Genomic DNA, 57671 nt, shown 5'->3' on the forward strand with positions numbered 1-57671 from the left:
AGCTCATATTTATCTTGGAAGTGATTATAAAACGTTTGTCGTCTAATCTCGGCTTCTTCCATAATCTGGCTGATGGATACTTTTTGAAAGGGTGTCGTTTGCATGACCTTTTTCAGTGAATACGCAATTACTTTTTTTGTAATTAATGATTCTTGCATGATGCTACCCCCTCTATAATCTCTTGGTTATTATAACACGTTGCTTGTGATAGGAGAAAGGTAAAACGTGCCGAAAGATTATGTTGTTATTTTAAAATACGTTGGAAATAATACAAAAAGTAATAAAAACATAGGACTTAATTTTAATACTTAAAAAGGGCCTAGCCTTTTGAAACTCCGTGGGACATAGGGTATACTAACAAGTATTAAGTGATTATAAATTCAGGAAGAAGTGAAGACAATGGCGACGATTTATTTAGATAATAGTGCCACCACACCGATGCATCCTATTGTAATAGAAAAAATGACACACGCGATGACAACATTCTACGGGAATCCCTCAAGTGTCCATCATTTAGGCAGAGACAGCCATGCTCAGTTAACGAAGGCACGTCAACAACTTGCTAAAAGTATACAGGCTAAAGAAGATGAGATTATTTTGACTAGTGGCGGGACAGAAGGCGATAACACCGCTATTTTTCAAACGGCACGTTTACGTCAGGCTCTTGGAAAACATATCATAACATCTAGTGTCGAACATCCAGCTGTTTTAAGTTGTATGGCACGATTAGCTGAAGAAGGATTTGATATTACCTATTTACCTGTGACTATTAAAGGTGAACTGAGCGTTAGCCAAGTCGCGGAAGCATTAAGAGACGATACTATTTTAGTTTCTCTTATGTGGACGAATAACGAAACGGGTGTGATGTTTCCGATTAAAGAAGTAGCTGACTTACTCCAAGAGCATCAGGCTTATTTCCACACGGATGCTGTTCAAGCTTATGGGATTGAAGAGATAGATGTTACAGAATGTCCCGTTGATCTACTAAGTGTCAGTGGCCATAAAATCAACGGACCAAAAGGAACCGGCTTTTTATATATGAAATCAGACCTATCCCTTCCATCATTTATGGTTGGCGGTGACCAGGAAGAGAAGCGTCGTGCTGGAACGGAGAACCTACCAGGTATCATAGGATTGGCAGAAGCTACGACTCTTTTGACACCATCAGAAAAAAGGGATCGACAAACCCGTTACCTTGATTTTCAAAAAAGGATTGTCAATCGCTTGGAATCAGAAGATATTAATTTTGAAGTCAACGGTCAAGCGTCACATAAATCGGCTCATATTTTAAATCTATGGTTCAAAGGTATTTCAAGTAATATGTTATTGATGCACCTCGACCTAAAAGGGGTTGCCATTTCAATTGGTTCGGCTTGTACAGCGGGTACGATTAAACCTTCCCATGTTTTAGAAGCGATGGATGAAGTGGGGTGTCAACGCGCAACCGAGTCCGTTCGATTAAGTTTTGGCTACAGTAATACGCCAGAAGAGATAACAGAATTTTTAGATATACTGATTCCTATTTTAAAGCGTTTGGCTAAGTAAAATAACATAGACGAGGAAAGCCTTTATTAGTATAATGATAAAGAAGACAAATAAAGGTGGACATAAGGAATGCCAATAGGTTTAGTTGTTAAACTTCTTAAAGTCTTATTTAAGAAGAAAAAAACAAAAGGAAAGCAAAGTCCTTTAAATCGCTGGTTGATGGAAAAGGCATTAGTGTCTTTATTGCCACGTAGTGTGCGCAAGCAATTAAAATCAGCAGAAGATATTAAAGAGATTGTGTTTCCTCATAAAGAAACAAAGTGGGAAAAGTTACAAAAAGGGTTGTTTCCAACGAAAAAGCAACACAATCAAGCTAAACTTCAAGAGCAACTTGGAAAAATTAGTGGCGGTAGATTAGGCAATAAGGATGCCGAAAAGATGACAACCAGTGAGGGGATGGCTATTATGAAGAGTATTGCCCAAGCTGTTTTAACTTTAAAAAAGAAAGAAGGATAACACGATGAAAAAAGAAGCAACAGTATTAGGATGCCCAGTAAGCTATAGATTAACTGAAACAACTAAAAAATATACATTACGAGATAATGGGTTTCAAGAAACAAATGCCGGAAACTTCCAATTAGTTCGTCCGTTAGATGCAACGCCTCAAAGTAAACAAGGCTTTAAATTAAAAATTACAGTGTCTAAAGACATTGACGCTATGAAAATGTCAGTAACAACTGCAAATGGTTTAAAAGCAGTGGATATCTTCAAGAACGAGAGCTTTAAAATGAATCAAGATAAATTCTATTTCTTAATGGACGGTATGATTGACCGTGGCTGTTTTGAAAAAGTAGAAGGTTAACCTGTTAAACTCCTAAAGACTACGTATGTGGCCTTGGGAGTTTTTTTATCTAGAAAAGGAGGGGTAGCATGTTAGATCGAGTAAAGAAAGTGGCTGTATTTACAACAGCACCTACAAAAGGAAATCCAGCTGGCGTGGTACTAAATGCGGATGAGTTAAGTAGTGCCGAAATGCAAGGGATTGCGAAAAAGGTTGGCTTAAGTGAGACTGTCTTTTGTTTGAAAAGTGAGCAATCGAGGTTGCGTCTACGCTTTTTTATGCCAGACAAAGAAACACCGTTATGTGGACATGGAACAATAGGGGCAGTGTGGTTGTTTCTTAAAGAGAGGGACAACCTTGTTTCCCAAACTATTACGGTGGAAACAAAAGCAGGGCAATTAAGTCTTAACTATGATGAGCTAACAGAGGAATTGACGATGTCGCAGTGCCCGTATCAGAGTCACCCTTTTAAGGAAGATAGAGCAGCGTTATGCCAAGTCTTAGGGATTTCTGAAACTGATTTATCAGAAGAGTTGCCTTTGGAATACGGGTCAACAGGAGTTTGGACACTACTGGTTCCTGTTAAAAAGGCTGAACTACTTGGCAAGATGCAAGCTGACAATCAACTGTTTCCCGACGTATTAACCGATTATCCTTATGCCTCCATCCATCCGTATGCACCAAGTCAGAAAGATGGTATCGACTATGAAGCGAGGCATTTTTCTAGTGCGACTGCGGGAGTAAAAGAGGATCCAGTAACAGGGACAGCATCTGGGAGTATGGTTGGGGCGCTAGCTAACTCTAATAAATTGGACCAACTAGAGTTGACGATAGAGCAAGGCGCGTCACTTGGAAAAGCAGGGTTGGTTAGAGCTTGCGCTTTAAATAATCAATCAACTGGTGAGTACGCTATTAGTATTTCAGGACGGTGTTGTTTAGGTGATTTTTAAAATAAATCGACTTTCTGAGGCAAAGAGATGAAAAATAACACAAAAGAGTCTATAATAGAAAAGACTGAAATCCGACCTTCAAATCGTAGTAATTTCAGAATCTGAAAGAAATGATGGTGTATGTATGACAACTGATAACAGTAAAATCAGAGTAGTAGTAGGAATGAGTGGCGGCGTAGATTCGTCAGTAACAGCCTTACTTTTAAAAGAGCAAGGGTATGATGTAGTAGGAATCTTCATGAAAAATTGGGACGATACTGACGATAATGGGGTATGTACTGCAACAGAAGACTACAAAGATGTGGCGAAAGTGGCAGACCAAATCGGAATTCCATATTACTCAGTAAACTTTGAGAAAGAATATTGGGACCGTGTGTTTGAATATTTCTTAGATGAATACAAACGTGGCAGAACGCCAAATCCTGATGTTATGTGTAACAAAGAAATTAAATTCAAAGCCTTTTTAGACTATGCGATGGAATTAGGTGCTGATTACGTGGCAACAGGGCATTACGCTCAAGTTGTTCGTGATGAAGATGGCCGTTCTCGCATGTTGCGTGGCGTAGACAATAATAAAGACCAAACGTATTTCTTAAGTCAATTGTCACAAGAGCAATTGTCTAAAACAATGTTCCCACTTGGTCATTTAGAAAAACCAGTGGTACGTGAGTTAGCAGAAAAAGCTGGACTTGCGACAGCGAAGAAAAAAGATTCAACCGGTGTTTGCTTTATCGGTGAGAAAAATTTCAAAGAATTCTTAGGCAAATACTTACCAGCTAAACCAGGTAAAATGGTGACAGAAGATGGCGAAGTAAAAGGCGATCACGGTGGCTTGATGTATTATACAATCGGGCAACGTCAAGGTCTAGGAATCGGTGGCGGTGGTAAAACACAAGAGCCCTGGTTTGCTATTGGTAAAGATTTAAAAACAAATACTTTATATGTTGGACAAGGCTTCCATCATCCGACTCTTTATTCGACTCATTTAGAAACAAGTGGTGTTCATTTCACATTTGATGAAAAACGCCCTACTGAATTTAAATGCACAGCGAAATTCAGATACCGTCAAACAGATACAGGGGTTACCGTTCGCTTTACAAATGAGGAACAAACTGAAGCGGTTGTGACGTTTGATGAACCCGTTCGTGCGATTACACCAGGACAAGCCGTTGTCTTCTATGATGGTGGTGAATGTTTAGGTGGCGGGACAATTGACCGTGCGTTCTATAATGAAGAAGAGCGTCAGTATATCTAAATTAACTTTAAAACTTCTTTCTTAAGCGAGAAAGAAGTTTTTTTATTTTTCACAAAAATAACAGGTTTTATGATGAAAAAGTAAGCGTTTTATGAGATAATATAGGCGTGGTATGAATGAGTTTAAAGCGTAAAGCCCACTCTCAATAAAGGTCAGTTATTATTACTATTATAAGAATAGGAGTGGAACTCAAACATGTCGACGACTTGTGATAGGAGTGTGATAAAATCTGCTAGATAAATCGGCTCACCATCAATAAGTATCTCAAAAGATAGTCGGTTAAACTATCTGAAAGAACAGTCTCTTTTTTGAGTATCTACTAGTTATATATGGCTAACTTTATTATTACAAAAAATAATTAGTCGATCGTTCGATGTTGTAGGGCAATGCAGCAGAGAGCAGACCAAAGGAGAGAATCAGTGTGAACGGAAATATGTTACAGATTTTTAGTGAATTTTTTGGAACAGCTATTTTAATTTTATTAGGGGACGGGGTTTGTGCCGCCGTCAATTTAAAGAAGAGTAAAGCAGAAGCATCAGGTTGGATTGTGATTGCAATGGGATGGGCAACAGCCGTAACGATTGCCGTTTATTTCTCAGGCTTTATGGGACCTGCGCATTTAAACCCAGCGGTAACGATTGGGAATGCTGTAGCAGGCAACTTGGAGTGGAATTTAGTTTTACCATTTATTATCGCACAAGTATTAGGTGGGATTGTCGGAGCAGGATTAGTGTGGGCGATGTATCTACCACATTGGGCTGAAACAAAAGATCAAGGTGCTATTCTTGGTACATTTGCAACAGGACCTGCGATTAGACATTATCCAGCCAACTTACTATCAGAAATTATCGGGACATTTGTACTCGTGTTTGGTTTACTAGCCATGACACAACATCAATTTGCTGATGGCGTTAACCCAATGGCAGTTGGCGTTTTAATCTTAGCAATTGGGTTGTCACTGGGTGGGGCGACAGGATATGCAATCAACCCAGCTCGTGACTTAGGGCCGCGTATTGCACATCAGTTGTTACCAATTGCAGGAAAAGGACCATCTGACTGGGCGTATTCATGGGTACCAGTAGTTGGACCAGTCATTGGTGCAGTGATTGCAGCAGGAGTATTTGGTTTAATTGTATAGATGAAAAAAGCACTAGCTTAGGCTAGTGCTTTTTTTATGCGTTTAATTTTTTGTGGCCTAATCGAGCTGCACCAATTGCGCCAGCGTACTGAGCAAGTGGGTCAGTGACAACCTCAGTATCAAGATGTTCACTTAAAATAGCACGGATTTCATCACTTTGGGCTAAGCCTCCTGATAGAAAGACAGGTTGGTCTCTTTTATAACCAAGTTTAACTAATTGATTGCTAATGCGTTGAACAATTGAAGTCAATACGCCTTTAGCTATAGCTGACCTGTCTTCACCTTGTGCGACTAAACTAATGACTTCAGATTCAGCAAAAACAGTACACATGCTATTAATTTTGACAGGAGTAGCACCTTTAACGAAGGCATCTAAATTTTCAATATCTTCGCCTAATGTCCGCATTAATACCTCAACAAAACGGCCAGTACCCGCTGCGCATTTATCGTTCATATTAAAATCGGAGACGCCCCCTTTTTTATTAAGGGTAATGGTTTTACAGTCTTGACCGCCAATATCAATCAGTTGTGTCGCACTTGGAAGTAAATAGTGTACACCAGCAGCGTGGCACGAGATTTCAGTGATGCAAGTCGCTTCTTCTAAAAGTTTTCGTCCGTATCCAGTTGTTATAATTGGAAGAGTAGTTGTGTCTTCTGGTGGTAAGACACCAAGTAACCCATTTTTTATCGTGGTCATGGCGTGTCGGGGGTCGCCTGCTGTAGGAACGAGTAACTGATGACAGATAGTTTCACCGTCATACAACACGCCTTTTGTCGTAGTAGACCCACTATCAATGCCGATAATATACATCAAATTTAACCTCCAATCATCTCAATAAAGGCCGTACAGCGTGTATTGATTTGTTCGATATCAGAAGTAGAATAATCGGTTTCTAGATACATATAAGGCACGTCTTTTTCTTCTTGGCAGAAGCGTTTGATTTTTAATGACTCAAGAGCAAAGGGATGACAAGCTTGTAATACCATATCAATCACACCGTCAACTTGATACTCATCAATCATCGTATCAAGTAAATCAATTCGAGTTTGGTTGTTAGACATACAAGCACACCCAATATCTAAATATTTTTCAGTTAAAGCATCATAATTTTCTTTATCTTCATCCACTAAACGTTCAACAGCTTTGGCAACTGTACAATTTTCATAGGCAACGATGATGCCGCCGTTATCTTCTACAGCACGAATGACTTTTTCTGTAACACCGCCAATAGGTGAGCCGGTAATTAAAATACGAGGTTTAGCATCCAATCGTTTGCCAGCAGCATAATCTGCTTTTACTTTTTCAGTTATGCCATCTAGACGGTCAATTAGATCTGCTTTATCTAAAGTATACTGAGCACCGTACATCACTTTAAAAATTTCTTCTCCGGTTAAAGCAGGGGGATTTAACTTGCCTAGAGAATAAAAATCCTTTTTAGCTTGTCGTTCTTTATTTTTAAAAATAATAGCATCGTGAATGGCTTCTTCTGTAATCGTGACATTTAGAAAGTCTTCTAGTTTTTCCTTATAGCGGATAATTTCATCACGCCATAATGCAATACTTGCGGGAGTGTCTCGCTTATTAGGGAGGTGCATGATATAGCAAGGTTTAAAATCAGCCATGTATTCATACATTTTTTTCTTACCATCACAAGTCGTTTCACCAACAACTAAATCTGAAAAGTAGAAATAAGGGCACTTATCGGTTTTACCAAAGCCGTAACTTGATTTAATTAACGGACAAAGATTGCGAGGGAGATCTTCTTCAGCTGCGCTGATGGTTTCATCCGAAGTGGAGCATAAACTGATTTGTAGCGCACCGGCAGCCATCGCAAGTTCTTCAGGTAAAAATGTACAATAAGCACCGATAATCGGGACACCTTTTTCTTTAAGATCCTTCACTGCTAAAAAGCTTTGTTTTCTTGCCTCACCGAAGTCATTAAAAATGGCAGGCAATTCGGTAATAATTTCCATAATAAACCTCCTAATTAATCTAAAAGTGATAACGCTTTCTTTATAACAAGTGAATTATATCACAACTTAACAGGTAAGAAATGATAATCATGAAAACAGTGTATTTAAAGGAGGTATTTTAGTTAGAGGGTGATAAGTCTACCGATTTTTAGGTAGAAATTGTGATGCAGTGAATTAAATTGGCAATAAAAGAAAAAAGCAGGCTATTCAACGAACGAATAGTCTGCTTTTCTTCCAATTACTTGATTATGAGCAACAGTACACATACTGTTGTTTTTTACAGAATAGTAATGAAAACAAAGGTGTCTAAATCTTCACTAGTTTAATCTAATATCTGCATTAAACTGAGAGACACTATCTGTTTATTCTGTTATGTATTTTTCTGTAGTCTCTAAAGGATTACCGTATTCATCCCAACCATGGCTAAATACTTTTTTATTACCATCAACATTAAATTCATAAGTATTTTTATCTTCATCTTTAAATGTGATTGTTTGATAATAAGCCCCTCGTTTTATATCATAGTCATTAATTATTTCTTTAGTATCTTTTGACCAATTTTTTTCATCTAAAAAATTAGTTATTGTTGAATAAGTCATATACTTCTCATATTGCTTAACACTGAATGCTGTTAAAATTAAAATTCCTAAAATTGAAAGTATTGTTATACTTTTTTTCATTAGTAATAAGCCACCTTTGGTTTAAAATTAGTTTGGTACGGGGATAGCTATAGTGCTAGTACGAAAACAGTTAATGAGGTTATATGATTTGAAGAGTTCCAGTATCCAACCTCTAACCACCGAAACTCGCAACTTACATCAACGGAGCGAAGACGTTTAGGATGGCTCTTCCTAGGTGGGTGAACCAGCGGATGTCGCGGGCTTTTTCTAGGGTGATTTCTTCGCAGAGTTTTTCGGTTTCGACGAAGTCGTTTAGGAGTTGTGGGATGGCTTCTGTTTTATACATCCATACCCCACATTCGACGTGTAGGAATAAACTGCGGTAGTCCATGTTTACTGTTCCGACTGTTCCGTAAAGGTCATCGACTACAAATGTTTTAGAGTGGATGAATCCTGGTGAATATTCAAAGACACGGACACCGGCTTCTATTAGTTGTTCGTAGTTTGATTTTGTAAGAGCGTGTACGTAAGCTTTGTCGGCAATGTGTGGGGTTTGTAAGCGCACGTCGATGCCGCCTTTTGCTGCGGTACATAAAGCTTCCATTAATAAGTTATCAATAATTAAGTAAGGTGTTGTAATGTAGATATATTTTTTAGCACGAGCGATTAAGCTTAGGTAAACATTTTCGCCGAGCATTTCGTTATCGAATGGTAAATCAGTATACGGTTGGTAATAGCCAACAGCATTTTTTTGTTCCGTGTAACCTGGGAAGTAATCCGTATAGGGACGTTCTTCAGGTCTTTGGAAATCCCAAAGTGAGAGGAACATCAGAGTGAAGCCCCATGCTGCATCGCCTTCCATTTTAATGGCGTTATCTTTCCAGTGACCAAAGCGTTGAATTTCATTGATGTATTCATCTGCTAAGTTAATGCCACCAGTGAAGGCAACTTTACCGTCAATGATCGCCATTTTCCGGTGATCGCGGTTATTAAAGATGGATGATAAAACCGGTACGAATGGATTGAAAACAGAACATTTAATGCCCATCTTCTCAACTTTTTTGTGGTAACCTTCAGGCAATGTGAAAAGGCAACCGAAATCGTCGTACATTAGACGAACATCAACGCCTTCTTGTGCTTTGCGAACCATGATTTCTAAAATCTCATCCCACATTTTTCCTTCTTCAATAATGAAGTATTCCATGAAGATATACTTCTCAGCTTTTTCTAGTTCTTCTTTCATTGAAGCGAAAGCTTGCTCGCCGAAAGGGAGATACTCACTGGTTGTGTTTTTGAAGATTGGGATGCCACCCTTGTTAGTTAAATAATTGGATTGGAAAATCGCATCTAAGTTGCCATCTTCAATCTCCAAGTAAGGAATAGTTTCTTTGACTGCCTCTTTTTCTTTTTGGAAAACCAATTCCATGCGTTGTTTAAATTTCTTACTGACACGCAAACGGCCAAAGACGATATAAATCACCGTCCCAAAGATAGGCAGTAAGGTTACTGGGATTAACCAAGCAATTTTGTAGGCGGGTTGACTGCGGTCGTTGATAATATGTAAAACGGCAGCAACGGATACGATAATATAGACAACATAGAAATAGACAAAGTCATCTTGTAGGAAGAGGATACTTCCGAATAATAGCGCCAACTGTAACAGCAAGAGTAAGACAACAAGCGTTACGCGGTGCGTTAATAATTTCAATAATTTCATAAGGTGATCTCCTTTAGTTCAAACTTTCCTTAAAAAAGGCGTAATTACTTACTGATTATACCTTAAAACTCAGTTATAGTATAATGATTAAGACAAAATAAAAGGGGGAGTAATTAGATGAAAAAATGTGTGAAAACAGCAGACTTAACACCAAGAGAATTGGTAACGATTTTTAAAGAGAGAACAGCGGTGTTTGTAGTCGAACAAAATTGCCCTTATCAAGAAGTAGATGACGTGGATTATGATGTGCTTCATTACGGTATTTGGTCAGACACAGGTGACTTAAAAGGATACACGCGCATTATCGACAGAGGAGAGCGTATTAGTTTTGGACGTGTCTTAGTGACAAAAGACTATCGTGGTCAAAAATTAGGAGAAGAATTAGTAGCAGGAACTATCGAAGAAATTGCCAAACGCTTCCCAGGAAAAGACATTGAAATCTCAGCCCAAACTTATTTACTGCCGTTTTATCAAAAATTCGGATTTGAGATAACATCTGAGACATATTTAGAGGACGATATTGAGCACAATGACATGTTATTAAAAGTCGAAAAATAAGCTGTTCAATTTGTAATCGTTATAAATAGCGAGAAATAAAAGTAGGGAAAACCTTAAAATATAAGCTCTATCATTTGAAATTCATTCTCAATTAGGATAAACTGAAAAGGAAGTTTTAAAGACAAAATTTAAATACGGAGGTCATTGCTAATGTCTGTTTTAGAAATTAAAAATTTACATGTGTCAATTGAAGATAAAGAAATTTTAAAAGGTGTTAATTTAACAATGAACACTAACGAAATCCATGCGATTATGGGACCAAACGGAACAGGTAAATCAACTTTATCTGCTGCTATCATGGGGAACCCTAACTATGAAGTCACTGAAGGAGAAATTCTTTTAGATGGCGAAAACATCTTAGAATTAGAAGTAGACGAACGTGCTCGTGCTGGTCTATTCTTAGCGATGCAATACCCAAGTGAAATCCCAGGAATTACAAATGCTGAATTCATGCGTGCGGCAATCAATGCGAAACGTGACGAAGATGACAAAATCTCAGTTATGGATTTCATCAAAAAATTAGATGAAAAAATGGCATTATTAGACATGTCAGAAGAAATGGCTGAACGTTATTTAAATGAAGGCTTCTCAGGTGGAGAGAAAAAACGTAACGAAATCCTACAATTATTAATGTTAGAACCAACATTTGCAATCTTAGATGAGATCGATTCAGGTCTTGATATTGATGCACTTAAAGTGGTATCAAAAGGAATCAACGAAATGCGCGGCGAAAACTTTGGCGCGTTAATCATCACTCACTACCAACGTCTACTTAACTACATCACACCAGATGTGGTTCACGTAATGATGGATGGACGTGTGGTTAAAACAGGTGGAGCAGAACTTGCTAAACGTTTAGAAGCAGAAGGTTATGCAGGAATTAGTGAAGAATTAGGAATCGAATTAGCAGCAGAATAAAAAAGGAGGACTAGATACTATGAAAACAACAGATATGACAACTTATCTAGGCAATATCCAAGCTTATTCAGCTAGCCAAGGAGAACCTGCTTGGATGCTTGCTAACAGAGAAGCAGCCTTAAACTTAATTAACGACTTGGACTTACCACAAATCGAACGTGTCAAAATTGACCGTTGGGATTTAACAAACGTGGTAGAGTTTGAAGAAACGGTGGATTTTGATGGGGTTTACAGCTTTGATGTAGCCAAAGATAATCCTTTATTAGTGCAACACGGTAACATAACAATTGCGGAGCAAATGCCAGTATCATTAATGGAAAAAGGTGTTATTTTTACTGATATCTTTACAGCGATGCAAGAACATGAAGAGTTAGTAAAAGAGGCTTACATGACGTTAGCAGTCAAAGCAGATGAAGATAAATTAACAGCCTTCCATGCAGCCTTTATGAGTGGCGGAATGTTCTTATACGTTCCTAAAAACGTTGTGATTGAGGAACCAATTGAAGCAATTTTCTTACAAAATGCAGCGTCAAACACAAACTTTGTCAAACACGTGTTAATCGTGGCAGACGAAAATTCACAATTCAACTACTTGGAACGTTTCCAAACAGTAGGCGAAGGTGACGTGAAATCAACAGCGAATATCGTCGTTGAAGTTATCGCGAAACAAGGCGCTCGTGTGAAATTCTCAGCGATTGACCAATTAGGCGAAAACGTGACAGCTTACTTAAACCGTCGTGGCCACATTATGCGCGATGCGTCAGTTGACTGGGCGATTGGTGTGATGAACGAAGCGAACGTGGTAGCGGACTTTGATTCTGATTTAGTGGGCGAAGGCGCTCATTCAGAAGTAAAAGCTGTTGCGATTAGTTCAGGTCGTCAAACACAAGGCATTGATACACGTGTAACGAATATGGCCCCTCATTCAGTAGGACATATCTTACAACATGGTGTTATCCGTGATAAAGGAACCTTAACATTTAACGGAATTGGTCATATCCTAAAAGGCGCTAAAGGAGCAGATGCACAACAAGAAAGTCGTGTACTAATGTTATCTGATGATGCTCGTGGAGATGCGAACCCGATTCTTTTAATTGATGAAAATGAAGTAACAGCAGGACATGCAGCCTCAGTTGGACGCGTTGATCCTGAAGAAATGTACTACTTAATGAGTCGTGGTTTAAGACGTACAGAAGCAGAACGCTTAGTTATTCGTGGGTTCTTAGGTTCTGTCTTAACAGCGATCCCTGTTAAAGAAGTGCAACAAGAACTAGCAGAAGTTATCGAAAGGAAGTTATCGTAATGTTAAACGCAGCCGCATTAAAAAAAGAGTTTCCGATTTTAGATCAAAGTGTCAATGATGAACCGTTAATTTATTTGGACAATGCGGCTACCACTCAAAAGCCCAAAGCGGTTTTAGAGAGCCTTACGACTTACTACCAATTAAATAACGCCAATGTTCACCGCGGTGTTCATACTTTAGCAGAGCGTGCCACTCATGATTATGAAGCCGCTCGTGAAAAGGTGAGAGCCTTTATCAATGCCAAAGAAACAGCGGAAACCTTGTTTACCCGTGGCACGACAACCAGTTTAAACTGGATTGCCAGAAGCTACGGGTTGGCAAACTTACAACCTGGTGACGAGATTGTGATTTCTTACATGGAACATCATTCAAATATCGTGCCATGGCAAGAGGTTGCCAAACAAACAGGGGCATCATTAGTTTATATCGAGTTAACCCATGATGGGTTACTGGATATGGCAGATGCTAAACAAAAAATAACAAATAAAACTAAAATCGTATCAATCGCCCACGTCTCTAACGTACTGGGTGTGACGAATCCAATTAAAGAACTTGCTGAGATGGCTCACGCTGTCGGCGCAGTGATGGTAGCAGATGGGGCTCAAGCAGCGCCACACATGCCAGTGGATGTACAAGCACTAGACGTGGATTTCTATGCCTTTAGTGGTCACAAATTATGTGGCCCAACCGGGATTGGCGTTCTTTACGGTAAGCGAGCCTTACTAGAAAAGATGGAGCCCGTGGAATACGGTGGAGAGATGATCGATTTTGTTTACGACCAAGAGAGTACCTGGACGGAGTTGCCGTGGAAATTTGAAGCGGGAACACCGAACATTGCAGGCGCGATTGCATTAGGTGCAGCGATTGATTTCATAACAGCTATTGGAATGGATGAGATTCATGCCTATGAAGAAGCCCTGACTAAATATGTGATGCCAAAACTTCAAGCCATTGACGGTCTGAAGATTTATGGTCCACAAAAAGCTAGCGACCGCGGTGCCGTGATTTCCTTTAACTTAGACAGTGTTCACCCTCATGACCTAGCAACCGCTATGGACATGCAAGGAGTAGCTGTCAGAGCAGGCCATCACTGTGCCCAACCGTTGTTACGTTACTTAGACGTTCAATCAACGGCGCGAGCAAGTTTTTACTTTTACAATACCTTTGAAGAGGCTGACCAATTTGTAGCAGCCGTCATTGCAGCGAAGGAGTTTTTCGAAAATGGCGCTATCTAGATTAGATAACTTATACCGTCAAGTGATTTTAGACCACTCTAGCCATCCTCATCATCATGGGGAACTAGAAGAGGCTGATGCACAGATTGAATTAAACAACCCAACATGTGGTGACGTGATTCAACTGCATTTAAAACTTGATGACAACCAAACAATTAAAGACATCAAATTCTCTGGCAGTGGCTGTTCAATCAGTACCGCTAGTGCAAGTATGATGACCGATGCCGTCATCGGGAAAACAACAGACGAAGCCTTAGACTTAATCAATAGCTTTTCAGAGTTGGTCCAAGGAAAAGACGTGGCTAACTTAGATGCGTTAGGTGACGCACAGATGCTAGCAGGAGTTGCTAAATTCCCAGCACGTATCAAATGTGCCACACTAGGCTGGAAAGCATTAGAAAAAGGCATTCACGAGAACCAAACCATGACAGTTGAGAAAACCTGTCACTGTGACGACTCTCATAACTAACCAGTAAAGGAGACCCATAATGAGTGAAGAAGTAACAGGAATTGAACTAGAAGAATATAGATATGGCTTCCACGATGACGTGGAGTCAGTTTTTGAAACAGGCAAAGGCCTATCAGAGGATATTGTCCGTGAAATCTCAAAGGTCAAAGAAGAACCAGAGTGGATGTTAGACTTCCGCTTAAAATCATTAGCGGCCTTCAATAAAATGCACATGCAAGAGTGGGGACCTGATTTATCAGATATCGATTTTGATGCCCTTACTTACTACAAAAAAGCAAGTAACGAAGCAGCACGCGACTGGGAAGATGTACCAGATAAAATCAAAGAAACCTTTGAACGTATCGGGATTCCAGAAGCTGAGCAAAAATACTTAGCCGGTGCGTCAGCACAGTATGAATCAGAAGTGGTGTACCACAACATGAAAGATGAATTCTCAAAATTGGGCATCATCTTTACAGATACAGATTCAGCACTGAAAGAACACCCAGAAATCTTTAAAGAGTACTTTGCAAAATTAGTTCCCCCAACTGACAACAAACTAGCAGCCCTAAACTCTGCAGTATGGTCAGGTGGAACCTTTATCTACGTTCCTAAAGGGATCAAATGTGACGTGCCACTACAAACGTATTTCCGTATTAATGGCGAAAACATGGGTCAATTTGAGCGTACGCTAATCATCGTAGACGAAGGCGCAAGTGTTCACTACGTAGAAGGTTGTACCGCTCCAACTTACTCAACAAATAGCTTACATGCGGCTATCGTAGAAATCTTTACACGTAAAGATGCTTACTGCCGTTATACAACCATCCAAAACTGGTCAGATAACGTCTACAACTTAGTAACAAAACGTGCGAAAGCATACGAAGGCGCAACAGTAGAATGGATTGATGGTAACTTAGGTGCCAAAACAACGATGAAATATCCAAGTGTTATGTTAGACGGAGAAGGCGCTCGCGGGACAATGCTATCCATCGCATTTGCTGGTGAAGGTCAAATCCAAGATACTGGAGCGAAAATGATTCATAACGCACCAAATACATCATCATCAATCGTGTCTAAATCAATCGCTAAAGACGGCGGCGAAGTGAACTACCGTGGACAAGTAACCTTCGGTAAGAAGAGCGCAGGCTCTATCTCACATATCGAATGCGATACGATCATCATGGACGACAAGTCTAAGAGTGATACGATTCCATTCAACGAGATTCACAACAGCCAAGTGGCGTTAGAACACGAAGCGAAAGTATCAAAAATCTCAGAAGAACAATTATACTACCTAATGAGCCGAGGCCTATCAGAAGGCGAAGCTACAGAGATGATTGTCATGGGATTCGTAGAACCATTCACCAAAGAACTACCAATGGAGTACGCAGTCGAACTAAACAGACTGATCCAGTACGAGATGGTAGGGTCTGTGGGGTAATAAAAATAAAGACTATAAATGCTAGGTTATCAGCGTTTATAGTCTTTATTTTTGATTTGAATTATGTAAAGAATAGTAATTTGCTATAAATTGATTTAAGAAAGAGAGGGAGTATAGAAGGCGCGGGAAACAATTATTCCAAAAGGTATCGCAATCTCAATAGTAAATCATGAAGGTAGTGAGACCGATTTAATTAGTTTAAGAGATATACTTAAACCTTCTGATAGGCTAGTTGATTTAGAAATATTATGAAAGTATCGAGATGACTTGTATTTCCACCAGCACTCATTAACAAGTTTGTGATAATAGATAATTGTTATATTATCTAATTTCATATCGCCTAAATGAGGTGGTATATGACCTTATACAAAACACCTATTAGTTGCTATTGAATGAGGTTTTATGTTTAATAGGTGATACTTTAATCATATATCGTATAAATATTTAAAATATCTTGACTTTAGTTTTATTAAATAATAAGATATCGAATATCTTAGTTAGCCAAACCTAAAATATTGGATTAGTCAGAACGTAGTATGTACTTGATGCATTTTTCAAATTATTCTCTAATAATATTTTAAAACATTATAGTACGTGTATTATGATTTTGATAAGGTCCTCTAATTTAGGTTTGAGTTTGTGAATTATATCACAATTTGTTAATAAGTACTATTAACAGTGTGTATTTTATTGTGTATAATTAAATTTATTGAAACTGGAGATGAATATATGCAAGAAAAAAACGAACTATACTCAAAAGTCCCTCATTTAATTCCTGAAGAGCTGATTGAAGAGTATAAGGATTATATGAATGAAGATTTAAGAACTGTTTTACGAGCAAGTACGTTACGTCGATATTTGGAAGGAATTGTAAATTTTTTTTTGAGGATGAATTGCTAAATAGAAGTGAAGTTTCAAAAAAAGAATGGGGAAGTACCCTTAATAGCAATATTATAGCTATTGAAAAATATTACAATCAAGATATTGGAAAAAAATTAATGATGGTAAAAAATCTTGGTAATCAGGGATCCCATTTTGGTGGTGAGATTCCAACTCAGAAGCAAATAGATGAAGGTATAAAAATTGTAGTTAATATTTTTGAAGATATAGTGATAGAATATTTTTATATGAATAGATTCGGCACTGAACCATGTCCTCAACATGTCTTAAGCTATCTACCGCCTAGGAATAGGATTATAATTTTAGAAAAGTTATTTATACATGATTGTAAAAACTATGAAGATATCAACATTTGTATAATTGACAAATTGACAATGGCGTTTTTAAAAGATGGAAGAAAAGAAGAGGCTTTTATTTTTTTAGATGTTTTGCTTGAAGAGTGTATACTTGATGGTAACGAAATAATAGGTTTTAAGAATAAAATAAATATGTTAGATAAAAATATGAGTAAATTTAATATATCAGATAGTATAATAGATACTGCGAAGGTATTTAAAGAATTAATAGGTGTAAAAAAAATAGATGATTATACAAAATTTGAAAAAATATTTTTTATTTTAGTAAAGGGATATATTTCTAGTGGTTATACTATGTAATATCGGAAGGGTAGATTTAAAAAGTATGTGTAAAGGGTCTCTATAGGACTGCAAAACTATGTTAATCAAATTATGCTGAAATTTTGTATTATCAAGGTTAAATTAACTTATCACTACTTGTCAGAAACCTTTAAATTAAGAAGTAGGGCCTGTGGGGATAATGATAAATGAAAAGCTAGAAACCTTTGATATAGAGGTTTCTAGCTTTTTTTGTTTCTACAGCTATTAAACGACTATAAATTTCTAAAGTAATCTTAAAATCCTTGTGTCTTTGTCACTCGCTAACTACTTTTACTGATATGATTGCTTTTAATAACAAACTGTCGTGTGTATATCTAAAATTATGAAGCGTAATTTCAGGGAGCTTATACTTTTTTATTAAGTATTTCAACCAATGAGGAACAATTTGAGGATAGTACAATTCTTTTCCAAGATTGGTAATACAAAGTATTTGCCAATCTTGTGTTAAATCCTATTTGAAAATGTTCATTAGTTGAAGTTAGTTTTAATTAATACAAAGTTACATTAATAAACTAAATTTTTCTAAAATTATAGAATTTTAATTATTACTTTAAGTCAGAAATTTTATGGATTTTGATTGCTAGGAATAGCCATTACAGGTCTTTCTAAAAATCCTATTAACAGAGTATATTTTATTGTGTATAATTAAAATTATTTACGAAAGGAGAAATAATATTATGAGTAGCAGTCCAAAGTTTAATGAAATTATGGAAATTTATGAAGAGAATCCGACAGCAGATAAGTGGGATTTTATTCAAGATTACAAAAAGAAAAGAAAAAAGAAAAAAGAAGAGCAACTATTGAATTCGATTAAAACTATTAAAACAAAGGGAATTAAAAAAGCTGAAATTCTTTTATTTGAAAGAGAAGTATCTAAGAAAATAAAAAGAAAAGAAAAAAATACTAATTTGATTTGTAAAGTAACTAACTATATTATTGTAATAATTATAGCAGCTGCAATTAGTTGGATGTTTATGGGATCAGAAGAATTAGAATTACATGTTAATGAAAGAAGAATGGATATCCAGAATGAAATAATTAATGATTTAAAAACTGAGAAAAGAAACGATGATAAATTAGAGAAAATTGAAAAACAACTCGATAAAGTTAATGACATAGAAAAAATAAAAGAAAAAGAAGAACTTTTAGACGATACATTTAATTTTAGTCTGAAATACAAAACTTATAAGGTGTATGAAAAAATTTATAGCCATCAATTTGCTGTTAAATTAGATATTGTTAAAAATATCTTAAGACTTTCAACATTAATATTAGTCGCATTATTTTTTATATGGTTTTCGGAAAAACAAGAAATTAAAAAATATGAAAACATATTATCTTTTTATGATAGTATTAAAACTGAAATGGATATATCTTAGCTACCTTTATGATAGAATTAATTTGGTTTAATAATATTAATTATTATGTTAAATATAAATCGCATGTTTGATGCAGTTGCTTTTAATTTTTTAATATATCAATATTAATGTAGTGAATTTAATTAGTCTGTTCAAAGGTGTATTTTTCAATCGTATAGAATGGTTTTTATAAATCAATCAGGATTTAACCACGTAGATATATTAAAAGATAATGATGGACGTTATATTATATAAACTAATGTAATATAACCAATAGATAAATTATTATTAAATATGCAAGTAAGTTTTATGATTTAGCAGTGGATAGTACATAGTCGGTAAAGGATATTAAGAACACAATATAAAAAGGAAGTTATCTGCTTACTTAATATTAGTACTTGAATAGCTAATAAGACGGTATTGAACAAACAAATACTACTGTAATAACTATTATTCAAAAGTTAATGGGGAAAGTTAAAGGTAATAATTAATAATGCAAACGAACTGAATAAACGGATATATATAAATTAGCACCCAATGAAGGTTCTAATTTAGGTGGAATCGAGTTGTTAATTTATTCTTTATTTTGGGAGGTATGTGAAAATATCAAGGATTAATGATGAATAATTATGTCACTATTAGAAGGAACGACAACTTTTGTTATTAGATAACAACAGCCTTTTGAAATTGATAGTAATATGAAAAGGGGTTAGATTATTTGCTATTAGATAATATCGACAAAATATATATTGTTATGTCTTATTTGATACCGGGGTTTATTATTAATTCAGTTATTTTAGGTAAGCTATCAATAAATAGTAAGAAAGAAAAGTTAAGCATTTATAATTACTTGATATTTAGCTTTCTTAATATATTTATATATATGATTATTGACTTTTTGTTTATTAAATTAGGTTCCAATATCGCTCTTGTGACAGATGAACATTTTATTATGTTCTTAAGGAATTTTTTACTTCCAATTTTAATTTCAATTGTGATACTTATTTCAATTGAAAAATTTCCATTTATTGGGAAATTACTTTCTTTTTTAGGATTAGGAAGATCAAATATGACAGTTAGCAGTTGGGATTATTTATTTTTTGAGTTAAAAAAAGGAAAAGGAAACTATGTAATTATTGAATTAAAAGAAGAGAAAGAAAGAATATACGGTCTTTATGGAAAAAAATCATTTGCTTCAAATAACTTTGATGGAACTAAAGATATATATTTAGAAGAAGTTTTTAAAGATGTGTCTATGGAAGAATCAAAAAATTGTGGAATGTTGGTTTGTGATTCAGAAATATTTAAGATCTATATTCCGCTAAAAAATAATAGAACAGGAAAGAAAGATGAAAGGAGTTAAGAAAATGCCAAATAAGAAAGTAGATACCAATGTTAATAATACTGAAAAGAGAGAACATAGACTAATTGAAGGATTAGATGAATCACTTAGTTTTGGTTATCAGCCTAATGGTAAGAATGATTCGGAAATAATGATGAAAACTTCAGATTCAGAAAAACCAGAGAAACCAGTGAATGTCGATTTATAATGTTCTAGATAAAGAAAACTCTCAATAAATCCTGTTGTATCAATATTTAACCTTTTTGATGAAGAGGCTAGAAAACTTGAAGAAGAGTTAGGCGAATATTTATTGAAAGAAGGTATTCCTATTCTTAATAAAGGCTCACATACCAAATAGAAAGAGATTCATAGAATTAAAAATGTGATAAAAATAGTTTAGAGAAAGAATACATACTTAAAGAAGAGAGCATTGAACTACCATTCATATAAATATGATAGTATCGTCTAGTTATTTAGGCTTGAATAGGTATATCTGAGATAATCCAAGGATTTTTTTCCTTGACTGTTCGCATGCTTTACCCCTATAATTACCCCATAAGAAATAAATCGCATAAAAAAATGGCACCTCACGGCTGAGAACCGCGAGGACTTGCTCAGGTCACCAGAAAAAGCAACTGACCCAATCAAGTTTGCCATAGTTAATGCTAACACCAACTGGATAAAATGTAAACGATTTTTGTATTGTTTTTATAGGCTTTTAAAAGTTTATTTAGCGAACAAAAAAACATACTTTATCCAGTTGTGCGGAGCCTTATTTAACTATGTCAGAGAGGTTGGACAGATACTTGTTCAGCCTCTCTTTTTGTGTTCTTTTAGCCTTAACGGCGGTTTATTTCTTACTTTTATTGTCCATTACTGGCCGTCAACTGTTCGGAAAAAAATCAACTGACTGTCGCTCTAAGTGTTAAAAAGGAGTCGAGAGAAGATGACTAAAAAAATTATGCTCTGTTGTGGAGCTGGCATGTCTAGTGGCTTATTAGCGCAAAAAGCACGTAAGGCAGCGAAGAAACAAGGGGTAGACGTTACCGTAGAAGCTCGCGGTGAGAGTGAAGTCCCTCAGTATTTTGATAGCATTGATATTTTATTATTAGGCCCACACTATGCCAACTTACGTGATGAGATGGCAACGATGGCCGCACCGTATCACTTACCAGTTCTAGTCATTCCCAAAGAAATGTACGGACTATTAGACGGGGTAGGTGTCCTAGCGTTAGCCCTATCTGAGTTAGAGAAGGCGGGGACTGAGTCATGACATTATTTATGACCTGGCTAGAAGAATCCTTTGCACCAGCCATGCAAGAGCTAACAAAACGTCCGTGGATTGCGGCTGTTTCCAGTTCTATGCAAAAATTAATTCCCTTTATCCTAACAGGATCGATTGTCTTTTTTTATAATGTATTTCGCTCTTATTTAGATGTCCTCCCTGATTTTGGCAAGCTTGCCGATTACACATTTGGCATGATAGGGCTGATTACTGCCTTCATGGTGACCAATCAAGCCATGGAAAAATTAAAACATCCAGGTTACACCGTCTCTGCCAGTCTCGTTTCCGTTTCTGTTTTCCTCATGTATTGCAATCCAGACGTTACCGATGGCATCATGACCGTTCAGTTCGAGCGCTTAGGCCCAACTGGTATTTTGGTCGGTATGATTGCCGGTCTCTTCGTCGCACTTGTCTTTCATCACTATGGTAACCTCAATTTCCTTAAAGAATCAGACATTCCCGATTTTGTAGTGGAATGGATTCACAACATCATTCCTATTACCATTTCAATCGGCTTCTCTGCCATCCTCATTTTCCGTTTTAACATGGATATTTTTGACCTGATTATCAAACTTTTCTCACCACTGCAAAGTTTTGGTCAGACCTTACCAGGTTTTATCCTGTTATGTTTCATTCCCACATTCCTTTATACATTAGGTATTTCCAGTTGGTTGTTTGGACCAGTTTCCACGCCGATTTACATGGCAGGTATCAATGCCAATATCGCAGCCGTCCAAGCCGGACATGCCGCAACGAATATTGTGACAAGCGAAACAGTTTTTACTGCCGCACTGATTACCATGGGAGGCATGGGTTCGACCTTAGTCTTGAACATTTTGATGATGCGCTCTAAGTCAGTCAAACTTCGTACCATTGGTAAGATTTGTATCGGTCCTTCCATTTTCAATATCAATGAACCGATTATGTTTAGTGGACCCGTCGTGATGAACCCGTTATTAATGGTGCCAACCTGGGTCAATACCCTTGTAGGACCGCTCGTGATTTGGTTCGGCATGCGTTGGGGATTGTTAAACATTCCAAGTAAAATGATTCAAGTCGGCCAAATTCCTGCTCCATTTTCAAGTGTCATGATTACCGAAGACTGGCGTGCTGTGATTTTCTATGTGGGATTATTTATCCTCTACTGGTTAATCTGCCTGCCATTCTTTAGAGTCTATGAAAAGCAAGTGCTCGCTGAAGAAGTCGCCCTAACAGAAGGAGTAGCCTAATGAAAAGTGAAGAAGAATTAATCGAAGTGGCCATGACCATTATTATTCATGCCGGAGATGGGCGAGTGAAAGGCTATGAAGCCATTGAGTTTGCGCGTAACGGTCATTTTGATCAGGCAAAAGCAGCCCTGAAAGAAGCACACAATGAAATCGTCAAAGCTCACCGCTCTCAAACCAACGTCATTCAAGCGGAAATGGGTGGGGAGAAACACGAGCACAGTTTGTTATTTGCTCATGCTCAAGATACGCTGATGACCATTGCCAGTGAAGTCAAATTAATGTCGATTTTTGTTGAATTATTTGAAAAAATATCGCACCAATCGTAAGCTACCGTCACCTGTTGTCACTGTATTAGATTGAAAGGGGATTAAACAATGTATGACTTAAAAAAAGGGTTTCCGAAAGATTTCTTATGGGGCGGCGCAACTGCCGCTTGCCAAATTGAAGGAGCATACGATGTAGACGGTCGTTCGTTATCAACGTCAGATATTCACCGTTATCATATAGGGGTTGACCGTAAATTAACCGTGGAGGACGAGCACACCGCAGAAAGTTTGCAAGCTGCAATCAACGACACAACATCTTACTTTCCAAAACGTCAGGGAAACGATTTCTACCACCGTTATAAAGAAGACATCGCGCTAATGAAAGAAATGGGCTTTAATTCATTCCGCTTATCCATAGCATGGCCTCGTATCTTCCCACAAGGAGACGAGCTAGAGCCAAACGAAGCAGGCTTAGCTTTTTACGATAAGGTCATTGATGAAATTGTCAAAAATGGCATGGAACCTATCGTAACGATGCTCCACTATGATATTCCGTTAAACATCGTAACCAAATACGGCGGCTTCAAAAATAAAGCGGTTATCGAGATGATGGTTCGCTACGGTAAAGTGTTGTTAGAACGTTATGCAGATCGTGTGCGCTATTGGATTCCATTCAACCAGATCAACTTGATTCAGTACTGTGGGTTTAAATCTTTAGGACTTGTTTTAGACCAAAGTGAAAATTTTGAAGAAGACCAGTACCGTGCGATTCACAATCAATTTTTAATCAATGCTAAGCTAAAAGAAATTGCGAAAGAGATGCCAAAGAACCCACAAATCGGCATTATGCTAGCAGACTGTACCTTCTATCCACATACATGTAAGCCAGAAGATGTGAGCTTTGCTATGACTCGTAACAGAATGCAGTACTTCTTCTCAGACGTGGCCCTTCGTGGGAGCTACCCAAGACCGATGTTGCGTTGGTTCAGTGAAAATAATATCCACATTGAGATAACAGAAGAGGACGAGCTTTTATTACAAGAGAATCCTTCTGATTACCTAGCCTTTTCGTACTATTACTCACGTACCGTAGATGCTAGTAAAAACAGTATGGATGCCGCTGATATAACAGACAATCCTCATCTAAAAGCCAACGACTGGGGCTGGACGATTGACCCACTTGGCTTCTACAATAGCATGAGCCAATACTGGGACAGATACCAAAAACCACTAATGGTCACAGAAAACGGCTTCGGCTATCAAGACGTCTTTGAGGATGGCACGGTCCACGATGATTACCGTATCGACTACTTGAGAGAACACATCAAAACAATGAAAGAAGCAGTCAAAGATGGCGTCGAGCTACTTGGCTACTTACCGTGGGGACCAATCGACCTAGTCAGCTCAGGCACAGCTGAAATGAGCAAACGCTACGGCTTCGTCTACGTCGACTACAACGACCTCGGCGAAGGAACCGGCAACAGATACAAGAAAGACAGCTTCCACTGGTATAAAAAAGTTATTGAAAGTAATGGGGAAGAGTTGTAAAAAATAATGAGGGAAGTTTTCAAGTTAGTAGCTTAACTTGGAAACTTCCCTCATAGGTTGAGACAACTATAAAAACACCGCTTTTGAATACATGTCGTATCGTTATTTGTATAGTTGTGATAAATTATCAATTTTCCTTTTTAATTCGGAACGAATATGTAGCGGTTCTAAAACTTCGCAGTGCTCTCCGAAACTTAAAAGGATGTTATAGTGATAGTCATTTTCTATGAATGGAAACTCAACATTATAATGATGAGTGCCATCTAACAAAAAACTTTCGTAGTCACAATAATCGAGAAGACGTTCCATAATAGAGGTATGGATACGTAGTTTGATGGGGCGTTGTAATTGAGCTAAATGTTCTGTTGGATTCAAAAGAGGTTTTGGGTAATCCTTAGGAGTAAAGGTTGTATTTTTCATCTTTAAATGTGATAGACGGGTTAATTTAAATAAGCGAAAATCATTTCGTTCATAACAATAACCTTGAAAATACCAGTGACTACTTTTTAGGACAAGTTGGTAAGGTTCAACCTGTCGGCTAGTTTTTTCTCCTTTATGATTGATATAGTCAAAAGAAAGGATTTTACTTTCTTTTAAAGCCGTTTTTATAATAGTTAGATAGGGAGTTAAGTCTCTCTGTCCCATCCAATGACTAAAGTCGATATGTATCTGTTCTGTTTGTAAATGTGATGAGTCTACTTTATCTGTAGGCATAAATTGTTTGATTTTTGTAAGGGTAGTTGTAAATTCTTTGTTTTTCATCACATTTGGAATACTAGAAAGTCCCATTAAAAGAGTCGCAATATCTGCTTCTGAAAAAGTAGTTTTATCCATCTTATAGTTTTCCATAATTTCAAATCCTCCACCTACACCAGAAGTAGAGTGAACGGGAATACCTGCCATGCTAATCGTTTCAATATCTCGATAAATGGTACGGGTTGAAACTTCAAACATATCAGCTAATTCTTTTGCGCTTAGTCGTTTTTTATCAATAAGAATGATGATGATACTTATTAATCTATTAATTTTCATTTAATGGCCATCCTTTAATTTATTTTGATTGTTGCCACAATGGTGTCAATAATATAGTGGTATCATAATAACAGAAATAAAGAAAGGATGGAAATTATGAAAACAATTTATATTTATGTGTTAGATACACTAGCTGACTGGGAATTAGGCTACATTACTGCGGAACTGAATTCTAGACGATTTTTTAAAGAACATGCACCGTCATTAACGATAAAAACAGTTAGCTATTCAAAACAACCCATTACTACCATGGGAGGAATGGAAATAATTCCAGACTGTCTAGTTGAAGATATTGAAATTTCAGAAAATAATGTACTACTACTACCAGGGGCAGATACATGGGATAATCCAAAGCATAATGACATTCTTATCTCGGCAAAGGACATGCTTTCAATTGGGGGAACAGTAGGTGCTATATGTGGAGCCACTGTAGCCATAGCCAATATGGGGTTGTTAAATGATAAGCCCCATACTAGTAACGGTTCAGGATTTCTTGAAATGTTTAGTCCTGTCTATAAAGGCCAAGAGTTTTACTTAGATCAACCATCTGTATCTGCCGACAACCTTATTACGGCAAATTCAACTGGTGCGTTGTTATGGACAAGACAAATAATTGATAGTTTAGATGTGTTTGAACAAGAGACATTAAGTGCTTGGTATAACTATTTCAATACAGGAGATTCTAATTATTTCTTTGAACTGATGAAAACATTACCAGTAGTCGAAAAATAATTAATTTGCTGCATATGAGACTAGAGTATTTTTATTAAGTGTTGAAAATAGGAATGTCCGTGTATGTTGTATTTTCTACTGATTACCCAAATTTGTTTAGCGATAGGGTCAGTGGGGGAATAGAAGAATTAAAAAATCCAGTACTCATAGGAGTGCTGGATTTTTGGTTATATCTTTTTATGGATAAAACGTGTTCTATTCGAGCAGGATAAGTTTCTAAGATTCTTCCTTTGGCTAAAATTTCAACGGTATCATGCACTTTAAAAATAGTTGATGTATGAGTGGGGATTTGGATAGTATAGGCATCTTGAGTAGCTGTCTGAATAATTAACGAGGTATCCTTAACTTCAGTGATTGTGCCGTAAATTGTAAATGTATCTGGCTCGTGTTTAAGCATCAAAAATATCATAAAGGGAATAATGAAAATTAGTAGTATAACTAGCTTTTTGATAGGATAGCCCCCTTCCTCAAGGATAATGTAACATAGACAGTGTGGAAATCATGTAACAACTATATTAAATAACAGGTCGCCTAACTAGCACTCTTAATTTGAAAAAGGGGCTTCTAAAAATGTTATCTCTTGATTAGTCGCATTAACTCTTACTTTAATCCCAAGGGGTAAGACACAACGTGGTGTAGCATGACCAAAGTTTACATTATAGAGAATTGGAAGCGAGTCATCGTCAATAACTTCTATGACTATATCTTTATAGTCATCATAAAAAATCTCGTCTTGTGGTTTTCCAAATAGGATGCCATTAATAACGTTAAAGACGCCTATTTCTTTAAGTTTTAAAAGCATCTTCCTTAATACTTCAGGATTTTCTTTAACCTCAGAGGTTTCTAAGACTAATATTTTGTTAGTCCAACTTTCTAATGAGGGGAAAACGCCATATTTATTAATAATGCCTGGCTCATTTGGATGAGTATCAGGTGTTAACATATCGTATAGGCTATCAATACAGCCTCCAAGTAACCGACCTTCAAAAATCGGTTGACCTTGTAATAATTCATACCCTTTAGGGTCAGGGTGACAGATTCGTTCAACTCCAATTGAGTTAGCAGAAAAATCTTGTCGTTCTTCATACCAATACTCGCTAGGTGTTATTTTTTTATACTCATTAGAGTCTGCCAAATAATATTTAAAGTGGCTTTCTGTGTAGGACAGCATATTATCACTAATTTCACCTAAATCAGGTATCAAAGACATACCGTAGTAAGTTGTTAGGCCTAGTTTATAAAACATTAGATGATTTATTGTAGTATCTGAAAAGCCAGTAAATACTTTAGGCTTAGTTTTAACAAGTTCTATAAACTCTTTGTTTTCAAGTAAGTAAGGTAATGTCTTATAAGTGTCATCTCCACCAATCGCACAAATAATCCCTTTTATCGAATCATCACGAAAGGCTTGTATTAAATCATCTGCCCGTTTATTAGGATTCTTTTCTAAATAGTCAATTCCTTTCAAGCTATTCTCCATACAAACAGGCTCTAACCCAAATTCTCTAAGTCTTTTAATCCCAATAGTTAAATTATGTTGAACAAACGATTCACCAAGTAGTCCTCTAGATAAACTGACAATCGCAACCTTATCTCCTTTTTCTAAACGGTTAGCTTTTAGCATAGTAGACACCTCGTTTCTTTTGTTTAAGAGTAACATATTTTGTAAAAGAATTTTCTTGAGTGTTAAATTTCTTAAATAGCAGTAGAAGCAGCTTAAAAAGTAAAATAGATGAACTAAAAAATTATTTATTGACATTTGAATTTGCTTTCGTATGATTAAGGGGAGGTGAGAACCGTGAAGGTAAAATTAGTAGAGTACTTGGAAAATCAAACGGCATTTTTAAATCTAGATAATTTAGATGAAGTATTTACAGCTCAAAAATTAGCAGAAGTATTTGAAGTTAAAAGAAATACGATAAGTCATTATTTAAATCAATTAAATGATGAGGGAGTATTAGTCAAAATTAACTCTCGTCCGGTATATTATTTTCATAAAGTAGCTTTTGAAAATCAGTTTTTTCTATTACAGCATGACTTTTATCAAACAGTTGAAGATTTAGAAAAAGAGAAGCCACTATTTGAAAAAAAACAGGATTTGTTTTCTTTACTTATAGGTCATGATAAAAGCTTGTCACGGAGTATTGAACAGATAAAAACTGCTTTAAACTATCCAGAAAATGGTTTGCCTGTCTTATTAACGGGAGAAAGTGGGACTGGAAAAAGCTTTTTAGTTAATTTAATTTATAAATATTGTATAGAAAATGGTCTAATTGAGGAAAAATCGTCAATCATAACGGTTAATTGTGCTCAATATGCTAATAACCCTGAGCTTTTGACGAGTAATTTATTTGGTCATATTAAAGGAGCTTTTACTGGGGCAGAAGAATCTCGTATTGGCGCTTTTGAAGCAGCTGATGGAGGTATTCTTTTCCTAGATGAGGTACATCGTTTGAATGCCGAAAGTCAAGAGAAGTTATTTACGTACCTTGATCAAGGTGTTATCTATAGGATGGGGGAGACGGATACCGGGATCCCAATAAAAACCCGCTTGTTTTTTGCAACAACAGAAGAGTTAGAAAGTACTTTTTTAACGACATTTATTCGTCGCATTCCGATTCAAATTGAGCTACCAAGCTTAGAATCACGTGGTCGAAATGAGCGCTTGGAACTTGTCTATTCTTTTTTGGTTAGTGAGCAGAGGAAAATTAGAAAAAAATTGCGAGTGTCAGGTCAAGTGTTAACATTATTCACCAACGGCAATTTTAATGGAAACATAGGGGAATTGAAAAATAATGTTAAAGTAGCGGTTGCTGAAGCATTTTCTCAACAACATGCTAAGGAAGAGATTTATGTTACGATTCATCACTTGGCAGATAAGTTATTAGTCAATAGAAGTTTATCTCTTCAGACGGTTAATCAAGAAGAAGTCGTTATTGATGAGATGACATCAGCCGAGCAAATAATTGAAAAAACAACACCAAAGCAGCAACGAATTATGACGGTATTTGAAAGGATTTTGACTGAATTTCAAGCAAACAAACAGAATTTATCGGTTTGTGAGGTTCAATTAAAGCAGGAAGTTGATAATTTGTTTGACTTATTATTGTTTGAAACGGATCGGCAACAAAAGCATGAAATGTTACTTTATTTAACGCAGTATATCCGGGATACATTTAAACAGATGGAGACCTCTTATCAAATTAAGTTTAATGGTAATAGTATATATGCTATTAGCTATTATCTTTTTCAAAGAGGTGCTATAAAATGGTACCCAGAAGATCCGGAAATTAATTCACTGGTTAGGGAGCTGGAGACTCAAATTGAGACGGCTCATCCGACTAGTTACAGCTATGTTAATCGGATATTGGAGTTGTGTCAGCCTAAGCTAGATTTAGATGTGACACCAATGGATAAGATTTTTTTAACACTTTATTTAAAAAAGGATGACTGGACAAAGGAATTAGGAATACCTAAAGCTATTATTGTGGCGCATGGATACGCAACTGCTAGCAGCATTGCTAATGTAAGTAATCGTTTTTTGGGCAAAGATATTTTTGAATCATTTGATATGCCTTTGGATGTAACCCCACAACAAATTGCGGAAGAAATTATAGAATATAGTGAAACAAATGATATATCTAATGGGTTAGTAATTTTAGTTGATATGGGCTCTTTAAAAGAAATTTACCAATATTTTCCTAAGCAAATCACTACTCCAATCGTAATAATGAATAATGTAACAACACCACTAGCGATTTCCGTGGGAGAAAACATTCAGAAGAAACAGGACTTAGAAACGATGATTGAAAAAGCAACGGAGAGAGCACCATTAGATTGGGAAATTATTTATCCAGAGAAAAATAAAACGAAAGGGATTATTACCACATGTTTGACTGGTATCGGAACAGCGACACATATTAGTCATTTATTAGAAAAAAGTTTACCAAGTTATAGAGATTTGAGAATATTACCGTATGAATACCAGCATTTACTTACTAAAAAAACGGAAGAAACAATCTTTTCAATGTATGATATCATTGGAATTGTTGGTACAGCAAATCCAGAAATTAAAGAGATTCCGTTCTTATCGCTTGAAGAGTTAATTGCCGGAGATGAAGCTCAACAGATTTCTAGTTGGTTGCATAATGTTTTATCATCAGAAGAAATTGCTATTTTTAATACAAATATTATCCGCAATTTTTCTTTGGAAAAAGTTATAGATTCCGTTACAATTTTAGATACGGAAAAGGTGATGAGTGAGATTGAGTTGTTTATGCGAGATCTTGAAATTGAAGCGCAAATAGTAATTGGTAATGCTCAGAAATTAGCGTTGTTCGTCCATGTTAGTTGCTTGATCGAACGATTAATTCGTAATATACCAATTGAAAATTATAGTGGCTATGAAGAATTAGCCCAGTGTCAAAAAAGTTATTTAGCAGCGATTAAAAAGACTTTTAGTGTCATTGAAGCGAACTATAGTGTCAAAATACCAGATTCTGAAATAGCTTACATCTATGATATTATATTTAGAAAGACTGATAAATTAATAAAAGATGATGAGTTTTAAAAAAGCAAGTTGCATCCCACTAAATGTGGCACGCAACTTGCTTTTTATATTGGTGTAAGAAAATGAAAAGAGGTGAAATGATGGAGCGACATATAATTTTAGCATCACATGGTAAATTGGCTTCCGGCATGTTAAATTCGTTTGAACTAATTTGTGGTGGTCACCAAACAGTTTCCACATTAGATTGCTATTTGACCGAAGAATTTGATCTGGATAAAGAAGTTAGAAGGATTATGAAAGAAAATGAGGACAAAGAATTAATTGTTATTACAGATTTATTTGGCGGCAGTGTCAACAATGAGTTTCTAACATATATGGGACGTACTGATTATTATTTAGTAGCAGGAATGAATTTACCTTTTTTAATTGAATTCATGACACAAGTAGCTTTTGTTAAATCAGAAGAAATCGAAACAACATTAAAAGCAATACTTAACAGTTCAAAAGAGACAATTCAGTACTGCAATGACGCTATTCAGAAAGATTTAATTGAAGAAGAATTTTAATTAACTTAGGAGGAATGACAATGATTTTATTAACCCGTGTTGACCACCGACTATTACATGGTCAAGTAGCTTTTTCTTGGACTCAAGGACTGGGAGCAGATTGTATTTTAATAGCCAATGATGATGTTCCAACTAACGATATTAGGAAAACAACAATCAAGCTAGCTAAGCCTCAAGGCGTTAAATTAGTCATTAAATCAATTGATGATGCAATTATCGCTCTACAAAGTGGTGTGACAGATAAATATAAATTATTTGTGGTTGTAGAGTCTATTGCTGATGCTTATAAATTAGCTACAGCATTTCCAGAAATGAAACATATTAATTTAGGTGGAATTAAGGCAAAAGATGGAAGCCGTAGTATCGGAAAAGCGGTCAATGTATTACCTGAGGAAGAGGAACTCTTAAAAAAATTAGTTGAGAGTGGAGTTGATGTTGAGATTCGTCAGGTACCAGGTGATAAAAAAGTTAATGTTCTAGATGTTTTATAAAAAAGGAAAGGTAGTGAGAAGATGGTTATACAAGCAATTCTACTAGGGATAGTTGCTTTTATTGCTCAATCAGAGTATGCATTGGGGACGTCATTATTATCACGTCCGATTGTAACTGGGCTTTTTGTGGGGTTAGTTCTAGGTGACATTAAAACAGGTATTATTATGGGAGCTACATTGGAATTGGCTTTTATAGGGTCATTTTCAGTAGGAGCTTCAATTCCACCAGATGTAGTTACAGGAGGAGTTTTAGGGACGGCATTTGCGATAACTGCTGGAGCTGGAACTGAAACAGCACTTTTGTTAGGTTTACCAATTGCGACATTGACACTTATTTTGAAAAATATCTATTTGGGTCTAGCTGTTCCCATTATGAACCATAAATCAGATGAGTATGCGAAAAAGGGTGATTACAAAGGAGTCGAGCGTATGCATTTAACAGCTGGTTTTGGTTTATCGTTGATGTTGGGTTTGATTGTGACATTCTCGTTTATGCTTGGTAGTAAAACTGTAGGAAATATTTTAGGTATGATTCCTGAATTTATTCAACATGGTTTGGCAGTTGCAACAGGATTAATTCCAGCGCTTGGGTTTGCTATGCTTGCTCGTTTATTAATCAATAAAGAAGTTGTACCTTATTTCTTTTTAGGTTTTGTTCTGGCATCGTACTTAAATATACCCGTGACTGGTATTGCGATTTTTGGTGCTATTCTAGCAGTTATCGTTGTAAATATTATGAATGTACGTGGCGCTAAAGGTGTTCAGACTAATGTTGGGGAGGTACTTGATGATGACGAAGACTTCTAAAGAAGAGGTAACTATTACAAAAAAAGATTTAAATAAAGTATTTTGGCGTTCACTTCAAATGGAATTTTCGTGGAACTACGAGCGTCAAATGAATATGGCTTATGCGTATGCTATGATTCCTATTCTTAAGAAACTTTATAAATCGAAAGAACAAATGGCTGATGCTTTAAAACGGCACTTGGAATTTTTTAATACCACACCGCATATTGTGACCTTGATTTTAGGGATTAATGCAGCGATGGAAGAAGAAAATGCTAACGATGAAACGTTTGATACAGCAGCAATAGATAATATTAAAACGTCACTAATGGGACCATTAGCTGGTTTAGGAGACTCATTTTTTTGGGGAACGTTGCGATTAATTGCGACAGGGGTTGGGACCTCGCTAGCAATGCAAGGAAATATTTTAGGACCAATTTTATTCTTATTAATCTTTAATATCCCTCACCTACTGTTTCGTTATTTTGCTACAGGCTGGGGCTATAAGCTTGGGACAGGATTTTTGAAAAAAGTTCAAGAAAATGGCATGATGGCCAGCGTAACTTTAGGTGCTTCAATTATTGGGTTAATGGTTGTAGGAGGGATGACAGCTTCCATGATTGAAATTAACCTACCTATGAAGATTGGAACCGGAGAAAATGCCGTGACTTTGCAAAGTATTTTTGATGATATTGTACCTAATATTTTAAGTTTAGGAGTTTTTGGAGCGGTCTTCTATTTATTAAAGAAAGAAGTCAATGCATTAACTATTTTACTTGGCTTGGCTGTAGTTGGTATTTTAGGATCACTGATAGGTCTATTTTAGGAGGTTAATTAATGGCTACAATGTTAGATTATATCAATGAAGAAGAAGCAATATTAAAACAAATCATGATGAAGTATCAACCCGTTGCAGAACCAGATTTGGAACAGTTGACAACACTTTTAATTTTGGCAACAGGATCTTCTTATAATGCCTGTTTAGCTGCTAAGGCGACAATGGAGAAAATTGCAAACATTAGCATTACAATTGAAGAACCGTATAATTTTAATCATTATGGGACTATTCCTAATTCGGTAGATGCAGTTCTTGCAGTATCTCAAAGTGGTAAAAGCGCCTCAACTATTGATGCGATGGCACATATTAAAGAAAAAGGAAAGCTCACTATCGCTCTAACAGGTAATTCGGAGAGTCCTTTGTCGGACATGGTCGATTATTTAGTTGATATCGACATGGGAATTGAAACAGTCGGATTTGTGACAAAAGGCTACTCTGCAACTGTCTTGCAATTGATTTTATTGAGTTTAACAATTGGACATAGTAAGGGGATTGTAGCAGAAAAAATTGATTTTTATCAAAGAGAGTTAGATAAAGTGATTGATAAAATTCCAGAAATTATTGAACAGAGCAACCATTTTTTTGAACGATATGAAGAACTTTTTAAAGTATCTAGCCGGTATATTGCAATAGGATATGGTCCGAATTGGGGAACGGCTAAAGAGTTTGAAACTAAATTTACGGAAACTGTTCGGCAACCTTCTCAAGGATTTGAATTAGAAGCTTATATGCATGGGCCTTATTTAGAGGCCAATAATGAACATATATTATTTTTTATTGAAACTCCAAGTGTTAATTTAGCTCGTTCCAAGAAATTGCGTGACTACATGAAACCTTATGTGGGGAAAGTACTGACAATTACGACTGAAAAAAGTGTAGATGAAGGAACTTTAGGTTTGGATATTAATTGTGATGAATTTGTTTCTCAGTTAGCCTTAGTTATACCTTTTCAATTATTGGCATATAAGATTGCTACAACTAAAGGGATTGATTTAAATCAACGAATATTTGATGATTTTGATCGTATATTACAAAGTAAAATTTAAAAAATAAAAATAGAGGAGAGATCACATGTTAAAATTTAACGAAGCACAACAAATTAAAGATATCGAGGGAGCACTAGCTCTAAGACCACAAGTAGAAAAAATAATCGATGAGGTGTGGGAAAAAGGGTTTGATAATATTTTTTATCTAGGAATTGGTGGAACTTATGCGTCTGCTTTACAGGCAGAAACATATATTAAAGGTAAAAGTAATTTGCCTGTTAGTGTTCAACATGCTGCAGAGTACTATACAACAGGAAATCAACGCTTAACTAAAGAATCATTGGTCATTTTATCATCAGTGACTGGTACTACACAAGAAGTAGTAGAAGCTTTAAAAGGGATAAAAAAAGTTGGTGCTACATTAGTTGGTTTTATCGACAAAGCAGATAGCCCTTTAGCTGAGCAATGTGATTATGTGATTAGTTATCCTAATCCAGGAACAGAACAAATAAAATTCTTCATGACTGCTGATCGATTAATGCATAAGAATGGTGAGTTTACAGATTATGATACATACTATGCAGAATTAGAAGCACATTTACCAAAAGGTCTTGTTGAAGCTGAAAAGCAAGCTGACGCTTTTGGATTAGAGTTTGCTGAAAAACATCGTCATGATCCAATGCACTACTTTATTGCGGCGGGAAATCAATGGGGAGCTTGTTATTCGTATGCCATGTGCTATTGGGAAGAGCAAAGTTGGTTGCCATCTAAGTCAATCACAGCACCAGAATTTCTGCATGGGACTTTAGAAATTGTTGAAGAAACAACAGCGGTCACTTTATTCTTAGGAGAAGATGAACAACGTCCATTAGCTGAACGAGTAAAAAATCTATTACCACGAATTTGCGCGAACTATACGTTAATCGATACGAAAGATTATGCTGTACCGGGGATTAGTGAAAAATACCGTGGACGTATTCTGTCATTCTTATTAATGCATGCTGTCACTCAAAGAATTGATGCACATGTTGAACAACTGAATTGTCATCCGTTAGATATTAGACGCTATTACCGTCAATTTGATTATTAGGTCTATTAAAGTACCATTGATCCAATCGGCCTACGTATTTCATTAATGAAATTATACGACCGTTATGAAATCCCATTGTTTGTCTGTGAAAATGGCTTAGGTGCCAAAGATACAATGACAGAGGATGGTAAAATCCACAACGAGTACCGTATTGATTATTTAAGAAAACATGTTGTCCAAATGGTGAGGAAATTTAAAATAATGCGAAACACCACTAAGCGAAAGTTTAGTGGTGTTTTTTTTGTATGGAATGATCTGTTTTAGAGAGACATTTTCTTATTTGTAAAAAAATAATAGGTATAATTAATACTAGAGAGGTGTGTTCATGTCTAACCGAAAGAAAGAAAAATTACCAAAAGTTAAAGTAGAACAAATAGAATACAAAAAAGTCTGTCCTATATGCGAGCGAAAGTCTAAAGCTAAAACAAGATGTTGTATGACCTGTAATAAAAAAATTAAGTGGTTAAATGACACCTACGATCAAACTGAGAGTATCGTGAATAGGAAGAATAAGCGTTCAGGAAAGTTAAGTATTGTTAAGTTTCTTCATAGAATGGAACAAAAGAAAATGACGGGTGAAGAGTTGTTTTCTTATATTAATGAGATTCCTGAGGTTAGATTTAATGAAATAGCTAGACCATTGAAACATGAAAGAGCCTATGCTATGAAAGATGCTGGAAGAAATCGAGAGTACAAACGAAAGCAATTGAAAGAGAATCCCTATTTTAGTAAGGGCGATTACAACATACCTGACTATATAAAAGTTATTTTTTCTAAGCGAGCTGATTGTGAGTTGTTGGCTGTAAGTGGGAACTACAATGATTTAACAATTCACTATAAGTGTTTAAGGTGTAATGAAGAACATTTGGCATTAGAGAGTAATCTAACTGCAGGGCACAATTGTACAAGCACGATGTCTAGTTACGAGTATCTTGTAACTCAATTTTTAAAAGAACGTGGGTATCATTTTGTTTCTCAGCATAAAACCTTAAGGTGCATAAATCCAACAACCAACATGCCGTTACCTTATGACTTCCAGCTCATCAATGAAAAGTTAATTATTGAAGTACAGGGTGAACAACATTATAAATTCGTTGAGATATTTCATCGTAATGAAGAAGGTTTTGAGTACCAGAGATGGAAAGACGAGTATAAGAAAAACTGTGCACTTAATCGTGGATTTGGTTACCTAGAAATACGGTATGATGAATTTGAGAATAACAAGTATAAAGATATGATTTTAGAGAAATTAACCAGTTAAATAGGGGCTAAAAAAGGAGAGGTCATGATAAAAGTGACCTCTTTTTTTATGTATAAACTATCAGAGTTGTTCAAAAATAACACTTTATATATATAGTGATAATCAGGTTTGGTATAATTAATTGAAAGAAACATTTTTTTAGCATTGAGCTAGGAATGGAGAGAAAATAACATATGAAAAAAATAATGTTGGGTGTTTGTTGTTTAAGTGTGATAGCAATAGTAGGTGGATGTAAACAAGAAAATCAGAATGTCACTCATTCTGAAGGGGAAGTAACTGAGGTGTCAAAAAATAGTGAGGGTTCTATGACCGAAACAACGGTATCGCAAAAAAAAGAGTTGAGTTTGACCACTGAAGAAATGGAAAAGTGGGTAAGAGAAGTGTTAGTTTTCAGTGATAGATGGAATGATGATTATGTTATATCAACTGCTATTAATCAAACCGATGATATGCTTTATTCTCAAGTAGGGAAACCACAAACAGGCAGTGACTATGTTTTTAGAATTAACTCAGTAGGGGAGCTAGAAGCTAAAATCGGTAACATGAATTATGACTTTAAAACAGTCTCTACCACGTATTTAGTAATGGATGTATCGAAAGAAGAGTTGATTAAGGTATTTGGAGAAGAAATCGAGCCGCCAACTATTGCTGAGGATAAAATAAATTCATTTGATGAGGCGGTCGCTTATGTTTTAGATAATGAGGCGTTATGGAATCAGTCTGATTATAAGGTTCAAGGTCACCGAGAGGATGAAATGGCAACTAAGTTACATAGTAATGAGATTGGTGAGAATTACAGTGTCTCTATTCTGATTGATAAACCAATTTATCCGCAGTTAGAAAAAGGCTCGTTATCGTTTGTTGTTTATAAGGATGGTAGAATTGACCAGCAAATAAGACCAACAGGTGTTGATTTTGCAGTATTACTAGATCCTAGTGGTGGTAAAGAGAAGACGATGGTGAATTACTCGGAGATTGAAAGGTATGATTAAAATGGTGGGTTACAAAACAGTAAAAATTTAATGTATATAATATTATTTAATTAGAAGGAGAATAATGTGTTAAATAAATTAAGTAAATACCCTTTTGAAGATATGGGAAAAAAATTCAGAGAACACCGTAATTATAATAAAATAGCAGCCCATTTATCCGACTATGGATATATGTGTTCTTGGTTACCTGTTGATAGTGAAGGTGCTGACTTCATTGCAGTTCATTGTAAAAACAATGATGTTTTGAAAATACAACTCAAAGGTCGTATTACGATTGATCCAAAGTATAAAGAAAAAAATATTTATATGGCTTTTCCATTAAGTGATAAAGATTCTTCGAAAAATTGGGTAATCGTTCCTCATGATAAGTTAGTTCCTTTGTTTACTGAAGTGAAGCGATGGGAAAGTGGAAAAGGCAGGTCTAATGGGAAGGTTCCAGATAAAATAGTTAATAAGGTTATAGATTTGTCTATTGTTGAACCATTTGATTTTGTAAATTAACATTAGTTATTACCAATAAAAAAGAGCATCCTCAATTTTTGAGGATGCTCTTTTTATAGTAGTTATAGAATTAATACTTTGTATCAATAATTTTTAATTCATCGCCTATCCGTTTAACGATACCTGTTACAAGGGCATTGCCCATAAAGAACATGCGCATACGGTAGCTTACTTCAACTTTGTCACCATTTGCTGTAAGTTTGTATCTTGTCCAGTCATCGGGGAAATCTTGTAATCGTTCTGCTTCAATAGGTGTTATTAGGCGATAGTTGTCATCAATTTTTAAAAGGTGGGTTGACCGATTAAGTGAGCCTTCAGAAGTTAGCATTGTTCTACCAGGTAAGTCTAATGAATCATAAGGACTCATTCCACCTTCTGAGAAAGTATACTCATGGCCATCTGCCGACGTACGTTTAATCTTTTTAGGACCTCTTAAATACTTGAATTTTTCTAAACGTTCATCTGTAATATATAAGTTTTCAGGAACATCAGATTCAGGAACGATAATGTCTCTTAAGGTAAGAGGTTTTTCATTCCCTGCTGGTTCAGTATCTATAGAGTAATATTTGCCATGTCTCATAATACCTGTGTTCCATATTTGACCAGTAAAGTTATCTGATATATCTACAAGGTCTGAAGGTAACTCGCTAGAAGCGGTTCTGTTTTTGTAGGGGCTATCTTTGATTGGGAATTGTCTAGCAAAAAGTCCGCTATTAAAGATATAGTCCTCATAAGTTGAAGTATCATCTTCTATAAGCGTTGTTGAACTTTTTTGTTTATCCCAGTGTTTAGCCCAACCAGTATCATTTCTGTAAACGAAAAAGAAAACACGGCGACGTCTTTGGGCACGTCCGTAATCGGCGGCATTGATAACGCGCCATTCAACAGAGTAGCCTAATTCATTAAAGGCAGCTAACATAATAGCAAAATCACGGCCACGTTGTTTTGAGGGGGATTTCAGTAAACGATCGACATTTTCTAGAATAAGGTATTTAGGTTTAATCTGCTCAGTAGCTCGAATAATTTCCCAAAAAAGAACCCCTTTTTTCCCTTCAATCCCAAGTTCATGTTTTTTACTACGTGCAACAGAGTAGTCTTGGCATGGGAATCCGCCAACAATCATGTCGACACCGTTATCTTTCATCTCATTAAATTTTTCATTTTTAATAGTTGAAACGTCATCGGGGATATGTTCCATATTAGGAAGACGATAGCACCCTACTTCATAAGCATCTTGTGATTTTCGTGAAGGTTCGTATTGATTTGAGTAAATAGTTTGATAGAAAGAGGAATCTGAGTTGTTTAAACCAATAATAAATCCTCCGACACCATCAAACATAGAAAAAATTTTCATAGTTATTCTCCTAACTAAAATAAGAACATAGTTTCGATTTGCATTGTTTATTATAACGTAAATTGGTGGAATGATCAAGAGGGAAATTCTAATAGTATAATTAAAGCAGTTTCGTTATAATTAAAGTGAAAAGAGGCGATAATAGTGAGTGTCTATAATTATTCAAAAGAGTGGTCTGTAGAAGATATTTTAAAAATATCTCAAGAATTAGAGGGACAGTATTTAGGTGATTTAGATAAAAGTGGTTGGCTTAAAAATGGAGGAAACAAAGGTCGAGTTGGAAATATGATTCAAGAAGATTACTTTGGTATTCCTGCAAACTCAGATCGAGCAGCTGATTTTAACCACCACGGTATCGAACTAAAAGTAACCCCCGTTAAGGAAGTCAGAGGGAGTCTGTACTCTGCTAAAGAACGATTGGTTTTAGGGATGATTAATTATATGAAGGATCATGAAGTAACGTTTGAAGAAAGTCTTCCAAATAAAAAAACAAAAAGCATGTTGTTAATTTTTTACCTACACAAAGAAAATACGCCAGTAAATGATTTTCCTGTTTTAAAATCTGTATTATTTAATTTACCAGAGGAAGATCGACCAGTAGTTGAAGGAGATTATAATCAAATAATTTCAATGATTAAAGCAGGTAAAGCAGACGTGATTTCAGAAAGAGATCAAGAGTATTTAGGTGCTTGTACAAAAGGTCAAGGAAGAGGTAAGGATTTAGTTAAGCAACCTTTTTCAGATAAAGATGCCAAATCTAGAGCCTACTCTTACAAAACAGGCTATATGACTTCATATTTTAGAAGGTTAATGTCACCAGAAGATATAACACATATAGGTGTTAGTAAGAAAGTAACCTTTGAGGATACCGTTAGAGAAACATTAGATAAGTACATAGGAAAAGAAGATGTCGTTATTACAAAAGAAACAGGATGTAAAACATCGAAGAAATCAAAAAGCTATCATTTTGACGTCATGAGTTCGATGTTTAAAACCAAAGGAAAGAATGTCAATCAGACAGAAGAATTTATTAAAGAAGGCTATGCTATCAAGACGGTTAGAAATAGGTTTTATAAAAATAAAAATCAAGATATGTCCTTCCCTAATCTTGATTTTACTGAACTTTCATATGATGAATTTGAAGAGTCAAGCTGGTATTCAATGTTAGCGGAAACAACGTATGTATTAGCTATTTGGGATGAGTATGAAGAAGGGAAGTATAGATTTGTTAATTATAAAATTTGGAGACCTAATCAGGATTTGATTGAACAAGCAGAGAAGTTATTTAATCAGATTCAAGAGATGTTACAAAAGGACGAGGTAGAAGTTTATAATGAAGGGAAGACTCGTCATCAAACATGGTCAGATAGTCTACCTAAGAAAAAAGATATTGTACCTTTCCAAATCAGACCTAAAGGCAGTGGCGAAAGTGTTATTGTTAAGATGCCGATGACTGGTAAGGAGATTAAGAAGAAAGCTTTATTTATTAATCGAGATTATATTTATAATATAGTGACAAAGAGTGAAGATTAACTAAATGTACTTCAAATTCAGATGCACTAATCACGTGGTTAACTCTTTATTTTAAATCGATATTTAGCACTGACCATAGTATATATGTGTCGGTGTTTTTTAGTATTTAGTGGATTATCAAGTGGAAAGTGTTATTTTTATAACTATAATCAACCTATATAACGTATACTTGTGGTGATGGGAATCGTTATTTTATTTGAGAATAGGAGAGTTTAGTATGGAAATAATACCGTTCGAAATGATGCCAGATTCAGATTTAATTATTGATGCTGTATATGAAGGTGGAAATAGAGGAAATGCCGGAGATGACCCTCTTTCTAAATTAATGAAAGTAGGAAATAGTGGTGGTTTTAGAGCAGCTCGTGATAGTGAGAAAAATATTGCTTATATTAATATTTATACTTCGGGAGAAGATGTAAATTGGCCAGATTATATTAATAAAGAACTTGGAGTAGTTAGGTATTATGGCGATAATAAAAAAGCGGGGAACTCATTGCGCCAAACAAAAGCGAATGGTAATAAATATCTAGAAAGACTCTTTGATTGCTCTGATGAATTTGATTGGAAAAATATGCCAGTTTTTGCATTTAAGAAATATCCAACAAGAAAAAGTAATAGGAGCATACAATTTGTTGGTCTTTTAGTTCCAAATGTTGTAGGGGTAAGACAAGATGAGTTATTAAAAGCAATTTGGAGAACAGACAATGAAGGTAATAGATTTCAGAATTATGAGGCTAATTTTTCTATCCTAGATACGGGAATGAATCCAATCAAAAGAGAGTGGATAGATGCTCTTTTGACAGGTGCAAGCAATCAAGATGAGTTCGCACCACCTGTATGGCTAGAGTATAAAAAAATGCAAGAGCTAAAGAATCCAATGGTTTTACAAGCAGAAAGAACGAAAAATATTCGAACTAAGTCAGAACAGCTTCCCAAAGAGGACAGTTTAAATTATAAAATGTTAAAGATGATAAAAGAAAAATTTAAAGATAATCCCATAGGCTTTGAAGAGGTAGCGATAGATATTGTTAAGCAGTTGGATAGTCGCTTCTATTTAGAAGCTACAAGAGGAGTTAGAGATGGGGGGATAGATGGTGTAGGACATTTTCAAATAGGGACAGCTAATAGTAAGGTAAGTATCCCTTGTTATTTGGAAGCGAAATGTTTTGATTTGAATAATGGTGTGGGCGTTAAACAGACATCAAGATTAATTTCAAGATTAAAGAAAAATGATTTTGGTGTTTTTGTTACAACAAGTTATATTCATTCTCAAAGCTACAGTGAAATAATTGAGGATGGTCATAAGGTCTTGATATTAAGTGGAATTGACATCATAGAAATCTTAAAAAAATCAGGTATAAATAACATTGAAAATATGGAGGAGTATTTAAGTGGGTTTGGGGATTCTTAAATATGATGTGTAAAATGATTAATGATACGGATAGAGTATCTAGGAGATTTAAAAAACTTATTTGAGGAGAGAAAGTTTATGGAAAATATGGTTTTGTTAGATGAAGCTCAGAAAGAAATTAATGGAAAATTAAGTGAATATAAAGGGAGAAAAGTATCAGAACTAAAAATAGAGTTAGGTATGCCAAGCAAAGATAATAAGGCTTCATTTGTACGATTAGCTAGAAAAATGTTAGGACTTACTAATAATCAATTTACATTATGCGATAATAGAGTTAATGCTGTTTTAAAAACAGTAAGATTGACTGGAATGGAAGAGCCAGCCGAAGCAATGTCCTTTATGCCTGTCGATTTCAATCACTGGTCAACAGTAAACAACTGGCAAGAAAGTTCTTTATATCAATATTTTAATGAAAGATTTTTAGTTTTTTTCATTTTCCAACAATATCCATCCGGAAAAAGAGTAAAGGATGATGAGATAACTTTTTTAGATGTTAGAATATGGAAAATGCCAGAATATGATTTGAATCATGGGTTAAAAGAGGTTTGGCAAAGAGTGCATTCTTTAATTAATGAGAATGAGTTGGAAATTGTAAAATGTACACAAAAAAATGGTGTTATTGTTAATAAAAATAATTTACCTAAAAGTACTTTTAACTATTTAGGTCATTTAAGACCTGGAGCAAAAAATGGTGAAGATAAAACTATGCTACCTACGGGACAAAGTATTGTTAAACAACGTTTCTGGTTCAATCAAGATTATGTAAAAGAAATTATAGGATTATAGAGGAGAATTTTTATGTTAAAAAAAGTTGATTTATTTGAGTTATATAGAAAAGGTATTATAAAAGAAGGCGGACACAGTATAAATGTGCCAATAAAAAAGGCGAATGGTGATAAATATGATGGTAAAACATATTCAATTCCACTAGAGTACTTATATTACAACAATCAAAATGGTCGGATTGGTGTGGCGTTATCTGAATATGAAAATGCTAAAGGAACATTAATACCAGAACATAGTGAGGAATATAATAAAATAATCCAAAAAATATTAACAGATAGCGATCAAAAAACAAAGAAAGATATGAATAAATTAAAAAGAGATATTTCGATAAAAAGACAGGAAGAACCGGGGTATGTCTTAAGTGATGGGCGAGTTATTGATGGAAATAGAAGATTTACAGCTTTACGGTTATTAGAACAGGATGATTCAATATTAGAGCAACAATATTTTGAGGCGGTAATACTGGATGATTTATCAGTTCAAAATCATGATGATCAAAAGAAGATTAAATCATTAGAATTACAAATACAGTTTGGTAAGTTAGATAAAGTTGATTATAATCCTATAGATAGAGCAATGGATGCTTTTAAAACAGTGAAAAAAAATAATATTATGAGTGCAAAAGAATATGCTGAATATGCAGGGATAAAGGCAGTAGATGTTAATAAGAGGATTTTAGAAGCAGAGTTGATTGTTGAATTTTTAAATTTTGTGAATGTTGATGAAGATAATTTTTCTTTGGCAAAAGAATTAGATTTGGATGGACCAATTCAAGAAATGCTCCCGCTGTATAGAAAAAATAAAAACTCTGAGAATCTACCACAAATTTTAAATACTTTATTTTCAAAAATTATTCAAATGCGCTCATCGAATGAAGATTTTAAATCAGAATTCAGACAGGTTGTAAAAGATGTTATTGGAACAGATACTGAACAAAAATTTATTGAAGAGATGGAAGAGGCCACAGACACTATAGTAGACGTGTTAGATAGACCGAAACCTATAAAAAATAATGTAGAATTATTTACCATATTAGATGGAGATAAAAGTACGGTTCAAGCTTTGTCTGAAGTGAAGGTAATATCATCTAAATACTCCGAAAAAGCCAAAAATTTAAAAGAGAAAAATATCCCACTTACTTTAATTGAAAAAGCACATAGTAATATTGAGGCCATAAATAAACAGCATTTAATAAATTTAGAGAAAAAAGAGATGGATAGACTAAAAAGTCGATTACTTTCATTGAAAGATTATATTGATGAAATTCTATTAGAGGAATTTTAAATATGTTAAAAAAAGTTCAAAAAACACTTAAGTCAAGCTACAATTCAATGTCAAGTGATATAACTGAAGAATTTTATATTCCTGTTTTAAGTGAGTCTATTTCTTATAGGCGGGTTAGTGGTTATTTTTCATGTAAGGCATTGGCAATTTATGCAGAGGGTTTGGATAGAATTTTTGAAAATAGAGGATATGTGCAATTTATAATTTCTCAAAATATTTCAGAGAGAGACTTTGATGAAATAAAGCGTGGATATAATGAGCGTTCTAAATCAGAAGTTTTGACAGAGGAGGATAAAAAGAGGTTAGGAAATTTAGCATATATGATTTCCAAGGGATGGGTAGATGTAAAGTTTGGATTTGTTGAAAATGGTTTATTCCACACAAAATGGGGCTTGTTTGAAGATGATGAAGGTGACGTAATATATATAAACGGTTCTATGAATGAGACTGCGAATGCAATAGAAAATAATTTTGATTCATTTGATGTTGATTTTTCTTGGGATACTAGTTCAAATGTTAGAGATAGAATAAAAAGTAAGAGAAATGAATTTCAAACACTATGGAATAACGAGTATCCTGGTGTAACTGTTGTAGAGGCCTCAAAGATAGTTTATCCTCTAATTCAAGAGTTTGATTGCGGAAAAATCCAGAAGATAGTTAGTTCAGAAAAAAATGAAGTATTATTTGATATGGATGAGAATTATTTTTATTTTACAGATGAAACTATTGATGAAATTATTAAAAAAAAATCCTTTAAAACAAAATTTATTTATTATATTGATGAACAAAAAGGTTATCCATATTTTCGAAGAAAACTAACATACAAAGAAATAGAAAAAATTATTGAATTGGCAGTAAAACAGGCAAATAAGCACGAATTTAATTTTCATATTTCAGATAAAGTACATGAATTTATACGGCAAGAAAGATATACTATTGAAGAGTACAGAAAATCTGGATTGACATTAAAAAATAAAGACAGACGTTGGGATGATGAATTTTATAAATTTAGGGAAGTTGTGGAAAATGAAATAACAAGACCTTTAAAAGAATTACAGCTACAATCAGCTATGTACATGTTTACACAAAAAAGAGCGGCTAATTTCTCAGTCCCAGGAGCTGGAAAAACAGCGATGATTCTTGGTGTTTTTGCGTATTTAAATAGTTTGATAGTAGGACAACCAATCAATAGAATTTTAGTAGTTTGCCCGCTTAATGCTTTCATGTCTTGGAAAGAAGAATTTGCTACAGTATTTGGAGATAAAAAAGATTTAAAATCATTGAGTGTGCATGATGACTTTATAAAAGGTGATAGATTTAAATTTGAGTTGCAATGGGGTTCAGCAAACTTAGTTTTAATCAATTATGAATCATTACCCAAATTTCAAGATACTATTCTTAAATGTTTAGAAGGAACTAAAGATACAATGTTAGTCTATGACGAAGTGCATCGAGTAAAGGGGGTAGAGTCTAAAAGAGCTCTAACGGCGATAGAGATTGCTGACAAAGCAGATTACAGATTTGTTTTAACAGGTACTCCAATTCCAAATAGTTACCTTGATATATACAATTTTTTAAATATATTATTTAAGAAGGAATATAAGTCTTATTTTGGATTTGAGCAGAGTATGCTAAAAAATCCAAATGGAAACCAAGTGTCTCAAATTAATAAAAAGCTAAGTCCTTATTTTTGGAGAACTAATAAAGAAAATTTAGGAGTACCACCAGCTGATGAGGATAATATTTATGGAGTCAAACCGTCATCAGAACAATTGAGATTAGCTGAAATGATATATAATACTACTAAATATCCTTTAGCAGTATTAATAAGGATGATTCAACTTTCGACAAATCCGGAACTTATGAATAAAGCGATTAACTATAAAGATTTAGGTCTTAATGAAGAGGATTTAGATTCTGAAGATAATCAAATAAATAGTGATATAAAAAAAGAATTAGAAGAAAGTATTAAAGATACTTTGATAGATGATGTTAAAGAGTGGGATTTATCAAAAGTAGTTTCACCGAAATTTGATATGGGAATTCAATTAGTAATAGAGATTGTAAAAAAATATAAAAAGGTTGTTGTTTGGGGACTTTTTGTTGATACGTTAAATAAAATAACAGATACTTTAGTTGATCATGGTATTGCCGCAAAAGTTATTTATGGAGGTACGGATAGAGAAGAACGAGATAGGATAATAAATATATTTAAAAAAGATACAGATGAGATACAAGTATTAGTTTCTAACCCTAATACGTTAGGAGAATCTGTTTCTTTACACACAATTGCTCATGATGCTGTTTATTTTGAATATAATTTTAATTTAACATTCATGTTGCAATCTAGGGATAGAATACATCGTTTAGGATTATCAGAAAATCAAAGTACTAGATATTATTATTTAATGACTGATAGTAATCAGAGTTATTTCAACTTTATCGATAGAAAAATATATGATAGATTATTAGAAAAAGAGGTAAGAATGAAATCTGCGATAGACAGTGACATACTCATACCAGAATTTATGGATGATGAAATTGAGAAGATGAAACAAATTATCGAATCAGAGAGACCTTTTTAAATTAATAAAAAAATATATAGAAAAATAACCACCAGCCCAATTTGGCTAGTGGTTATTTTTTATCGGAACTAAAACCTCAGTGACGAAATCATTGATATTGGTCGTTGACCAGTAATCCACAACGGAGCGCTCTAAGCATTCCTCTTCAAGTTCATAGTTGTTTTCTTTAGCCCATTGTTCGATCATTTTATATTTATCCGTAATGGTTTTAGGATCCCCGATATGATAAAGGGATGCGTACATGGTATGTGTAATTTCTTTAGAGGGAATCGATGTGTTAACGGTTCCAACCGGTTGCTGAATAATCGTCGTCTGCGTCGTAGTGCCAGCCATTTTGTCCCGGAAAGAAGAGAAACTCAAAATAACAGGGCCGGTAATTTCGCATTGATGTTTTTCTAAATAGTTTACCCAAGGAATATTGATGACTGATTCTTGGTAGTCGTAGTTAAAGGGTTGCTCCAGGCAGTAGTATGTTGCTGGGGGTAAGAATTTGATGTTGATATGAGTTAAATCATTTTTGATAACCATAGAAGCTTCTCTTAATAAATTGTACCAATCGTTGATTGCCGTGTGGCGATCAGCGATTTTTTGTTTTTCAATGGAAAGTTCTTCCAGTTTTGAGATAAAGTTTTGCTCGTGATAGAAGTATGTTTTATTGTTTTGCACGCCTTGGATTTCTTGAAGTTTAAAGCCAATTTGCTTGTAGTATTTAATAACAGGGATAAGATTCATTGTATCGCGTGTGTAGTACCGATAGCCGTTAACAGGACAGATTCTATCTGGGATAACGACACCGACTTCTTCATAAAATCGTAATGCTTTTTTTGAAATATGACACTCACGTGATACTTGACCAATTGTAAAAAGTTGCTGTTTACATAAGCGACAATACTCTTCTGCTTCTTTAGCAGGTAATTTGTCTTTGATGCAAAGTTCTACTCCAACATGAGTCATTTTTATGAACCTCCTTATTAGTGATCCTTATGATTAAAATTATCCGAAAAATGAAATAAAACGTTAACAAAATTAAATTAAGACGTTAATTAGATAATTATGATAAAACTGTCATTAAAAGTCATGCACATTTTACCCCATTAAGAGGTTCATTTGCAAGTCCCTGTTTCAACTGTGACGTTAGGAGGATGGTTTATAAACCTTTCAAGAAAACGCTTACTTTAGGGATTTGTTTCACATTAAATATTGTTTACAAACGTTTAAAAAAATTTTTAAGTTGTTGTCTCTAGCGATGAGAGGGCATTTTAGCAAGTTTAGAAGAGGAAATTAGAGTGTCAATCGCAGCTAAAGCGCATGTAACCTTATCAAGTGAAGTTTTTAACAAATAAATTTTTTTAAGTGTTGACCTTCCTTCTAAGGGGATGCTGTATGGTTACATCATAAATCAAATATAAAAAAAGATGGAGGAAAAAAGATGGCTTACGATGCTTTAGGAATGGTGGAAACAAAAGGATTGATTGGTTCTATTGAGGCAGCAGATGCGATGGTTAAAGCGGCAAATGTTTCGTTAGTAGGAAAAGAAATAATTGGTGGTGGTTTGGTTACGGTTTTAGTACGTGGGGATGTAGGAGCTGTTAAAGCAGCAACAGATGCAGGAGCAGCAGCGGCACAACGTGTTGGAGAATTGATATCGGTTCACGTGATTCCACGACCACACGGAGAAGTTGAAACTCTTTTACCTAAAAAATAAGAACATTAATAAAAGGAGAACAACATGGAAAGTAAAAAAACAGATGTGATGATGTCACCTAAACACGTTTCATATGGTAATGCTGATGACAAAATGAAAGCGTTAAACAAAAAATTTAGACGAACAGGAATTTCTAACGGTTTACTATCAGGTTTAACTTATGGGATTTATTCAACTTTAGTAATGGTTGCAAGTGGTTATGATCCTTTAGTGAGTGCGGCAGGTATTCTAGCAGCTCCCTTTATATGCTCAGGTTTAAATGACTTATTTGCAGGTATCTTCTTATTATTTTTCAATGCTAAAAAGGGCAGATTAAAGGAAATGCGTCGAACTTTAAAAACAAAACCAGGTAAATTGTTAGTGTTAGGTTTCTTATTAGGTGGGCCGATTGCCAATGGGGCTTATTTAATAGGTCTTGCCTTAGCAGGGGTTTACGCTATTCCGATTTCTGCCACGTGTGCCCTATTTGGTGCCTTGTTTGCTTGGGTGTTCTTAAAACAAAGACCGACAGCACGGGTCATCGTTGGGATGGTCATTTGTGTGGTAGGAGCGATTGTTATTAACTGGACTAAACCAGAAGGTGCAGAAAACTTTACGTTAGGTATTATTTTTGCATTAGTGGCAGCTGTTTGTTGGGGATTAGAAGGTGTGCTATCTAGTTTCGGTGGGGCGATGATTGATACAGATGTCGCTGTTAATATGAGAGAACTGATTTCTGGATTAGTCGTTTTGGTGTTAATTGTACCGGCTGTAGGTGCTTTCCCATTACTAGGTGAAACATTCTTAGCAATGAAACCTATTTATTGGTTAATTATTTCAGGCTTGAGTGCGGCAGTGTCATTCTTAACGTGGTATAAAGCTAATTCAACTGTAGGAACGGCTATCGGGATGTCACTTAATGTTACCTATGCGTTCTGGGGCGTCTTGTTCTGTGTCCTATTCTTAAATCAACCGTTAACGACGACTATTGTGGTTGGGTCAATTGTTATTGTGGCAGGAGCTATTTTGGTAACAATGAATCCGCTAGATCTTTTAAAGAAGGAGAGTGAGTAAGATGTTGCTACCTACACGAATGGCAGTGTTAAATCATATAGATAAAGTTGGGACTGCAAATTTAGAAGAAGTGATGGAAAGTTTAAAACCTCAATATGGTTCTGAAAAACAGTTTAACAAAGAGCTTTATCTCGATCACTTGATGGCTTTAGAAGCAAATGGTTACCTTCATTTGAAAAATTATAGCTTAGGAAATGATGATGAATTAGTCTTATCTTTTGAAATTACGGAAGACGGTCAACAAGCAGTTGGGAAGTATGTCCCTCAAGAATACCGATAAGATAACGGAGGTAATAGGATGAAATATCATGGTGAAGAGGCATTAGGTTTAATCGAAACAGTTGGCTTGGTTCCAGCTTTAGATGCAGCCGATAAAATGTTAAAAGCATCTAATGTAGAGTTAGTCTCTTATGAGAATATCGGGTCAACACTGGTGACGGTGATGGTTAAAGGGGATGTTGCAGCTGTAGAGACGGCCGTGGAAGCTGGTGCTCAGGCGGCCTCAGCGATTGGTAAATTGACAGCAAAGAATGTGATGCCAAGACCAATTCCGTCAGTAGGAGAGATTGTTTCAATTTATGATGTGGATAATGAAGAGTAAGGGGCGATCAAGATGAGAAGTTACGAAGCAATTGGTGCAATCGAAACCTTTGGAATCGTGTTTGTTTTAGAGGCTGCAGATGCGATGTGTAAGTCAGCAGATGTTGAACTATTAGGGTTTGAGAATGTGGCTTCAGGTTATATTTCAGTTATTGTTCGAGGGGATGTGGCGGCATGTAAAACAGCTGTAGAAACAGGCGTCCAGGCGGTAGAAGCAATGGGTGCTGAGGTCTATAGTTCTGTGGTGATTCCAAGTCCACACATTGAGTTAAATAAAATAATGAACCGTTATCGTTTAACAACAGCGCTTTAAGAAAAGAGGGAATGAGATGTCTTTTGAAGATAAGGATTTACAATCCATTCAAGAAGCTCGGATTCTGGTCGAAAGAGCAAAAGTAGCTCAGGAAACCTTAAAAGAATACGAACAATCTTATTTGGATAAGTTAGTTTCTGATTTAATAGCCTCTTTTAGCAATGTTTCCTCTCAAGTCATTGAATCGGTGGTAGCGTCAACTGGGTATGGTAATCCAAAAGATGAAAAAGAGTTGTATGGCTTATTTATGGAAAATTTTGAAAAAGAGTACAGTCATAAGAAGTATGTTGGGGTGTTGGAGCGTGATGAGCACCATCATCCTGTTCAAGTTGGGATTCCGTTAGGTATTATCGGAGCACAGCTACCAGCGACTAACTTAGTTCTTAATATGATAGTTACAACTCTAATTTGTCTAAAGACAGGAAATACCTTAATTATTATTCCTGATAAACGGGCAGTTGCAGAAACCAGACAATTAGCCCAACAGATTAATGAGTTGATTATAAAAGATCAAGGGCCAACCGATATTATTAGTTGTATGAAAAATGTATCGAGTTTAGGCGTCGAAGAGTTATGCGATCATCAATCGCTAGCCTTATTACTAGATATTGGGTCAACTGAGTTTATTGATAACATTGCTAAAGGAAAAACACCTTATATTTTTGGTGGTGTAGGCTCGTCACCTGTGTTTATTGAACGAACAGCAAGAATTAAACAGGCATGCCAGGCTATCGTCTACAGTAGAGGGTTTAATAACGGCTTATTACCAGGTGCTGAGCAGTATGTTGTTGTTGAAAACTCAATATCTGATGAGGTCAAACAAACGCTTATTGTAGAAGGTGCTTATTTTATGACCGCACAAGAAGAGAGGATGTTACTCAACTTGATTTACCCATTTTCTGGTGAACTTTCAACAACGTGTATCGGAAAGTCAGCCTGCTATTTAGCAGCTAAAGCAGGGTTCCAGGTACCTGAATCAACGAGGATTTTAGTATCTGAGCAACCTTATATTAATGAGGAAAACCCTTATGCAGAGGATTTGCCGATGCCGATATTAACGTATTATTTGGAACCGGATTGGGTAAGAGGTTGTGAGAAGTGTATTGCATTATTAGAGTATAAAAAGAATGGGCATACCTTAGTCATTCACTCAGAAAATGACGAGGTGATTACTGAATTCATACTTAAAAAACCAGTAGGACGCGTTATTGTAAATGGTTATGGTGGGTTAAACAGTCTAGGAATTGATTCTAATTTGCCAACGTCAATGATCTTAGGCGGACTGACTACGGCTAAGGGATTTTCAGCAGAGAATATCACGCCAAAACAGTTAACCTATGTGAGACATGTTGCTCATCAAAAGCATCAGTCGCTTGTCACGACTGAAAAAAAATCTGATCCATCTCTTGATGGTTTAGAAGCATTGAATGTGTTTGCTGACCTATTAAAAGAAATAACTAATTAAAAATAGAAAAGTGAGGGACTTTAATGGATATCAAAGAGTTTTCAGAAAAATTAACTGAAGCAACTAAAGAGTTAAGTATAGATGAACGTGAAGCCTTATTAAAAATGTTTTCTTCTGTTACACAAGAAATTGAGCAAGAAGAAGCAAGCGGTGTGTTGTTAACAGATGGCGATCAAACAGATCTACCAGAAGGAATTACAGAACGTCTGCAAGCTTTAAAAGATAATTATTTAACAAAAGTGCCAACTATTACAACACATAGAGCACGTGCCATTACAAAAATTGCGAAAGAAAATCCAGGAATGCCAAAGAGTGTTCTTAGAGCAAAATGTTTCAAATATTGCTGTGAAACAGCACCGTTAGTGATTCAAGAAAATGAATTAATCGTAGGCGCACCAAACGGGGCACCTAGAGCGGGTGCTTTTTCTCCTGATATTGCTTGGAGATGGATGGAAGAAGAATTAGATACTATCGGAAGCAGACCACAAGATCCATTTTATATTTCTGATGAAGATAAACGCATCATGAAAGAAGAATTATTCCCATTTTGGAAGGGAAAATCAGTAGATGAAAACTGTGAAGATCAATTCCGTGATGCTGGTGTTTGGGAATTATCAGGAGAGTCATTTGTTTCAGATTGCTCTTATCACCAATTGAATGGTGGGGGAGATTCTAACCCAGGTTACGATGTGATTTTAATGAAAAAAGGGATGCTTGATATTCAAAATGAAGCGAAAGAGCATCTTGATCAATTAGATTATGAAAATCCAGAGGATATCGAGAAAATTTACTTCTATAAATCAATCGTCGATACAACTGAAGGGGTTATGATTTACGCGCAACGCTTATCAGATTACGCGTTAGAGTTAGCTAATAAAGAAAGCAATCCAAAACGTAAAGCAGAATTAAAAGAGATTGCTCGAATTAATGCTAAAGTACCAAAACATAGACCAGAAACTTTCTGGGAAGCGATTCAAGCCGTTTGGACAATTGAATCATTATTGGTTGTTGAAGAAAATCAAACTGGAATGTCAATCGGTCGTGTCGATCAGTACATGTATCCATTCTTCAAAGGGGATATGGAATCAGGGCGCTTAAATGAATTCCAAGCTTTCGAATTAGCAGGATGTATGTTGATTAAAATGTCAGAAATGATGTGGATTACAAGTGAGGGTGGTTCTAAATTCTTTGCAGGGTATCAACCGTTTGTCAACATGTGTGTTGGTGGTGTGAACCGTCAAGGTGTGGATGCAACGAATGAATTGACTTACTTATTAATGGATGCAGTTCGTCATGTGAAAGTCTATCAACCATCTCTTGCTTGCCGTATTCACAACAAATCACCTAGAGAGTATCTGAAAAAAATCGTGTCAGTGGTTCGAGCTGGTTTAGGCTTCCCTGCTTGTCATTTTGATGATACACATATCAAAATGATGTTATCAAAAGGCGTTAGTATTGAAGATGCGCGTGATTACTGCTTAATGGGCTGTGTGGAACCTCAAAAATCAGGACGTCTTTACCAATGGACATCAACAGCCTATACACAATGGCCTATCTGTATCGAGTTAGTACTTAATCAAGGTGTGCCTTTATGGTATGGCAAACAAGTGACGCCAGATTATGGTAATATCACTAGCTTTAAAACGTATGAAGAGTTTGAATCTGCGGTTAAAGAACAAATCAAATATGTTACAAAATGGTCATCAGTAGCGACTGTTATTACTCAAAGAGTTCACCGTGACCTAGCACCTAAACCATTAATGTCATTAATGTATGAAGGGTGTATGGAAAGCGGAAAAGACGTGTCATCTGGTGGGGCGATGTATAACTTTGGACCGGGTGTTGTATGGTCTGGTTTAGCAACTTACGCAGATTCAATGGCAGCTATTAAAAAACTAGTCTTTGATGAGAAAAAATACACATTAGCTGAATTAAATACAGCTTTAAAAGCAGATTTTGTTGGCTACGATCAAATTCGTACAGACTGTTTAAATGCACCAAAATTTGGGAATGATGATGACTATGCTGATTTAATCGCATCAGATTTAATTCATTTCACTGAAACAGAACATAGAAAATTCAAAACACTTTATTCTGTATTAAGTCATGGCACACTATCAATCTCAAACAACACACCATTAGGACAATTAACAGGTGCTTCTGCTAATGGACGTAGTGCATGGACACCGTTATCAGATGGGATTAGTCCAACACAAGGGGCAGACTACAAAGGACCTACAGCGATTATTAAATCCATTTCAAAAATGTCAAATGACACAATGAATATTGGAATGGTACACAACTTTAAGATTATGTCTGGTTTATTAGATACGCCTCAAGGTGAAGAAGGGTTAATTACCTTACTTAGAACATCAAGTATTTTAGGGAATGGTGAAATGCAGTTTAACTACTTGGATAATGAAACATTACTTGACGCCCAAGCTCATCCTGAAAGATACAGAGATTTGATTGTTAGGGTTGCAGGATATAGTGCCTTCTTCGTAGAACTTTGTAAAGACGTTCAAGACGAGATTATTAGTAGAACTATGTTAACAAAAATTTAGCGATTCTTTATAAGGAGTTGAAACAAGTGGTAAATGAGAAGGCAAGCGCAATCGAAAGACAAGCAATAGTTTTTAATATTCAAAAATACAATATTTATGATGGGCCAGGGATTCGTACCATTGTGTTTTTAAAAGGGTGTCCTCTTAGATGTCAATGGTGCTCAAATCCGGAAGGCATCTCTCAAAAGTATGAAGTCATGTATAAAGAAAATAATTGTATTGATTGCCATGCTTGCGTAGATGTTTGTCCACTGGGGATTCACTATATTGATGATGAAGGCAATCATCAAGTGAGGCGAGATATCACATGTAATGGTTGTAAGGCATGTGTTGCGGTTTGTCCTAAAGCGGCACTCAACATAACAGGTGAGGCCAAAACAATTTCTGAATTACTTGAAATCGTTCACGAAGATGATGCGTTTTATGATATGTCAGGTGGCGGGATTACACTCAGTGGTGGCGAGTGTACCGCTCAACCTGAGGCAGCTTTAGCGATTTTAAAAGCATGTAAAGAAGACGGTATCAACACCGCGATTGAAACATGTGGTTACACGCGAATGAATAGAATGTTAGAGATTGCAGAGTATGTTGATCTGTTTCTATTCGATTTAAAACACATGGATCCCGTTCGTCATAATGAATTAACAGGTGTTAGCAATGAACGTATCTTAAAAAATCTTCAAGAATTACTTAGATTAGGTTACGACATTCAAATCAGAATGCCAATGCTTAAACAAGTGAATTGTAGCAAAGAAGAGATCCAAGCAGTTATCGATTTCCTATTACCTTATAAAGAGTATGAAAATTTCAAAGGAATTGATTTGCTTCCGTATCACAAAATGGGTGTTGCTAAGTACGGACAATTAGGTCTTGAATACCCTGTTAAAGGTGACCCAAGTTTAAGTGATGAAGAGCTGGATAACATTGAAGAGTGGATTAAAGAGTATGATTTCCCTGTTCAAGTTATCAGACATTAGAGAGGAGTGGGGTGAGATGACTGAGGTCCAACGTATGATTCAAGAATCGGTTCCAGGAAAGCAAGTCACAGTTCTTCATGTGATAGCCTCTCCAATTGATGATATTTATGAGTCTTTAGGAATTGATCCTGTTGGAGCGATTGGCATACTAACGCTATCCCCTTGTGAATCTGCCATAATTGCGGCTGACATTGCAACGAAATCTGCTGATGTTTCGATTGGTTTTTTAGATCGGTTTACAGGGTCGGTTGTCATTAGCGGCGATGTCCAAAGTGTCGAGATTTCATTACAAGAGGTTGCTAAGTTTTTAAAAACGAGGCTAGGGTTTACGGTTTGTGATGTGACGGTATCGTGATGAGAAAGCGAGTATTGCTCATCGGGCCCAAAAATAGTGGCAAGACAACGTTGGCTAATTATGTTGAGGGCAATGAAGAAAAAGTGAAAAAAAAAGCCCACATTGTCTATAAGAAAGACACAATAGACACACCAAGCACGTATCTAGAAAGTCCGTGGATGCGTCAGCATCTTATTTCCTTACAGCAAAGTGCTTACCTGGGCTTGTTTTTACTCCCATTATCAGCTAAAAAAGGGAGTTATCCACCAGGCTTTTCACATGTTTTTAGAATTCCTCTTATCGGAGTGATTACGTACACATCTCGTGATGTTTTGACTCCAGAAGCAAAGGTAAGAGCAGAGAAACAGCTGAAGGAAATTGGTCAATTTGAAACGATTATCTTTCTAAATATAGAGGCTATTAAAGGAATTGATACGGTTATTAAATTTTATCAAGAAAGGAGGTAAGAATATGAATTATTTTCAAATGGGCACACAAATTATTTCGGGTGAGGGTGCATTAGATGCCATTAAAGAATTAGAGATGACTTCTGTTCTCGTGATTTGTGATCCTTACATGGTTGAGTCAGGAAAGGTTAACGACGTGACAAGTCGATTAGATCAAAAAGGAATCGACTGTTCTATTTTTTCAGAGATTATTCCTGATCCAACGCTTGAGGTGGTAGTAAAAGGTGTCAACCAGCTCTGTGACCGTCAAGCAGATATGATCATTGCTTTAGGTGGAGGCTCTGCGATAGATTCTGCTAAGGCAATTAAGGAAGTCTACAGTCGTTCTAACCAGAAACCTGTTCAACTAGTAGCTATACCAACGACAAGCGGAACAGGAAGTGAAGTAACAGCATTTTCTGTTATATCAGATAGTCAAAAAGCAGAAAAATATGCGTTAGTGGATGTCAGTATGATTCCAGATATTGCAATACTAGAACCAAAATTAACGGAAACAGTCCCAAGTAGCGTAACGGCTGATACGGGTGTAGATGTTATGACTCATTGTTTTGAAGCTTACGTTTCATTAAAAGCGACTGACTTTACAGACGCTTGTGCTGAAAAAGGGCTGCGAATGGTTTGGGACAATTTAGTAGCTGTCGTTGAAGATGGTAGTGATTCTATTCGCCGTGAAAAAATGCTAAATGCATCTTGTCTAGCGGGAATGGCGTTTAATGAAGCATCACTTGGTATTTGCCATAGTTTGGCCCATGCTTTAGGTGCTAAATTCCATATTCCACATGGCCGTGCGAATGCAATGTTATTGCCTCATGTTATTGCTTTTAATGCAGGAATGGATTTGAACACTGATACAGAAACGCTTGAAAGATATGAAACATTAGCGAGTTTACTAGGTTTACAAGCAGGAACTAAACGTGGCACTGTTCAAACGATGATTGCTCAACTGAATCGTCAAACGAAACGT

The 57671-nt window shown here is 35.7% G+C and carries 58 protein-coding genes and 1 pseudogene (2 of these 59 cut by a window edge); 49 read left to right on the forward strand and 10 right to left on the reverse strand.

Annotation, left to right across the window (positions count from 1 at the left end):
* On the reverse strand, window positions 1-158 hold the 5' end (the start) of the coding sequence (gene dhaS, locus OL233_RS07415; RefSeq protein ID WP_275471700.1) for a dihydroxyacetone kinase transcriptional activator DhaS. Its footprint begins 400 nt before the window's first position; only the first 158 of its 558 coding nucleotides appear in the window; its start codon is at window positions 156-158; its stop codon lies beyond the left edge, outside the window.
* 241 nt (window positions 159-399) lie between these two features.
* On the opposite strand from dhaS, the gene OL233_RS07420 reads away from it, so the two are divergent.
* The 6 genes from OL233_RS07420 (at window position 400) to OL233_RS07445 (ending at window position 5669) form a co-directional block, all read left to right on the forward strand.
* Window positions 400-1545 carry a cysteine desulfurase family protein gene (locus OL233_RS07420; RefSeq protein ID WP_275471701.1) on the forward strand — a complete coding sequence of 382 codons (1146 nt, stop codon included), beginning with the start codon at window positions 400-402 and terminating at the stop codon, window positions 1543-1545.
* 69 nt (window positions 1546-1614) lie between these two features.
* On the forward strand, window positions 1615-2001 hold the full coding sequence (locus OL233_RS07425; RefSeq protein WP_275471702.1) for a hypothetical protein: 387 nt from the start codon (window positions 1615-1617) through the stop codon (window positions 1999-2001).
* 4 nt (window positions 2002-2005) lie between these two features.
* Window positions 2006-2347: a DUF1831 domain-containing protein gene (locus OL233_RS07430; protein WP_126832024.1), complete on the forward strand. Its 342-nt coding sequence runs from the start codon at window positions 2006-2008 to the stop codon at window positions 2345-2347.
* A 68-nt stretch (window positions 2348-2415) separates the two neighbouring features.
* Window positions 2416-3276, forward strand: a complete 861-nt coding sequence (locus OL233_RS07435; RefSeq protein WP_275471703.1) for a PhzF family phenazine biosynthesis protein — start codon at window positions 2416-2418, stop codon at window positions 3274-3276.
* Between the two features lie 124 nt (window positions 3277-3400).
* Window positions 3401-4531 carry a tRNA 2-thiouridine(34) synthase MnmA gene (gene mnmA, locus OL233_RS07440; RefSeq protein ID WP_275471704.1) on the forward strand — a complete coding sequence of 377 codons (1131 nt, stop codon included), beginning with the start codon at window positions 3401-3403 and terminating at the stop codon, window positions 4529-4531.
* 433 nt (window positions 4532-4964) lie between these two features.
* A complete protein-coding gene (locus tag OL233_RS07445; RefSeq protein WP_275471817.1) occupies window positions 4965-5669 on the forward strand; it encodes an MIP/aquaporin family protein in 705 nt (234 codons plus the stop codon).
* Window positions 5670-5703: 34 nt separating this feature from the next.
* On the opposite strand, the gene OL233_RS07450 is transcribed toward OL233_RS07445, so the two are convergent.
* The 4 genes from OL233_RS07450 to cls all read right to left on the reverse strand — a co-directional run bounded on the left by OL233_RS07450 (window position 5704) and on the right by cls (window position 9980).
* Window positions 5704-6480, reverse strand: coding sequence for an acyl-CoA dehydratase activase (locus tag OL233_RS07450; RefSeq protein ID WP_275471705.1), 777 nt, complete (start codon window positions 6478-6480; stop codon window positions 5704-5706).
* A gap of 5 nt (window positions 6481-6485) precedes the next feature.
* Window positions 6486-7643, reverse strand: coding sequence for a double-cubane-cluster-containing anaerobic reductase (locus OL233_RS07455; protein WP_275471706.1), 1158 nt, complete (start codon window positions 7641-7643; stop codon window positions 6486-6488).
* A 362-nt stretch (window positions 7644-8005) separates the two neighbouring features.
* A complete protein-coding gene (locus OL233_RS07460) occupies window positions 8006-8323 on the reverse strand; it encodes a DUF3139 domain-containing protein (protein ID WP_275471707.1) in 318 nt (105 codons plus the stop codon).
* A gap of 133 nt (window positions 8324-8456) precedes the next feature.
* Window positions 8457-9980: a cardiolipin synthase gene (cls, locus tag OL233_RS07465; RefSeq protein ID WP_275471708.1), complete on the reverse strand. Its 1524-nt coding sequence runs from the start codon at window positions 9978-9980 to the stop codon at window positions 8457-8459.
* Between the two features lie 117 nt (window positions 9981-10097).
* On the opposite strand from cls, the gene OL233_RS07470 reads away from it, so the two are divergent.
* From OL233_RS07470 to OL233_RS07540, 15 genes are all read left to right on the forward strand, one after another.
* Window positions 10098-10538: a GNAT family N-acetyltransferase gene (locus OL233_RS07470; protein ID WP_275471709.1), complete on the forward strand. Its 441-nt coding sequence runs from the start codon at window positions 10098-10100 to the stop codon at window positions 10536-10538.
* Between the two features lie 150 nt (window positions 10539-10688).
* Window positions 10689-11456, forward strand: coding sequence for a Fe-S cluster assembly ATPase SufC (sufC, locus tag OL233_RS07475; protein ID WP_275471710.1), 768 nt, complete (start codon window positions 10689-10691; stop codon window positions 11454-11456).
* A gap of 19 nt (window positions 11457-11475) precedes the next feature.
* Entirely contained in the window at window positions 11476-12759 is a 1284-nt protein-coding gene (gene sufD, locus OL233_RS07480; protein WP_275471711.1) for a Fe-S cluster assembly protein SufD, read from the forward strand.
* The gene (locus OL233_RS07485; RefSeq protein WP_275471712.1) at window positions 12759-13994 is read left to right on the forward strand and encodes a cysteine desulfurase; all 1236 of its coding nucleotides are present in this window, start codon (window positions 12759-12761) and stop codon (window positions 13992-13994) included. The genes sufD and OL233_RS07485 overlap by 1 nt, the downstream gene beginning before the upstream one ends.
* The gene (gene sufU / locus OL233_RS07490; protein ID WP_275471713.1) at window positions 13981-14463 is read left to right on the forward strand and encodes a Fe-S cluster assembly sulfur transfer protein SufU; all 483 of its coding nucleotides are present in this window, start codon (window positions 13981-13983) and stop codon (window positions 14461-14463) included. The genes OL233_RS07485 and sufU overlap by 14 nt, the downstream gene beginning before the upstream one ends.
* Before the next feature lie 19 nt (window positions 14464-14482).
* Window positions 14483-15886, forward strand: a complete 1404-nt coding sequence (sufB, locus tag OL233_RS07495; protein ID WP_275471714.1) for a Fe-S cluster assembly protein SufB — start codon at window positions 14483-14485, stop codon at window positions 15884-15886.
* Window positions 15887-16615: 729 nt separating this feature from the next.
* The gene (locus OL233_RS07500; RefSeq protein ID WP_275471715.1) at window positions 16616-16786 is read left to right on the forward strand and encodes a hypothetical protein; all 171 of its coding nucleotides are present in this window, start codon (window positions 16616-16618) and stop codon (window positions 16784-16786) included.
* Window positions 16780-17442 (forward strand): hypothetical protein, encoded by a 663-nt coding sequence (locus tag OL233_RS07505; RefSeq protein ID WP_275471716.1) that lies wholly within the window; start codon window positions 16780-16782, stop codon window positions 17440-17442. The genes OL233_RS07500 and OL233_RS07505 overlap by 7 nt, the downstream gene beginning before the upstream one ends.
* 698 nt (window positions 17443-18140) lie before the next feature.
* Window positions 18141-18842, forward strand: a complete 702-nt coding sequence (locus OL233_RS07510; RefSeq protein WP_275471717.1) for a hypothetical protein — start codon at window positions 18141-18143, stop codon at window positions 18840-18842.
* 697 nt (window positions 18843-19539) lie between these two features.
* Window positions 19540-20184, forward strand: a complete 645-nt coding sequence (locus OL233_RS07515; RefSeq protein WP_275471718.1) for a DUF6338 family protein — start codon at window positions 19540-19542, stop codon at window positions 20182-20184.
* 4 nt (window positions 20185-20188) lie between these two features.
* Window positions 20189-20371 (forward strand): hypothetical protein, encoded by a 183-nt coding sequence (locus OL233_RS07520; protein ID WP_275471719.1) that lies wholly within the window; start codon window positions 20189-20191, stop codon window positions 20369-20371.
* 738 nt (window positions 20372-21109) lie between these two features.
* The gene (locus OL233_RS07525; RefSeq protein ID WP_275471720.1) at window positions 21110-21436 is read left to right on the forward strand and encodes a PTS sugar transporter subunit IIB; all 327 of its coding nucleotides are present in this window, start codon (window positions 21110-21112) and stop codon (window positions 21434-21436) included.
* Window positions 21433-22677 (forward strand): PTS sugar transporter subunit IIC, encoded by a 1245-nt coding sequence (locus OL233_RS07530; protein ID WP_275471721.1) that lies wholly within the window; start codon window positions 21433-21435, stop codon window positions 22675-22677. The genes OL233_RS07525 and OL233_RS07530 overlap by 4 nt, the downstream gene beginning before the upstream one ends.
* Window positions 22677-23003 carry a PTS sugar transporter subunit IIA gene (locus OL233_RS07535; protein ID WP_275471722.1) on the forward strand — a complete coding sequence of 109 codons (327 nt, stop codon included), beginning with the start codon at window positions 22677-22679 and terminating at the stop codon, window positions 23001-23003. Before OL233_RS07530 ends, OL233_RS07535 begins: the two co-directional genes overlap by 1 nt.
* A 48-nt stretch (window positions 23004-23051) precedes the next feature.
* A complete protein-coding gene (locus tag OL233_RS07540; RefSeq protein ID WP_275471723.1) occupies window positions 23052-24491 on the forward strand; it encodes a glycoside hydrolase family 1 protein in 1440 nt (479 codons plus the stop codon).
* Window positions 24492-24593: 102 nt separating this feature from the next.
* Here the strand turns inward: OL233_RS07540 and OL233_RS07545 are convergent, their stop codons facing one another.
* Window positions 24594-25523, reverse strand: coding sequence for a helix-turn-helix transcriptional regulator (locus OL233_RS07545; protein ID WP_275471724.1), 930 nt, complete (start codon window positions 25521-25523; stop codon window positions 24594-24596).
* Between the two features lie 96 nt (window positions 25524-25619).
* On the opposite strand from OL233_RS07545, the gene OL233_RS07550 reads away from it, so the two are divergent.
* Window positions 25620-26255 (forward strand): type 1 glutamine amidotransferase family protein, encoded by a 636-nt coding sequence (locus OL233_RS07550; protein ID WP_275471725.1) that lies wholly within the window; start codon window positions 25620-25622, stop codon window positions 26253-26255.
* An 82-nt stretch (window positions 26256-26337) separates the two neighbouring features.
* Here the strand turns inward: OL233_RS07550 and OL233_RS07555 are convergent, their stop codons facing one another.
* A complete protein-coding gene (locus OL233_RS07555) occupies window positions 26338-26664 on the reverse strand; it encodes a hypothetical protein (RefSeq protein ID WP_275471726.1) in 327 nt (108 codons plus the stop codon).
* Window positions 26665-26799: 135 nt separating this feature from the next.
* Entirely contained in the window at window positions 26800-27879 is a 1080-nt protein-coding gene (locus OL233_RS07560) for a S66 family peptidase (protein ID WP_275471727.1), read from the reverse strand.
* A 174-nt stretch (window positions 27880-28053) separates the two neighbouring features.
* Between OL233_RS07560 and OL233_RS07565 the strand changes: the two genes are divergently transcribed.
* The 11 genes and pseudogenes from OL233_RS07565 (at window position 28054) to OL233_RS07615 (ending at window position 38276) form a co-directional block, all read left to right on the forward strand.
* Window positions 28054-30825, forward strand: a complete 2772-nt coding sequence (locus tag OL233_RS07565; RefSeq protein ID WP_275471728.1) for a sigma 54-interacting transcriptional regulator — start codon at window positions 28054-28056, stop codon at window positions 30823-30825.
* Window positions 30826-30905: 80 nt separating this feature from the next.
* Complete coding sequence (locus OL233_RS07570) at window positions 30906-31331, forward strand: PTS sugar transporter subunit IIA (RefSeq protein ID WP_275471729.1); 426 nt, start codon at window positions 30906-30908, stop codon at window positions 31329-31331.
* Between the two features lie 20 nt (window positions 31332-31351).
* Window positions 31352-31822 carry a PTS sugar transporter subunit IIB gene (locus OL233_RS07575; protein WP_275471730.1) on the forward strand — a complete coding sequence of 157 codons (471 nt, stop codon included), beginning with the start codon at window positions 31352-31354 and terminating at the stop codon, window positions 31820-31822.
* Between the two features lie 21 nt (window positions 31823-31843).
* The gene (locus OL233_RS07580) at window positions 31844-32629 is read left to right on the forward strand and encodes a PTS mannose/fructose/sorbose/N-acetylgalactosamine transporter subunit IIC (protein ID WP_275471731.1); all 786 of its coding nucleotides are present in this window, start codon (window positions 31844-31846) and stop codon (window positions 32627-32629) included.
* A complete protein-coding gene (locus tag OL233_RS07585; protein ID WP_275471818.1) occupies window positions 32613-33434 on the forward strand; it encodes a PTS system mannose/fructose/sorbose family transporter subunit IID in 822 nt (273 codons plus the stop codon). The genes OL233_RS07580 and OL233_RS07585 overlap by 17 nt, the downstream gene beginning before the upstream one ends.
* Window positions 33435-33445: 11 nt before the next feature.
* Window positions 33446-34492, forward strand: coding sequence for an SIS domain-containing protein (locus OL233_RS07590; RefSeq protein ID WP_275471732.1), 1047 nt, complete (start codon window positions 33446-33448; stop codon window positions 34490-34492).
* Between the two features lie 25 nt (window positions 34493-34517).
* Window positions 34518-35522 carry an SIS domain-containing protein gene (locus OL233_RS07595; RefSeq protein WP_275471733.1) on the forward strand — a complete coding sequence of 335 codons (1005 nt, stop codon included), beginning with the start codon at window positions 34518-34520 and terminating at the stop codon, window positions 35520-35522.
* A gap of 15 nt (window positions 35523-35537) precedes the next feature.
* Window positions 35538-35708, forward strand: a pseudogene (locus OL233_RS07600) (family 1 glycosylhydrolase); the annotation flags it as partial.
* A 139-nt stretch (window positions 35709-35847) separates the two neighbouring features.
* Window positions 35848-36783, forward strand: a complete 936-nt coding sequence (locus OL233_RS07605) for a PHD finger domain-containing protein (RefSeq protein ID WP_275471734.1) — start codon at window positions 35848-35850, stop codon at window positions 36781-36783.
* A gap of 173 nt (window positions 36784-36956) precedes the next feature.
* Complete coding sequence (locus tag OL233_RS07610) at window positions 36957-37775, forward strand: hypothetical protein (RefSeq protein ID WP_275471735.1); 819 nt, start codon at window positions 36957-36959, stop codon at window positions 37773-37775.
* A 66-nt stretch (window positions 37776-37841) separates the two neighbouring features.
* A complete protein-coding gene (locus tag OL233_RS07615) occupies window positions 37842-38276 on the forward strand; it encodes a hypothetical protein (RefSeq protein ID WP_275471736.1) in 435 nt (144 codons plus the stop codon).
* Between the two features lie 70 nt (window positions 38277-38346).
* Here OL233_RS07615 and dcm read toward each other — a convergent pair whose 3' ends face one another.
* Complete coding sequence (dcm, locus tag OL233_RS07620) at window positions 38347-39630, reverse strand: DNA (cytosine-5-)-methyltransferase (protein ID WP_275471737.1); 1284 nt, start codon at window positions 39628-39630, stop codon at window positions 38347-38349.
* A gap of 144 nt (window positions 39631-39774) precedes the next feature.
* Here dcm and OL233_RS07625 point away from each other — a divergent pair, with 144 nt between their 5' ends.
* The 5 genes from OL233_RS07625 to OL233_RS07645 all read left to right on the forward strand — a co-directional run bounded on the left by OL233_RS07625 (window position 39775) and on the right by OL233_RS07645 (window position 47229).
* A complete protein-coding gene (locus OL233_RS07625) occupies window positions 39775-41163 on the forward strand; it encodes a Sau3AI family type II restriction endonuclease (RefSeq protein WP_275471738.1) in 1389 nt (462 codons plus the stop codon).
* Between the two features lie 217 nt (window positions 41164-41380).
* Window positions 41381-42574 carry a restriction endonuclease gene (locus tag OL233_RS07630; protein ID WP_275471739.1) on the forward strand — a complete coding sequence of 398 codons (1194 nt, stop codon included), beginning with the start codon at window positions 41381-41383 and terminating at the stop codon, window positions 42572-42574.
* A gap of 78 nt (window positions 42575-42652) precedes the next feature.
* Window positions 42653-43360: a PDDEXK family nuclease gene (locus OL233_RS07635; protein WP_275471740.1), complete on the forward strand. Its 708-nt coding sequence runs from the start codon at window positions 42653-42655 to the stop codon at window positions 43358-43360.
* A 12-nt stretch (window positions 43361-43372) separates the two neighbouring features.
* A complete protein-coding gene (locus OL233_RS07640; protein ID WP_275471741.1) occupies window positions 43373-44644 on the forward strand; it encodes an RNA polymerase subunit sigma-70 in 1272 nt (423 codons plus the stop codon).
* 2 nt (window positions 44645-44646) lie between these two features.
* Window positions 44647-47229: an SNF2-related protein gene (locus tag OL233_RS07645; RefSeq protein ID WP_275471742.1), complete on the forward strand. Its 2583-nt coding sequence runs from the start codon at window positions 44647-44649 to the stop codon at window positions 47227-47229.
* 45 nt (window positions 47230-47274) lie between these two features.
* Here OL233_RS07645 and OL233_RS07650 read toward each other — a convergent pair whose 3' ends face one another.
* The gene (locus OL233_RS07650; RefSeq protein WP_275471743.1) at window positions 47275-48183 is read right to left on the reverse strand and encodes a MerR family transcriptional regulator; all 909 of its coding nucleotides are present in this window, start codon (window positions 48181-48183) and stop codon (window positions 47275-47277) included.
* Between the two features lie 475 nt (window positions 48184-48658).
* On the opposite strand from OL233_RS07650, the gene eutM reads away from it, so the two are divergent.
* The 11 genes in view from eutM to OL233_RS07705 are tightly spaced (at most 26 nt apart) and all read left to right on the forward strand, a layout consistent with a single transcriptional unit that may run on beyond the window.
* Window positions 48659-48934, forward strand: a complete 276-nt coding sequence (eutM, locus tag OL233_RS07655) for an ethanolamine utilization microcompartment protein EutM (protein ID WP_275471744.1) — start codon at window positions 48659-48661, stop codon at window positions 48932-48934.
* Between the two features lie 24 nt (window positions 48935-48958).
* Entirely contained in the window at window positions 48959-49987 is a 1029-nt protein-coding gene (locus OL233_RS07660; RefSeq protein WP_437184412.1) for a DMT family transporter, read from the forward strand.
* Between the two features lies 1 nt (window position 49988).
* Window positions 49989-50267: a hypothetical protein gene (locus OL233_RS07665; protein ID WP_275471745.1), complete on the forward strand. Its 279-nt coding sequence runs from the start codon at window positions 49989-49991 to the stop codon at window positions 50265-50267.
* Between the two features lie 18 nt (window positions 50268-50285).
* Window positions 50286-50588, forward strand: coding sequence for a BMC domain-containing protein (locus OL233_RS07670; protein ID WP_275471746.1), 303 nt, complete (start codon window positions 50286-50288; stop codon window positions 50586-50588).
* Between the two features lie 12 nt (window positions 50589-50600).
* On the forward strand, window positions 50601-50900 hold the full coding sequence (locus tag OL233_RS07675) for a BMC domain-containing protein (RefSeq protein ID WP_275471747.1): 300 nt from the start codon (window positions 50601-50603) through the stop codon (window positions 50898-50900).
* A gap of 16 nt (window positions 50901-50916) precedes the next feature.
* A complete protein-coding gene (locus OL233_RS07680; RefSeq protein ID WP_275471748.1) occupies window positions 50917-52365 on the forward strand; it encodes an aldehyde dehydrogenase family protein in 1449 nt (482 codons plus the stop codon).
* Between the two features lie 23 nt (window positions 52366-52388).
* A complete protein-coding gene (gene cutC / locus OL233_RS07685; RefSeq protein ID WP_275471749.1) occupies window positions 52389-54929 on the forward strand; it encodes a choline trimethylamine-lyase in 2541 nt (846 codons plus the stop codon).
* Window positions 54930-54955: 26 nt separating this feature from the next.
* Window positions 54956-55906, forward strand: a complete 951-nt coding sequence (gene cutD, locus OL233_RS07690) for a choline TMA-lyase-activating enzyme (protein WP_275471750.1) — start codon at window positions 54956-54958, stop codon at window positions 55904-55906.
* Between the two features lie 16 nt (window positions 55907-55922).
* Complete coding sequence (locus tag OL233_RS07695) at window positions 55923-56261, forward strand: BMC domain-containing protein (protein ID WP_275471751.1); 339 nt, start codon at window positions 55923-55925, stop codon at window positions 56259-56261.
* Complete coding sequence (locus OL233_RS07700) at window positions 56261-56707, forward strand: EutP/PduV family microcompartment system protein (protein ID WP_275471752.1); 447 nt, start codon at window positions 56261-56263, stop codon at window positions 56705-56707. The genes OL233_RS07695 and OL233_RS07700 overlap by 1 nt, the downstream gene beginning before the upstream one ends.
* A gap of 4 nt (window positions 56708-56711) precedes the next feature.
* On the forward strand, window positions 56712-57671 hold the 5' portion of the coding sequence (locus OL233_RS07705; RefSeq protein WP_275471753.1) for a 1-propanol dehydrogenase PduQ. Its footprint extends 177 nt past the window's final position; the window shows 960 of its 1137 coding nt (coding positions 1-960); its start codon is at window positions 56712-56714; its stop codon lies off the right edge, out of view.

Source organism: Vagococcus proximus, from assembly GCF_029143285.1.
In the GTDB taxonomy this organism is placed as follows: Bacteria; Bacillota; Bacilli; order Lactobacillales; family Vagococcaceae; genus Vagococcus_D; species Vagococcus_D proximus.

What these genes read in the sequence shown, in the direction of transcription:
- OL233_RS07645 (WP_275471742.1), top strand. Translation starts at nt 44,647, where the DNA reads ATGTTAAAAAAAGTTCAAAAAACACTTAAGTCAAGCTACAATTCAATG.
- OL233_RS07585 (WP_275471818.1), top strand. Translation starts at nt 32,613, where the DNA reads ATGACGAAGACTTCTAAAGAAGAGGTAACTATTACAAAAAAAGATTTA.
- OL233_RS07590 (WP_275471732.1), top strand. Translation starts at nt 33,446, where the DNA reads ATGGCTACAATGTTAGATTATATCAATGAAGAAGAAGCAATATTAAAA.
- OL233_RS07445 (WP_275471817.1), top strand. Translation starts at nt 4,965, where the DNA reads ATGTTACAGATTTTTAGTGAATTTTTTGGAACAGCTATTTTAATTTTA.
- OL233_RS07695 (WP_275471751.1), top strand. Translation starts at nt 55,923, where the DNA reads ATGACTGAGGTCCAACGTATGATTCAAGAATCGGTTCCAGGAAAGCAA.
- OL233_RS07420 (WP_275471701.1), top strand. Translation starts at nt 400, where the DNA reads ATGGCGACGATTTATTTAGATAATAGTGCCACCACACCGATGCATCCT.
- OL233_RS07580 (WP_275471731.1), top strand. Translation starts at nt 31,844, where the DNA reads ATGGTTATACAAGCAATTCTACTAGGGATAGTTGCTTTTATTGCTCAA.
- OL233_RS07550 (WP_275471725.1), top strand. Translation starts at nt 25,620, where the DNA reads ATGAAAACAATTTATATTTATGTGTTAGATACACTAGCTGACTGGGAA.
- sufD (WP_275471711.1), top strand. Translation starts at nt 11,476, where the DNA reads ATGAAAACAACAGATATGACAACTTATCTAGGCAATATCCAAGCTTAT.
- OL233_RS07485 (WP_275471712.1), top strand. Translation starts at nt 12,759, where the DNA reads ATGTTAAACGCAGCCGCATTAAAAAAAGAGTTTCCGATTTTAGATCAA.
- OL233_RS07450 (WP_275471705.1), bottom strand. Translation starts at nt 6,480, where the DNA reads ATGTATATTATCGGCATTGATAGTGGGTCTACTACGACAAAAGGCGTG.
- OL233_RS07435 (WP_275471703.1), top strand. Translation starts at nt 2,416, where the DNA reads ATGTTAGATCGAGTAAAGAAAGTGGCTGTATTTACAACAGCACCTACA.
- OL233_RS07460 (WP_275471707.1), bottom strand. Translation starts at nt 8,323, where the DNA reads ATGAAAAAAAGTATAACAATACTTTCAATTTTAGGAATTTTAATTTTA.
- OL233_RS07595 (WP_275471733.1), top strand. Translation starts at nt 34,518, where the DNA reads ATGTTAAAATTTAACGAAGCACAACAAATTAAAGATATCGAGGGAGCA.
- OL233_RS07525 (WP_275471720.1), top strand. Translation starts at nt 21,110, where the DNA reads ATGACTAAAAAAATTATGCTCTGTTGTGGAGCTGGCATGTCTAGTGGC.
- OL233_RS07535 (WP_275471722.1), top strand. Translation starts at nt 22,677, where the DNA reads ATGAAAAGTGAAGAAGAATTAATCGAAGTGGCCATGACCATTATTATT.
- sufB (WP_275471714.1), top strand. Translation starts at nt 14,483, where the DNA reads ATGAGTGAAGAAGTAACAGGAATTGAACTAGAAGAATATAGATATGGC.
- dcm (WP_275471737.1), bottom strand. Translation starts at nt 39,630, where the DNA reads ATGAAAATTTTTTCTATGTTTGATGGTGTCGGAGGATTTATTATTGGT.
- sufU (WP_275471713.1), top strand. Translation starts at nt 13,981, where the DNA reads ATGGCGCTATCTAGATTAGATAACTTATACCGTCAAGTGATTTTAGAC.
- OL233_RS07700 (WP_275471752.1), top strand. Translation starts at nt 56,261, where the DNA reads ATGAGAAAGCGAGTATTGCTCATCGGGCCCAAAAATAGTGGCAAGACA.
- OL233_RS07605 (WP_275471734.1), top strand. Translation starts at nt 35,848, where the DNA reads ATGTCTAACCGAAAGAAAGAAAAATTACCAAAAGTTAAAGTAGAACAA.
- OL233_RS07430 (WP_126832024.1), top strand. Translation starts at nt 2,006, where the DNA reads ATGAAAAAAGAAGCAACAGTATTAGGATGCCCAGTAAGCTATAGATTA.
- OL233_RS07650 (WP_275471743.1), bottom strand. Translation starts at nt 48,183, where the DNA reads ATGACTCATGTTGGAGTAGAACTTTGCATCAAAGACAAATTACCTGCT.
- OL233_RS07665 (WP_275471745.1), top strand. Translation starts at nt 49,989, where the DNA reads ATGTTGCTACCTACACGAATGGCAGTGTTAAATCATATAGATAAAGTT.
- OL233_RS07540 (WP_275471723.1), top strand. Translation starts at nt 23,052, where the DNA reads ATGTATGACTTAAAAAAAGGGTTTCCGAAAGATTTCTTATGGGGCGGC.
- cls (WP_275471708.1), bottom strand. Translation starts at nt 9,980, where the DNA reads ATGAAATTATTGAAATTATTAACGCACCGCGTAACGCTTGTTGTCTTA.
- sufC (WP_275471710.1), top strand. Translation starts at nt 10,689, where the DNA reads ATGTCTGTTTTAGAAATTAAAAATTTACATGTGTCAATTGAAGATAAA.
- cutC (WP_275471749.1), top strand. Translation starts at nt 52,389, where the DNA reads ATGGATATCAAAGAGTTTTCAGAAAAATTAACTGAAGCAACTAAAGAG.
- OL233_RS07630 (WP_275471739.1), top strand. Translation starts at nt 41,381, where the DNA reads ATGGAAATAATACCGTTCGAAATGATGCCAGATTCAGATTTAATTATT.
- OL233_RS07660 (WP_437184412.1), top strand. Translation starts at nt 48,959, where the DNA reads ATGGAAAGTAAAAAAACAGATGTGATGATGTCACCTAAACACGTTTCA.
- OL233_RS07530 (WP_275471721.1), top strand. Translation starts at nt 21,433, where the DNA reads ATGACATTATTTATGACCTGGCTAGAAGAATCCTTTGCACCAGCCATG.
- OL233_RS07610 (WP_275471735.1), top strand. Translation starts at nt 36,957, where the DNA reads ATGAAAAAAATAATGTTGGGTGTTTGTTGTTTAAGTGTGATAGCAATA.
- OL233_RS07670 (WP_275471746.1), top strand. Translation starts at nt 50,286, where the DNA reads ATGAAATATCATGGTGAAGAGGCATTAGGTTTAATCGAAACAGTTGGC.
- OL233_RS07510 (WP_275471717.1), top strand. Translation starts at nt 18,141, where the DNA reads ATGAGTAGCAGTCCAAAGTTTAATGAAATTATGGAAATTTATGAAGAG.
- OL233_RS07635 (WP_275471740.1), top strand. Translation starts at nt 42,653, where the DNA reads ATGGAAAATATGGTTTTGTTAGATGAAGCTCAGAAAGAAATTAATGGA.
- OL233_RS07570 (WP_275471729.1), top strand. Translation starts at nt 30,906, where the DNA reads ATGGAGCGACATATAATTTTAGCATCACATGGTAAATTGGCTTCCGGC.
- OL233_RS07455 (WP_275471706.1), bottom strand. Translation starts at nt 7,643, where the DNA reads ATGGAAATTATTACCGAATTGCCTGCCATTTTTAATGACTTCGGTGAG.
- mnmA (WP_275471704.1), top strand. Translation starts at nt 3,401, where the DNA reads ATGACAACTGATAACAGTAAAATCAGAGTAGTAGTAGGAATGAGTGGC.
- OL233_RS07575 (WP_275471730.1), top strand. Translation starts at nt 31,352, where the DNA reads ATGATTTTATTAACCCGTGTTGACCACCGACTATTACATGGTCAAGTA.
- OL233_RS07520 (WP_275471719.1), top strand. Translation starts at nt 20,189, where the DNA reads ATGCCAAATAAGAAAGTAGATACCAATGTTAATAATACTGAAAAGAGA.
- OL233_RS07500 (WP_275471715.1), top strand. Translation starts at nt 16,616, where the DNA reads ATGCAAGAAAAAAACGAACTATACTCAAAAGTCCCTCATTTAATTCCT.
- OL233_RS07545 (WP_275471724.1), bottom strand. Translation starts at nt 25,523, where the DNA reads ATGAAAATTAATAGATTAATAAGTATCATCATCATTCTTATTGATAAA.
- OL233_RS07680 (WP_275471748.1), top strand. Translation starts at nt 50,917, where the DNA reads ATGTCTTTTGAAGATAAGGATTTACAATCCATTCAAGAAGCTCGGATT.
- OL233_RS07675 (WP_275471747.1), top strand. Translation starts at nt 50,601, where the DNA reads ATGAGAAGTTACGAAGCAATTGGTGCAATCGAAACCTTTGGAATCGTG.
- OL233_RS07425 (WP_275471702.1), top strand. Translation starts at nt 1,615, where the DNA reads ATGCCAATAGGTTTAGTTGTTAAACTTCTTAAAGTCTTATTTAAGAAG.
- eutM (WP_275471744.1), top strand. Translation starts at nt 48,659, where the DNA reads ATGGCTTACGATGCTTTAGGAATGGTGGAAACAAAAGGATTGATTGGT.
- OL233_RS07640 (WP_275471741.1), top strand. Translation starts at nt 43,373, where the DNA reads ATGTTAAAAAAAGTTGATTTATTTGAGTTATATAGAAAAGGTATTATA.
- OL233_RS07560 (WP_275471727.1), bottom strand. Translation starts at nt 27,879, where the DNA reads ATGCTAAAAGCTAACCGTTTAGAAAAAGGAGATAAGGTTGCGATTGTC.
- OL233_RS07555 (WP_275471726.1), bottom strand. Translation starts at nt 26,664, where the DNA reads ATGATATTTTTGATGCTTAAACACGAGCCAGATACATTTACAATTTAC.
- OL233_RS07470 (WP_275471709.1), top strand. Translation starts at nt 10,098, where the DNA reads ATGAAAAAATGTGTGAAAACAGCAGACTTAACACCAAGAGAATTGGTA.